Source organism: Streptomyces sp. NPDC048001, from assembly GCF_043203115.1.
Lineage (GTDB): Bacteria > Actinomycetota > Actinomycetes > Streptomycetales > Streptomycetaceae > Streptomyces > Streptomyces sanyensis.
Map to the genome: position 1 here is coordinate 277,464 of NZ_JBIDBN010000004.1, position 54,968 is coordinate 332,431.

52 protein-coding genes, 1 tRNA gene and 1 pseudogene (1 of these 54 only partly in view) are annotated in these 54,968 nt (G+C 73.2%); 25 read left to right on the forward strand and 29 right to left on the reverse strand.

Annotation, left to right across the window (positions count from 1 at the left end; translation table 11 throughout):
* Nucleotides 1-122 precede the first annotated feature (122 nt).
* The 4 genes from ACGF15_RS09860 to metH all read right to left on the reverse strand — a co-directional run bounded on the left by ACGF15_RS09860 (nucleotide 123) and on the right by metH (nucleotide 8,194).
* Nucleotides 123-1,712: an ABC transporter substrate-binding protein gene (locus ACGF15_RS09860; protein ID WP_345615514.1), complete on the reverse strand. Its 1,590-nt coding sequence runs from the start codon at nucleotides 1,710-1,712 to the stop codon at nucleotides 123-125.
* Between the two features lie 62 nt (nucleotides 1,713-1,774).
* A complete protein-coding gene (locus tag ACGF15_RS09865; protein ID WP_392797561.1) occupies nucleotides 1,775-3,376 on the reverse strand; it encodes an ABC transporter substrate-binding protein in 1,602 nt (533 codons plus the stop codon).
* Between the two features lie 495 nt (nucleotides 3,377-3,871).
* Complete coding sequence (locus ACGF15_RS09870) at nucleotides 3,872-4,573, reverse strand: HAD family phosphatase (RefSeq protein WP_345615511.1); 702 nt, start codon at nucleotides 4,571-4,573, stop codon at nucleotides 3,872-3,874.
* A 108-nt stretch (nucleotides 4,574-4,681) separates the two neighbouring features.
* A complete protein-coding gene (gene metH / locus ACGF15_RS09875) occupies nucleotides 4,682-8,194 on the reverse strand; it encodes a methionine synthase (protein WP_392797563.1) in 3,513 nt (1,170 codons plus the stop codon).
* 271 nt (nucleotides 8,195-8,465) lie between these two features.
* Between metH and ACGF15_RS09880 the strand changes: the two genes are divergently transcribed.
* The 5 genes from ACGF15_RS09880 to ACGF15_RS09900 all read left to right on the forward strand — a co-directional run bounded on the left by ACGF15_RS09880 (nucleotide 8,466) and on the right by ACGF15_RS09900 (nucleotide 14,978).
* Entirely contained in the window at nucleotides 8,466-9,230 is a 765-nt protein-coding gene (locus tag ACGF15_RS09880; RefSeq protein ID WP_345615509.1) for an IclR family transcriptional regulator, read from the forward strand.
* Between the two features lie 324 nt (nucleotides 9,231-9,554).
* A complete protein-coding gene (locus ACGF15_RS09885) occupies nucleotides 9,555-10,349 on the forward strand; it encodes an MIP/aquaporin family protein (RefSeq protein WP_256524423.1) in 795 nt (264 codons plus the stop codon).
* 51 nt (nucleotides 10,350-10,400) lie between these two features.
* Nucleotides 10,401-11,927 (forward strand): glycerol kinase GlpK, encoded by a 1,527-nt coding sequence (gene glpK, locus ACGF15_RS09890; protein ID WP_345615508.1) that lies wholly within the window; start codon nucleotides 10,401-10,403, stop codon nucleotides 11,925-11,927.
* A gap of 15 nt (nucleotides 11,928-11,942) precedes the next feature.
* The gene (locus ACGF15_RS09895; protein ID WP_345615507.1) at nucleotides 11,943-13,562 is read left to right on the forward strand and encodes a glycerol-3-phosphate dehydrogenase/oxidase; all 1,620 of its coding nucleotides are present in this window, start codon (nucleotides 11,943-11,945) and stop codon (nucleotides 13,560-13,562) included.
* A 336-nt stretch (nucleotides 13,563-13,898) separates the two neighbouring features.
* Nucleotides 13,899-14,978 carry a PAC2 family protein gene (locus ACGF15_RS09900; protein ID WP_345615506.1) on the forward strand — a complete coding sequence of 360 codons (1,080 nt, stop codon included), beginning with the start codon at nucleotides 13,899-13,901 and terminating at the stop codon, nucleotides 14,976-14,978.
* Between the two features lie 109 nt (nucleotides 14,979-15,087).
* On the opposite strand, the gene mshC is transcribed toward ACGF15_RS09900, so the two are convergent.
* The 4 genes from mshC to ACGF15_RS09920 form a co-directional block, all read right to left on the reverse strand.
* Entirely contained in the window at nucleotides 15,088-16,317 is a 1,230-nt protein-coding gene (gene mshC / locus ACGF15_RS09905) for a cysteine--1-D-myo-inosityl 2-amino-2-deoxy-alpha-D-glucopyranoside ligase (RefSeq protein ID WP_345615505.1), read from the reverse strand.
* A 120-nt stretch (nucleotides 16,318-16,437) separates the two neighbouring features.
* A complete protein-coding gene (locus tag ACGF15_RS09910; protein WP_392797567.1) occupies nucleotides 16,438-17,265 on the reverse strand; it encodes an SCO1664 family protein in 828 nt (275 codons plus the stop codon).
* Nucleotides 17,229-17,819 carry a DUF3090 domain-containing protein gene (locus ACGF15_RS09915; RefSeq protein WP_345615503.1) on the reverse strand — a complete coding sequence of 197 codons (591 nt, stop codon included), beginning with the start codon at nucleotides 17,817-17,819 and terminating at the stop codon, nucleotides 17,229-17,231. Before ACGF15_RS09915 ends, ACGF15_RS09910 begins: the two co-directional genes overlap by 37 nt.
* Before the next feature lie 127 nt (nucleotides 17,820-17,946).
* Nucleotides 17,947-18,651, reverse strand: a complete 705-nt coding sequence (locus ACGF15_RS09920) for a histidine phosphatase family protein (RefSeq protein ID WP_392797569.1) — start codon at nucleotides 18,649-18,651, stop codon at nucleotides 17,947-17,949.
* Between the two features lie 109 nt (nucleotides 18,652-18,760).
* Between ACGF15_RS09920 and corA the strand changes: the two genes are divergently transcribed.
* Nucleotides 18,761-19,753, forward strand: coding sequence for a magnesium/cobalt transporter CorA (gene corA, locus ACGF15_RS09925; RefSeq protein ID WP_392797571.1), 993 nt, complete (start codon nucleotides 18,761-18,763; stop codon nucleotides 19,751-19,753).
* 64 nt (nucleotides 19,754-19,817) lie between these two features.
* Here corA and ACGF15_RS09930 read toward each other — a convergent pair whose 3' ends face one another.
* Together ACGF15_RS09930 and ACGF15_RS09935 are read right to left on the reverse strand one after the other, a co-directional pair.
* Nucleotides 19,818-20,603, reverse strand: coding sequence for a ferritin-like domain-containing protein (locus ACGF15_RS09930; protein ID WP_345615500.1), 786 nt, complete (start codon nucleotides 20,601-20,603; stop codon nucleotides 19,818-19,820).
* 201 nt (nucleotides 20,604-20,804) lie between these two features.
* Nucleotides 20,805-21,854, reverse strand: coding sequence for an LLM class F420-dependent oxidoreductase (locus ACGF15_RS09935; protein WP_345615499.1), 1,050 nt, complete (start codon nucleotides 21,852-21,854; stop codon nucleotides 20,805-20,807).
* Nucleotides 21,855-21,983: 129 nt separating this feature from the next.
* Here ACGF15_RS09935 and ACGF15_RS09940 point away from each other — a divergent pair, with 129 nt between their 5' ends.
* Together ACGF15_RS09940 and ACGF15_RS09945 are read left to right on the forward strand one after the other, a co-directional pair.
* Nucleotides 21,984-22,967, forward strand: coding sequence for an aldo/keto reductase (locus tag ACGF15_RS09940; protein ID WP_345615498.1), 984 nt, complete (start codon nucleotides 21,984-21,986; stop codon nucleotides 22,965-22,967).
* Nucleotides 22,952-25,234, forward strand: a complete 2,283-nt coding sequence (locus ACGF15_RS09945; RefSeq protein WP_392797742.1) for a helix-hairpin-helix domain-containing protein — start codon at nucleotides 22,952-22,954, stop codon at nucleotides 25,232-25,234. The genes ACGF15_RS09940 and ACGF15_RS09945 overlap by 16 nt, the downstream gene beginning before the upstream one ends.
* Nucleotides 25,235-25,365: 131 nt before the next feature.
* On the opposite strand, the gene ACGF15_RS09950 is transcribed toward ACGF15_RS09945, so the two are convergent.
* A complete protein-coding gene (locus tag ACGF15_RS09950; RefSeq protein ID WP_345615496.1) occupies nucleotides 25,366-26,022 on the reverse strand; it encodes a hypothetical protein in 657 nt (218 codons plus the stop codon).
* 47 nt (nucleotides 26,023-26,069) lie between these two features.
* On the opposite strand from ACGF15_RS09950, the gene ACGF15_RS09955 reads away from it, so the two are divergent.
* On the forward strand, nucleotides 26,070-26,258 hold the full coding sequence (locus ACGF15_RS09955) for a DUF5703 family protein (protein ID WP_345615495.1): 189 nt from the start codon (nucleotides 26,070-26,072) through the stop codon (nucleotides 26,256-26,258).
* 80 nt (nucleotides 26,259-26,338) lie between these two features.
* Here the strand turns inward: ACGF15_RS09955 and ACGF15_RS09960 are convergent, their stop codons facing one another.
* From ACGF15_RS09960 to ACGF15_RS09970, 3 genes are all read right to left on the reverse strand, one after another.
* Nucleotides 26,339-27,145 (reverse strand): chaplin family protein, encoded by an 807-nt coding sequence (locus tag ACGF15_RS09960; RefSeq protein WP_362613476.1) that lies wholly within the window; start codon nucleotides 27,143-27,145, stop codon nucleotides 26,339-26,341.
* Between the two features lie 155 nt (nucleotides 27,146-27,300).
* Entirely contained in the window at nucleotides 27,301-27,534 is a 234-nt protein-coding gene (locus tag ACGF15_RS09965; RefSeq protein WP_256524407.1) for a chaplin, read from the reverse strand.
* 133 nt (nucleotides 27,535-27,667) lie between these two features.
* Entirely contained in the window at nucleotides 27,668-28,993 is a 1,326-nt protein-coding gene (locus ACGF15_RS09970; RefSeq protein ID WP_345615493.1) for a M20/M25/M40 family metallo-hydrolase, read from the reverse strand.
* A 166-nt stretch (nucleotides 28,994-29,159) separates the two neighbouring features.
* On the opposite strand from ACGF15_RS09970, the gene ACGF15_RS09975 reads away from it, so the two are divergent.
* Together ACGF15_RS09975 and ACGF15_RS09980 are read left to right on the forward strand one after the other, a co-directional pair.
* Nucleotides 29,160-29,247, forward strand: a tRNA-Leu gene (locus tag ACGF15_RS09975).
* Nucleotides 29,248-29,517: 270 nt separating this feature from the next.
* Nucleotides 29,518-29,889, forward strand: coding sequence for a hypothetical protein (locus ACGF15_RS09980; RefSeq protein ID WP_392797576.1), 372 nt, complete (start codon nucleotides 29,518-29,520; stop codon nucleotides 29,887-29,889).
* Here the strand turns inward: ACGF15_RS09980 and ACGF15_RS09985 are convergent.
* From ACGF15_RS09985 to ACGF15_RS10005, 5 genes and pseudogenes are all read right to left on the reverse strand, one after another.
* A complete protein-coding gene (locus ACGF15_RS09985; RefSeq protein WP_392797578.1) occupies nucleotides 29,877-30,308 on the reverse strand; it encodes a hypothetical protein in 432 nt (143 codons plus the stop codon). The two genes, ACGF15_RS09980 and ACGF15_RS09985, sit on opposite strands and share 13 nt — an antisense overlap.
* Nucleotides 30,309-30,381: 73 nt before the next feature.
* Entirely contained in the window at nucleotides 30,382-30,822 is a 441-nt protein-coding gene (locus tag ACGF15_RS09990; protein WP_392797580.1) for a hypothetical protein, read from the reverse strand.
* A gap of 655 nt (nucleotides 30,823-31,477) precedes the next feature.
* The gene (locus tag ACGF15_RS09995) at nucleotides 31,478-32,326 is read right to left on the reverse strand and encodes a helix-turn-helix domain-containing protein (RefSeq protein ID WP_392797582.1); all 849 of its coding nucleotides are present in this window, start codon (nucleotides 32,324-32,326) and stop codon (nucleotides 31,478-31,480) included.
* A gap of 26 nt (nucleotides 32,327-32,352) precedes the next feature.
* On the reverse strand, nucleotides 32,353-32,883 hold the full coding sequence (locus ACGF15_RS10000) for a DUF6879 family protein (RefSeq protein WP_392797584.1): 531 nt from the start codon (nucleotides 32,881-32,883) through the stop codon (nucleotides 32,353-32,355).
* Nucleotides 32,873-33,115 (reverse strand): annotated as a pseudogene (locus ACGF15_RS10005) (hypothetical protein); the annotation flags it as partial. The gene ACGF15_RS10000 and the pseudogene ACGF15_RS10005, both read right to left, overlap by 11 nt.
* 245 nt (nucleotides 33,116-33,360) lie before the next feature.
* On the opposite strand from ACGF15_RS10005, the gene ACGF15_RS10010 reads away from it, so the two are divergent.
* Both ACGF15_RS10010 and ACGF15_RS10015 read left to right on the forward strand, forming a co-directional pair.
* On the forward strand, nucleotides 33,361-33,837 hold the full coding sequence (locus ACGF15_RS10010) for a DUF6924 domain-containing protein (RefSeq protein WP_392797586.1): 477 nt from the start codon (nucleotides 33,361-33,363) through the stop codon (nucleotides 33,835-33,837).
* Nucleotides 33,838-34,198: 361 nt separating this feature from the next.
* Nucleotides 34,199-35,143 (forward strand): RluA family pseudouridine synthase, encoded by a 945-nt coding sequence (locus ACGF15_RS10015; RefSeq protein WP_392797588.1) that lies wholly within the window; start codon nucleotides 34,199-34,201, stop codon nucleotides 35,141-35,143.
* On the opposite strand, the gene ACGF15_RS10020 is transcribed toward ACGF15_RS10015, so the two are convergent.
* The 3 genes from ACGF15_RS10020 to ACGF15_RS10030 form a co-directional block, all read right to left on the reverse strand.
* Nucleotides 35,116-35,745, reverse strand: a complete 630-nt coding sequence (locus tag ACGF15_RS10020; RefSeq protein WP_345615489.1) for an MBL fold metallo-hydrolase — start codon at nucleotides 35,743-35,745, stop codon at nucleotides 35,116-35,118. The genes ACGF15_RS10015 and ACGF15_RS10020 overlap by 28 nt on opposite strands.
* Nucleotides 35,745-36,833, reverse strand: coding sequence for an S-(hydroxymethyl)mycothiol dehydrogenase (locus tag ACGF15_RS10025; protein ID WP_392797590.1), 1,089 nt, complete (start codon nucleotides 36,831-36,833; stop codon nucleotides 35,745-35,747). Before ACGF15_RS10025 ends, ACGF15_RS10020 begins: the two co-directional genes overlap by 1 nt.
* A 164-nt stretch (nucleotides 36,834-36,997) precedes the next feature.
* Nucleotides 36,998-38,449 carry an amino acid permease gene (locus ACGF15_RS10030; RefSeq protein ID WP_392797592.1) on the reverse strand — a complete coding sequence of 484 codons (1,452 nt, stop codon included), beginning with the start codon at nucleotides 38,447-38,449 and terminating at the stop codon, nucleotides 36,998-37,000.
* Between the two features lie 741 nt (nucleotides 38,450-39,190).
* On the opposite strand from ACGF15_RS10030, the gene ACGF15_RS10035 reads away from it, so the two are divergent.
* From ACGF15_RS10035 to ACGF15_RS10060, 6 genes are all read left to right on the forward strand, one after another.
* On the forward strand, nucleotides 39,191-39,772 hold the full coding sequence (locus ACGF15_RS10035) for an NUDIX domain-containing protein (RefSeq protein ID WP_345615486.1): 582 nt from the start codon (nucleotides 39,191-39,193) through the stop codon (nucleotides 39,770-39,772).
* Nucleotides 39,773-39,832: 60 nt separating this feature from the next.
* Nucleotides 39,833-40,222: a DUF202 domain-containing protein gene (locus tag ACGF15_RS10040; RefSeq protein WP_345615485.1), complete on the forward strand. Its 390-nt coding sequence runs from the start codon at nucleotides 39,833-39,835 to the stop codon at nucleotides 40,220-40,222.
* Entirely contained in the window at nucleotides 40,219-40,536 is a 318-nt protein-coding gene (locus ACGF15_RS10045) for a DUF202 domain-containing protein (RefSeq protein ID WP_392797594.1), read from the forward strand. The genes ACGF15_RS10040 and ACGF15_RS10045 overlap by 4 nt, the downstream gene beginning before the upstream one ends.
* A gap of 626 nt (nucleotides 40,537-41,162) precedes the next feature.
* Nucleotides 41,163-42,077, forward strand: a complete 915-nt coding sequence (locus ACGF15_RS10050; protein ID WP_345615483.1) for an MBL fold metallo-hydrolase — start codon at nucleotides 41,163-41,165, stop codon at nucleotides 42,075-42,077.
* 133 nt (nucleotides 42,078-42,210) lie between these two features.
* Nucleotides 42,211-43,230: a phosphotransferase family protein gene (locus ACGF15_RS10055; RefSeq protein WP_362611721.1), complete on the forward strand. Its 1,020-nt coding sequence runs from the start codon at nucleotides 42,211-42,213 to the stop codon at nucleotides 43,228-43,230.
* Nucleotides 43,231-43,236: 6 nt separating this feature from the next.
* Nucleotides 43,237-44,451, forward strand: a complete 1,215-nt coding sequence (locus ACGF15_RS10060) for an acyl-CoA dehydrogenase family protein (protein ID WP_392797597.1) — start codon at nucleotides 43,237-43,239, stop codon at nucleotides 44,449-44,451.
* Nucleotides 44,452-44,496: 45 nt separating this feature from the next.
* On the opposite strand, the gene ACGF15_RS10065 is transcribed toward ACGF15_RS10060, so the two are convergent.
* The 3 genes from ACGF15_RS10065 to ACGF15_RS10075 all read right to left on the reverse strand — a co-directional run bounded on the left by ACGF15_RS10065 (nucleotide 44,497) and on the right by ACGF15_RS10075 (nucleotide 46,243).
* The gene (locus ACGF15_RS10065; protein ID WP_345615480.1) at nucleotides 44,497-44,646 is read right to left on the reverse strand and encodes a hypothetical protein; all 150 of its coding nucleotides are present in this window, start codon (nucleotides 44,644-44,646) and stop codon (nucleotides 44,497-44,499) included.
* A 58-nt stretch (nucleotides 44,647-44,704) separates the two neighbouring features.
* Complete coding sequence (locus tag ACGF15_RS10070; RefSeq protein WP_345615479.1) at nucleotides 44,705-45,298, reverse strand: TetR/AcrR family transcriptional regulator; 594 nt, start codon at nucleotides 45,296-45,298, stop codon at nucleotides 44,705-44,707.
* A 180-nt stretch (nucleotides 45,299-45,478) separates the two neighbouring features.
* The gene (locus ACGF15_RS10075; RefSeq protein WP_362611727.1) at nucleotides 45,479-46,243 is read right to left on the reverse strand and encodes an SDR family oxidoreductase; all 765 of its coding nucleotides are present in this window, start codon (nucleotides 46,241-46,243) and stop codon (nucleotides 45,479-45,481) included.
* Between the two features lie 218 nt (nucleotides 46,244-46,461).
* Here ACGF15_RS10075 and ACGF15_RS10080 point away from each other — a divergent pair, with 218 nt between their 5' ends.
* From ACGF15_RS10080 to ACGF15_RS10095, 4 genes are all read left to right on the forward strand, one after another.
* Nucleotides 46,462-47,703 (forward strand): DUF1343 domain-containing protein, encoded by a 1,242-nt coding sequence (locus ACGF15_RS10080; protein WP_362611745.1) that lies wholly within the window; start codon nucleotides 46,462-46,464, stop codon nucleotides 47,701-47,703.
* Nucleotides 47,704-47,848: 145 nt separating this feature from the next.
* Nucleotides 47,849-49,183: an erythromycin esterase family protein gene (locus ACGF15_RS10085; RefSeq protein WP_392797600.1), complete on the forward strand. Its 1,335-nt coding sequence runs from the start codon at nucleotides 47,849-47,851 to the stop codon at nucleotides 49,181-49,183.
* 70 nt (nucleotides 49,184-49,253) lie between these two features.
* Nucleotides 49,254-50,564 carry a serine-threonine protein kinase gene (locus tag ACGF15_RS10090; RefSeq protein ID WP_392797602.1) on the forward strand — a complete coding sequence of 437 codons (1,311 nt, stop codon included), beginning with the start codon at nucleotides 49,254-49,256 and terminating at the stop codon, nucleotides 50,562-50,564.
* A 115-nt stretch (nucleotides 50,565-50,679) separates the two neighbouring features.
* Complete coding sequence (locus ACGF15_RS10095) at nucleotides 50,680-51,291, forward strand: hypothetical protein (protein ID WP_345615474.1); 612 nt, start codon at nucleotides 50,680-50,682, stop codon at nucleotides 51,289-51,291.
* Between the two features lie 47 nt (nucleotides 51,292-51,338).
* On the opposite strand, the gene soxR is transcribed toward ACGF15_RS10095, so the two are convergent.
* Nucleotides 51,339-51,824 (reverse strand): redox-sensitive transcriptional activator SoxR, encoded by a 486-nt coding sequence (soxR, locus tag ACGF15_RS10100; RefSeq protein ID WP_392797604.1) that lies wholly within the window; start codon nucleotides 51,822-51,824, stop codon nucleotides 51,339-51,341.
* Between the two features lie 112 nt (nucleotides 51,825-51,936).
* Here soxR and ACGF15_RS10105 point away from each other — a divergent pair, with 112 nt between their 5' ends.
* On the forward strand, nucleotides 51,937-52,398 hold the full coding sequence (locus ACGF15_RS10105; RefSeq protein WP_392797606.1) for a MaoC family dehydratase: 462 nt from the start codon (nucleotides 51,937-51,939) through the stop codon (nucleotides 52,396-52,398).
* Here ACGF15_RS10105 and ACGF15_RS10110 read toward each other — a convergent pair.
* The 3 genes from ACGF15_RS10110 to ACGF15_RS10120 form a co-directional block, all read right to left on the reverse strand.
* Nucleotides 52,386-53,063 carry a TetR/AcrR family transcriptional regulator gene (locus tag ACGF15_RS10110; protein WP_392797608.1) on the reverse strand — a complete coding sequence of 226 codons (678 nt, stop codon included), beginning with the start codon at nucleotides 53,061-53,063 and terminating at the stop codon, nucleotides 52,386-52,388. The two genes, ACGF15_RS10105 and ACGF15_RS10110, sit on opposite strands and share 13 nt — an antisense overlap.
* Before the next feature lie 69 nt (nucleotides 53,064-53,132).
* Entirely contained in the window at nucleotides 53,133-53,420 is a 288-nt protein-coding gene (locus ACGF15_RS10115) for a YiaA/YiaB family inner membrane protein (RefSeq protein ID WP_256524381.1), read from the reverse strand.
* Between the two features lie 143 nt (nucleotides 53,421-53,563).
* Nucleotides 53,564-54,715 (reverse strand): acyl-CoA dehydrogenase family protein, encoded by a 1,152-nt coding sequence (locus ACGF15_RS10120; protein ID WP_392797610.1) that lies wholly within the window; start codon nucleotides 54,713-54,715, stop codon nucleotides 53,564-53,566.
* A 64-nt stretch (nucleotides 54,716-54,779) separates the two neighbouring features.
* Here ACGF15_RS10120 and ACGF15_RS10125 point away from each other — a divergent pair, with 64 nt between their 5' ends.
* A protein-coding gene (locus ACGF15_RS10125; RefSeq protein WP_392797612.1) for a TetR/AcrR family transcriptional regulator crosses the window boundary here: on the forward strand, nucleotides 54,780-54,968 show its start. Its footprint extends 477 nt past the window's final position; only the first 189 of its 666 coding nucleotides appear in the window; its start codon is at nucleotides 54,780-54,782; its stop codon lies beyond the right edge, outside the window.

A 54,968-nucleotide genomic window follows, 5' to 3' on the forward strand; every position in this document is an offset into this window, starting at 1 on the left:
CTCCCCGAACCCTTGCGGGAGGGTGCGCCCCGGGGCCCCGTGTGGTCGGGGCCGCTTGGCGGGCCGGGGCCCGCCGGTAAGTTGACCTCCCGGCCGGGCCCCGGCCCGTGTGCGAGAGCCGTTCAGCTCTTGCGGATCTCCCAGAAGCGGAAGATCGTGGACGCGTCCAGGGTCCACTCCAGCCCGGTGACGCCCGCGCGGGCCACCGCGTACTGCTTGCCCTGCCACAGCGGCAGCAGCGGGACGTCCTCGGCGACGATGTCCTGCAGCCGGCCGAAGTCCGTCTCGATCGCGGTCCGGTCCGTCATCGCGGAGGTCCGGGGGATGATGTCCCCGGTGATCTTCTTGTTCTCGTAGCGGTTGGCCAGCACGTTGTCCGGGCCGAAGAACGGCTGGGTGAAGTTGTCCGGGTCCGGGTAGTCGGGGACCCAGCCCTTGACGTAGACGCCGTACTTCCCGGCCTGGACGTCCTTCTCGTACTGCTTCAGCGGCACGGACTCGACCGAGGCCTCGAAGAGCCCGCTGGCGTTGAGCTGCTCGGCGAGCGTGCGGAGCGTCTGGTCGGTGGCCGGGCCGTAGCGGACCGGGGTGGACCAGAGGGTGAGGCGCACCTTCTCGGTGATGCCGGCGTCCCGCAGCACCTTGCGGGCCTGGTCGGGCTGCGGGGTGCCGCCGTAGCGGTCGAAGAAGGCGGTGTTGTGGGTGCCGATGCCGGCCGGGACGATCGAGTACAGGGAGGTGGCCGTGGACTGGTGGACGTCCCTGACCAGGGCGTCGCGGTCGACGAGGTAGGCCACGGCCTGCCGCACGGCCGGCTGGCCGGCGACCGGGTCGTCCATGTTGAACACCAGGTGCTGGACCTCGGCGCTGGTGCCCTCCACGATCGAGATCCGGGTGTCGCCCGCGGAGCGGGAGCCCTGGAGCTCGGCTATCTGGCCGGCCCCGAGGCCGCGGTAGGCGACGTCGACGTCGCCGTCCTTCAGCGCCTCGGCGAGGCGCTCCTGGTCCCCGTGGAAGAAGCTGAGGGTGATGCCGCCGTTCTGCGGCTCGGCGCTGCCCTGGTACTCGGGGTTGACCGAGAAGACGGCGCGGTCCTCGTCGAAGGAGTCCAGCTTGTACGGCCCGGATCCGACGGCCTTGCGGTCGGTGCGCAGCTCTCCGACCTGGTACTCGCGGTGGTCCACGATGGAACCCGCACCCGAGGCGATCTTGCTCGGGAAGGTGGCGTCCGGTGCCTTGAGATGGAAGACGACCGTCCGGTCGTCGGGCGTCTCGATGCGGTCGATCGAGGTGAGCAGCGGCACGGGGCCGCTGTCGCTGTCGATGCCCAGCGCGCGCTCGAAGGAGAACTTCACGTCCTTCGAGGTCAGCTTGTTGCCGTTGCTGAAGGTGAGGCCCTCGCGGAGCGTGCACTGGTAGACGGTGCTGCCGCCGGCCTCGAAGGAGCAGGTCTCCGCCGCCTCCGGCTGCGGGGTGGTGCTGCCCTTGGGGAAGCTCAGCAGCGACTGGAAGACGTTGTTGAACAGCAGCCACGAACCGGGGTCGTAGCCGTCGGCGGGGTCGGTGGCCAGCACCTCGTCGGACATGCCGACGACGATCCTGGACTCTCCGCCGCCCGAGTCGCCGCCGCGGTCGGTGCCGCAGCCGGCCAGCAGGACGGCGGACAGGCCGACGGCGAGGGGCGCGGTGCCCTTCCTGAATGTTGCCTTCACAGAACGTGCCTCTTGGTCTCTCAAGCCGGCCGCCCGGTTCGCGCGGCCGCGTGACGGGGGGGTCAGACCTCGCCGCGAGCCAGCTCCCACAGCTGGAGGTCGGAGCTCGCGTTGAGGGTCCATTCGACGCCCGTGAGGTCGTCACGGGCGGCGACGTACTGCTTGCCCTGCCACAGCGGCAGCACCGGGACCTCGTCGGCGACGATGTCCTGGATGCGCTGGAACGCCGGGGCCGCGGCGGCGCGGTCCGCCTCGCGGCGGGACTGCGGGATGAGCGTGCGGATCTCCTGGTTCGCATAGGGCGAGTTGAGGAAGTTGCCCTCGTCCAGGAAGGGGGCGGTGTAGTTGTCCGGATCCGGGAAGTCGGGGAACCAGCCGAGCCCGTAGACAGCGAAGTCGCCGCGCTTCTGGGCCGCGCGGAACGCGGACCAGTCGGAGCCCTTGACGGTGACGTCGAAGAGCTTGGTGGCGTTCAGCTGGTCGCGCAGGATCTCGAACTCCTTGGCGGTGCCGTCACCGTAGTGGTCGGTGGTGAAGTTCAGCTCCAGACGCACCGGGGTGTCGACTCCCGCCTCGGCGAGGAGGGCGGCGGCCTTCTTCGGGCTGGGGTCGCCGTAGGTGTTGTAGAAGGCGTTGGTGTGCGCGCCGATGGTGCGGGGGATCAGCGAGTACAGCGGTTCGGCGGTGGAGCCGTAGACCTGGCTGACGAGCCGTCCCCGGTCGACGACCGCGGCCATCGCCCGGCGGACCGCCGCGTCCTTCACCGAGGGGGCCTCGGTGTTGAAGGCCAGGTAGCGGATCTCCAGGCCGGGCACCTCGGTCAGCTCGACGCCCTCCTTCGGGCTGAGCGAGAGGTCCTTGATCATCTCGGGCGACATGGAGCGGGTCATCATGTCGATCTCACCGGCCTCCAGGGCGCGGCCCATCGCCTCGGCGCTGTCGAAGGAGCGCAGCTCGACGCGGTCGTTGCGGAGCTTGACGTCGCCCTTGTAGTGCTCGTTCCGGGTGAAGACGATCCTGGTGGCCCGCTCGCCCTCGGTCTCGGCGCGCATCGTGTAGGGGCCGCTTCCGTCGACGGCCAGGCCCTCGCGCAGCCGCTGCCCGTCGTACTTCTCCGGGCTGACGATGGCGGCGACCGGCGTCGACAGCTTGTAGGGGAAGGTGGCGTCGGGAGTGGAGAGGTGGAAGACGATCTCGTCGTCGCCCTTGGTCTCGATGGTGTCGATGGTGGACAGCAGCGCCGCGGTCCCGTTGCCGGCGTCGATGTGGAGGACGCGCTCCAGGGAGAACTTCACGTCCTCGGCGGTGACGGGCGTCCCGTCGGCGAAGCTGAGGCCGGGGCGGAGCTTGCAGCGGTAGCTCTCGCTGGCGGTGTCCGTGAAGGAGCAGGACTCCGCGGCGTCCGGGACGGGCGCGCCCCCGCCGCGCGGGGTGTGCATCAGGGTCTGGACGGTCTGCCGCAGCACGTTCCAGGCCCCGGTGTCGTAGGCGTAGGCCGGGTCCAGAGGAGCGGGCGAGCCGGCGTCCGCCGTGAAGCGGTCGGTGGTCCCCACCACGATGGTGTCACCGCCACCGGAGCCGACACCCTCCGTACTGCCGCAGGCGACGAGCACGGGAGCGAGCAGGCCGGTCAAGGCCAGCGGCACCAGGGTCTTGCGGTTCATCGTGGACTTCTCTCCTCGTCCGTCCGGCACTGGGTGCAGCGCCATGTGCAGATCGCTCCGCCGCCTCCGCCCGGTCGGGGCGGCACGATCGGGCCGGGTGTACGAGCGATCGGTCCGGTGTTCTCCGGTGGCCTGGTGGGCCGTCGGGACGCCACGGCATGGCGGCGGAGTTCTCGCGACGAGATTAGTCGGCGGCGCCAGGAAAGCGTGAACGGGCCCGAGTTGGCCCGTAATCGCTGAGTGATCACGCCTGCCTACCCGGAGGCACCCGCGGCGAGGATGATTCATACGCTCACCCACCAAAACGGTCACCCCATGGCCTTCGGACCCCGGGAAGGCACCCTCACGGGCGCACCGCGGAAACACGGGGAGTGAGCAATGTCACGCCCATGGGCTCGTACGCTGATTACCTATCGGCCATCTGGGAGCCGGCGGAAATCCCATGGCGGCCGCCCGGAGTTCCCGATGAATTCATCCTGCACGGACCGTGTGCTTTCAGCGCCGGGCGGTGATGAGGGTCCGCAGGAACAGCAGGTCCACCTCTTCCAGGGAGGCGACGACGGTGCGGCCCGCCGCGGGCTGGATGGGTGCGAGGGAGGGCACCGCCACGACCCGGCACCCGGCCGCCTCGGCCGAGGCCACCCCGGTGGCCGTGTCCTCGACCACGGCGCACCGCGCGGGCTCCGCGCCGAGCCCGCTGGCCGCGAGGAGGTAGGGGTCCGGGTGGGGTTTGGTGCGGGGCACCTCGTCGCCGGCCACGGACAGGGCGAAGCGGTCCGCGCCGAGGGAGTGGAGGACCCGGTCGATGATCCGCCGGTGCGAGGCGGAGACCAGGGCCGTGGGGACGTTGTGGCGGGAGAGCTCCCCGAGCAGCCGCTCGGCGCCCGGCATCAGGGGCACGCCGCGGCCGATGCGCTCCTCGAAGCGGTCGTTCAGCAGCACGGTCAGCTCCGGGAGGGTGATGTCCGCGCCGGTCGCCTCGATCAGGTAGCCGCCGCTGCGGGTCATCGGCCCGCCGACCACCACGTCGCGCCAGGCCTCGTCCAGCCGGTGCCCGAGGCCGGCGAAGACCTCGACCTCCACCTCCCACCAGAAGTCCTCGGTGTCCACGAGGGTCCCGTCCATGTCGAGCAGGACGGCCTGCAGGGCCGCCCCGTCCGCGGGACGGGTCAGGGACGCGGGGACCGTGCTGGTCATGGGCACACCTCCGGAAGGGACGAGAAGGCCGGCCACCCTCCCCCGCGGCGTGACCGCGGTGGCAGGTGACCGGCCTGCACTGGACCGACCAGTGTACGACTCGTCCGATCAGCGTGCGTTGAAGTACTTCGCCTCGGGGTGGTGGATGACGATGGCGTCGGTGGACTGCTCGGGGTGCAGCTGGAACTCCTCGGACAGGTGGACGCCGATGCGCTCGGGCTCCAGCAGGGCGGCGATCTTGGCGCGGTCCTCCAGGTCGGGGCAGGCGCCGTAGCCGAGGGAGAAGCGCGCCCCCCGGTACTTCAGGGCGAACATGTCCTCCACCTGGTCCGGGTCCTCCCCCGCGAAGCCGAGCTCGGCGCGCACCCGGGCGTGCCAGTACTCGGCGAGCGCCTCGGCGAGCTGCACGGACAGGCCGTGGAGCTCCAGGTAGTCGCGGTAGGCGTCGGCGGCGAACAGCCGGGCGGTCTCCTCGCCGATCCGGGAGCCGACCGTCACCACCTGCAGGCCGACCACGTCCGTCTCCCCGCTGTCCTCGGGGCGGAAGAAGTCGGCCAGGCACAGCCGCCGCCCGCGGCGCTGGCGGGGGAAGGTGAAGCGGGTGCGCTCCGCCCCGCTGTCGTCCAGGATGATCAGGTCGTCGCCCTTGGAGACGCAGGGGAAGTAGCCGTGCACGACGGCGGCCTCGAGGAGGTTGTCGGTCTGGAGCTTCTCCAGCAGCCCCCGCAGCCGCGGGCGCCCCTCGGTCTCGGCCAGCTCCTCGTAGCTGGGCCCGTCGCCCCTGCGGTTCTGCTTCAGCCCCCACTGGCCCTTGAACAGGGCGCCCTCGTCCAGCCAGGACGCGTAGTCCCTCAGCTGGATGCCCTTGACCACCCGGGTGCCCCAGAACGGCGGGGCGGGGACCGGGTTGTCGGTCGCGACGTCGGACCTGCCCACGCTCTCCGGCTCGCCGTCCTCCACCACCGCGGCGCCGCCGGCCCGCACCCGGCGCTGCTTCAGCTCCGGCAGCGCGGCACCGGGGGTGCCGCGCTTGACGGCGATGAGGGCGTCCATCAGGCGCAGGCCCTCGAAGGCGTCGCGGGCGTAGCGGACCTCGCCCTCGTAGATGTCGTGGAGGTCCTGCTCCACGTAGGCGCGGGTGAGCGCGGCTCCGCCGAGGATGACGGGGTAGTCGGCGGCCAGGCCGCGCTGGTTGAGCTCCTGGAGGTTCTCCTTCATGATCACGGTGGACTTCACCAGCAGGCCGGACATGCCGATGACGTCCGCCCGGTGCTCCTGCGCGGCGTCCAGGATCGCCGAGACGGGCTGCTTGATCCCCAGGTTGACCACGGTGTAGCCGTTGTTCGACAGGATGATGTCGACCAGGTTCTTGCCGATGTCGTGCACGTCCCCGCGCACCGTGGCCAGCACGATGGTGCCCTTGCCCGCGTCGTCGGTCTTCTCCATGTGCGGCTCCAGGTGGGCCACCGCGCTCTTCATCACCTCGGCCGACTGCAGCACGAACGGCAGCTGCATCTGCCCCGATCCGAAGAGCTCGCCGACGACCTTCATCCCCTCCAGCAGGGTGTCGTTGACGATCTCCAGCGCCGGCCGCCCGGTGAGCGCCTCGTCGAGGTCGGCCTCCAGGCCGTTCTTCTCCCCGTCGATGATCCGGCGCTGCAGCCGCTCCTCCAGCGGCAGCGCGGCCAGCTCCTCGGCCTTGCCGGCCTTCAGGGAGGTGGCCGTCGCCCCCTCGAAGAGCGCCATGAGCTTCTGCAGCGGGTCGTAGCCCTCGGCGCGCCGGTCGTAGATCAGGTCCAGGGCCGTGTCGACCTGCTCCTTCTCGAAGCGGGCGATCGGCAGGATCTTCGAGGCGTGCACGATCGCCGAGTCCAGCCCCGCCTTGACGCACTCCTCCAGGAAGACGGAGTTGAGCAGGATCCGGGCGGCGGGGTTCAGCCCGAAGGAGATGTTCGACAGCCCCAGGGTGGTCTGCACCGCGGGGTGGCGCCGCTTCAGCTCCCGGATCGCCTCGATCGTGGCGATGCCGTCGCCGCGGGACTCCTCCTGCCCGGTGCAGATCGTGAACGTCAGGGTGTCGATGAGGATGTCGGACTCCTCGATGCCCCAGTTCCGCGTCAGGTCCTCGATGAGCCGCTCGGCGATCGCGACCTTCGCCTCCACCGTCCGGGCCTGGCCCTCCTCGTCGATCGTCAGTGCGATCAGCGCCGCACCGTGCTCCTGCGCCAGCCGGGTCACCCGGGCGAACCGGGAGTCGGGGCCGTCGCCGTCCTCGTAGTTGACGGAGTTGATGACGGCGCGGCCGCCCAGCTTCTCCAGCCCCGCCCGGATGACGTCGACCTCGGTGGAGTCCAGGACGATGGGCAGGGTGGAGGCCGTCGCGAACCGGCCCGCCAGCTCCTCCATGTCGGCCACCCCGTCCCGGCCGACGTAGTCCACGCACAGGTCCAGCATGTGCGCGCCCTCGCGGATCTGGTCGCGGGCCATCTCCACACAGTCGTCCCACCGGCCCTGGAGCATCGCCTCGCGGAACTTCTTCGACCCGTTGGCGTTCGTCCGCTCCCCGATCGCCAGGTAGGCGGTGTCCTGGCGGAACGGCACCGACTGGTAGAGAGACGCGGCACCCGGCTCGGGACGCGGGTCGCGGCCGGCGGGAGCCACCCCCCGGACCCGCTCGACCACCTGCCGCAGGTGCTCCGGCGTCGTGCCGCAGCACCCGCCCACCAGCGACAGGCCGTACTCGCGGACGAAGCCCTCCTGCGCGTCCGCCAGCTCGGCGGCGGTGAGCGGGTAGTGCGCCCCCTGCTTGGTCAGCACCGGCAGACCGGCGTTCGGCATGCAGGACAGCGGCACACGGGCGTGCTGCGCGAGGTACCGCAGGTGCTCGCTCATCTCCGCGGGGCCCGTCGCGCAGTTCAGGCCGATCATGTCGATCCCCAGCGGCTCCAGGGCCGTCAGCGCCGCGCCGATCTCCGACCCCAGCAGCATCGTCCCGGTGGTCTCCACGGTCACCGAGCAGATCAGCGGCAGCTCCAGACCCAGCGCCTCCATCGCCCGCCGCGCACCGATGACCGAGGACTTCGTCTGGAGCAGGTCCTGCGTGGTCTCCACCAGCAGGGCGTCCGCCCCGCCCGCGATCAGGCCCTCGGCGTTGCGCTGGTAGGCGTCGCGCAGGGTCGTGAACGGGGCGTGGCCGAGCGTGGGGAGCTTGGTGCCCGGCCCCATGGAACCCAGCACCCAGCGCTGCTGCCCGGTCGAGGCGGTGAAGGAGTCGGCCGCCTCCCGCGCGAGGCGCGCACCGGCCTCGGACAGCTCCAGCACCCGCTCGGGGATGTCGTACTCGGCGAGGGCGGCGAAGTTCGCGCCGAAGGTGTTGGTCTCCACGCAGTCGACGCCGGCGGCGAAGTACTCCTCGTGGACCGAGCGGACGATGTCCGGTCGGGTGATGTTCAGGACCTCGTTGCAGCCCTCCAGGTTCTGGAAGTCCTCCAGGGAGGGGTCCTGCGCCTGGAGCATGGTGCCCATCGCCCCGTCGGCCACCACCACCCGGGTGGCGAGCGCTTCGCGCAGCGCCTCGATGCGGCTGCGGCTGTCGGCGGACGGGGTCGGCAACGAGGCCATGGATGTGCTCCCTGGAATGCGACGGCTGTCGGCTTTGCGCCCTCGGCGGGAGGACGCACGCAGCCAGAGTAGCCGCGGCGTCCCGTTCGTCGTCGATGCGTCCCACGAGACGGACGGAACCAATCATTCCGGCTTTCCGTCGGCCACTGCGACGGGGGATACTCGCCATGCGGCGACCAAGGTCGACATCGACCGATAGTGTTCAGCATTGTCGAACGCTGCTTGTCGCACCCCACGCGGCGAACCCAAGTGGAGAGAAGGGCCGGTCCCGATGGCGAAGAACATCCAGTCCCTGGAGCGGGCGGCCGCGATGCTGCGGCTCCTCGCGGGCGGCGAGCGCCGGCTGGGGCTGTCGGACATCGCCTCCTCGCTCGACCTCGCGAAGGGGACCGCCCACGGCATCCTGCGCACCCTCCAGGCCGAGGGCTTCGTCGAGCAGGACCCGGCGTCCGGCCGCTACCAGCTGGGGGCGGAACTGCTGCGGCTCGGCAACAGCTACCTCGACGTCCACGAGCTGCGGGCGCGCGCCCTGGTCTGGACGGACGACCTGGCGCGGTCCAGCGGCGAGAGCGTGCACCTCGGGGTGCTCCACCAGCACGGCGTCCTCATCGTCCACCACGTCTTCCGGCCCGACGACAGCCGCCAGGTCCTGGAGGTCGGGGCCATGCAGCCGCTGCACTCCACCGCCCTCGGCAAGGTCCTGGCCGCCTACGACCCCGTCGCCCACACGGAGGCCCTGGAGGTGGCGCGCGAGGCCTTCACCCCGGCGACCGTCACCGGCCTGGACGACTTCGAGTCGGTGCTGGACCTCACCCGCGCCAAGGGCTGGGCCTCGGACGTGGAGGAGACCTGGGAGGGCGTGGCCTCGGTCGCCGCCCCCATCCACGACCGCCGCCGGATGCCCGTCGGCGCGGTGGCCGTCACCGGCGCCGTGGAGCGGGTCTGCAACGGCGGGGAGCTGCGTTCGGAGCTGGTGGCCGCGGTGCGCGACTGCGCCCGCGCGGTCTCCCGCGACCTGGGCGCCGGCCGCTTCTGACCTGCGGCGCCGTTCTCGCGACCACCCTTCTCCAGACCCCTCCCGAGATATCGGGGGCGGGTCTGGCGTGTTTCGGGCGGGCGCCCGCACCCCGGCGGGCGCATCATCGGATAACGATCCGGGTTTCGGCCGTACAACCCTTGACGTTGTCTTCACCCCAGGGCAAAACTGCCGTTCATCGGTCGGCATTGTCGAACACCTAACGGCAATACGCGTTAGAGTGTGACAGCGCCAAGGGCCGGAAATCGCCCTCACCTGAGGGCGCGGACCACCGGAGGGACCCGGGGTTCGCCTTCCCCTGGACGAAGGACAAAGGAGTCGCGGGTGTCCAGCTCCGACATCTTCATCGGCGAGACCATCGGTACCGCCGTACTCATCCTGCTCGGTGGCGGCGTGGTCGCCGCCGTCGTACTCAAGCGCTCCAAGGCGCAGAACGCGGGCTGGCTGGCCATCACCTTCGGGTGGGGCTTCGCGGTCATGACCGCCGTCTACATGACGGGAGCGCTCTCCGGCGCCCACCTCAACCCGGCCGTCACCCTCGGTATCGCGATCAAGGACAACGACTGGGGCAACGTCCCGGTCTACTTCGCCGGCCAGCTGCTCGGCGCCATGATCGGTGCGGTCCTGGTCTGGCTCGCCTACTACGGCCAGTTCCGCGCGCACCTCACCGACCCCGAGGTCATCGGCGAGCCGATCGACGAGAAGGCCATCGAGGGACCGCACGACGAGAGCGCCTCCGCGGCCGGTCCGGTCCTCGGCGTCTTCTCCACCGGCCCCGAGATCCGCAACGTCTGGCAGAACCTCGCGACCGAGATCATCGGCACCCTGGTGCTGGTCCTCGCCGTGCTCACCCAGGGCCTCAACGACAGCGGCAAGGGTCTCGGCCCGGTCGGCGGGCTCATGGTCGCCCTGGTCGTCGTCGGCATCGGCCTCTCGCTCGGCGGCCCCACCGGCTACGCCATCAACCCCGCGCGAGACCTCGGACCGCGCATCGTGCACGCCCTGCTCCCGCTGCCGAACAAGGGCGGCTCCGACTGGAGCTACTCGTGGATCCCCATCGCCGGACCGCTGGTCGGCGCGGCGCTCGCAGCGGGTATCTACAACCTCGCGTTCGCCTGACGCACAGCAGCCGTACGAGCCCACACCACGAGACCTGAGCAGGAGCACACCGTGACCGACGCACACACCACCGGCCCCTTCATCGCGGCCATCGACCAGGGCACCACCTCCAGCCGCTGCATCGTCTTCGACAAGGACGGCCGCATCGTCTCCGTCGACCAGAAGGAGCACGAGCAGATCTTCCCGAAGCCGGGCTGGGTCGAGCACGACGCCACCGAGATCTGGACCAACGTCCAGGAGGTCGTGGCCGGAGCGATCGAGAAGGCCGGCATCACCTCGGCCGACGTCAAGGCGATCGGCATCACCAACCAGCGCGAGACCACGCTGCTGTGGGACAAGAACACCGGCGAGCCGGTCCACAACGCCATCGTCTGGCAGGACACCCGCACCGACGCCCTCTGCAAGGAGCTCGGCCGCAACGTCGGCCAGGACCGCTTCCGCCGCGAGACGGGCCTGCCGCTGGCGTCCTACTTCGCCGGCCCCAAGGCCCGCTGGCTGCTGGACAACGTCGAGGGGCTGCGCGAGCGCGCGGAGCGCGGCGACATCCTCTTCGGCACCATGGACTCCTGGGTCATCTGGAACCTCACCGGCGGCACCGAGGGCGGCGTCCACGTCACCGACGTGACCAACGCCTCGCGCACCATGCTGATGAACCTGCACACCATGGAGTGGGACGACAAGATCCTCCAGTCCATGGAGCTGCCCGCCGCGATCCTTCCCGAGATCCGCTCCTCGGCCGAGGTCTACGGCCTCGCCAAGGGCGGCGCCCTCGCCGGCGTGCCCGTCGCCTCCGCCCTGGGCGACCAGCAGGCCGCGCTCTTCGGGCAGACCTGCTTCGCCGAGGGCGAGGCCAAGTCCACCTACGGCACCGGCACCTTCATGCTGATGAACACCGGCGACACTCCGGTGAACTCCTACAACGGCCTGCTCACCACCGTCGGCTACCGCATCGGCGACCAGAAGCCGGTCTACGCCCTGGAAGGCTCCATCGCCGTCACCGGGTCCCTGGTGCAGTGGATGCGCGACCAGATGGGCCTGATCAACTCCGCCGCCGAGATCGAGACCCTGGCGCTCTCCGTCGAGGACAACGGCGGCGCCTACTTCGTCCCCGCCTTCTCCGGCCTCTTCGCCCCCTACTGGCGCTCCGACGCCCGGGGCGTGATCGCCGGACTGACCCGGTACGTCACCAAGGCGCACATCGCCCGTGCCGTGCTGGAGGCCACCGCCTGGCAGACCCGCGAGATCACCGACGCCATGACCAAGGACTCCGGCGTCGAGCTCACCGCGCTCAAGGTCGACGGCGGCATGACCTCCAACAACCTGCTGATGCAGACCCTCTCGGACTTCCTGGACGCCCCCGTGGTGCGCCCCATGGTCGCCGAGACGACCTGCCTCGGCGCCGCCTACGCCGCCGGCCTGGCCGTCGGCTTCTGGCCCGACACCGACGCGCTGCGCGCCAACTGGCGCCGTGCCGCCGAGTGGACCCCGCGCATGGACGCCGAGACGCGTGAGCGCGAGTACAAGAACTGGCTCAAGGCCGTGGAGCGGACCATGGGCTGGCTCGACGAGGAAAACTGACGAGGAGCAGCAACAATGACCACCCTGCAGAGCGCCCCTTCCGGGGCGCGCCCGGCCTCCGGCTCGGTGTCCTCCTTCAAGGCCGCGAGCCGCGCCGAGACCCGGGAGCAGCTCTCCACGGCGACCTACGACCTCCTGGTGATCGGCGGCGGCATCCTGGGCATCTCCACCGCCTGGCATGCGGCGCAGTCCGGGCTGCGGGTGGCCCTGGTGGACGCCGGCGACTTCGCCGGCGCCACCTCCTCCGCCTCCTCCAAGCTCCTCCACGGCGGCCTGCGCTACCTCCAGACGGGCGCCGTGAAGCTGGTGGCGGAGAACCACTTCGAACGCCGCGCGGTCTCCCGCCAGGTGGCGCCGCACCTGGCGAACCCGCTCACCTTCTACCTGCCCGTCTACAAGGGCGGCCCGCACGGCGCCGCGAAGCTGGGCGCGGGCGTCTTCGCCTACTCCGCGCTCTCCGCCTTCGGCGACGGCGTCGGCCACCTGCTGAGCCCGGCGAAGGCGGCCGCCGACGTACCGGAGCTGCGGACCGACGGCCTGAAGGCCGTGGCCGTGTACGGCGACGACCAGATGAACGACGCCCGCATGGCGCTGATGACGGTCCGCGCGGCCGTCGAGGCGGGCGCCACGGTGCTCAACCACGCCGAGGTCACCGGTCTGCGGTTCACCCGCGGGCGGGTGACTGGCGCGGAACTGAAGGACCGAACGGACTCCACCGAGTTCGGCGTGGACGCCCGGCTGGTGCTCAACGCGACCGGCCCCTGGGTGGACCACCTGCGCAGGATGGAGGACGCGGGCGCCGCGCCGTCCATCCGGCTCTCCAAGGGCGCGCACCTGGTCCTGAAGCGCACCTCCCCGTGGCGGGCCGCGCTCGCCACGCCGATCGACAAGTACCGCATCACCTTCGCCCTGCCGTGGGAGGACATGCTGCTGCTGGGCACCACGGACGAGGAGTTCGAGGGCGACCCGGCGGACGTGTCGGTCACGGACAAGGACGTGACCCAGATCCTGGACGAGGCCGCGTTCTCCATCCGCGACCAGCAGCTGTCCCGTGACCTGATCACCTACTCCTTCGCCGGGCTCCGGGTGCTGCCGGGCGGCCCCGGCGACACCTCCAAGGCCAAGCGGGAGACGGTGGTGACGGAGGGCCGCGGCGGGATGCTCTCGGTGGCGGGCGGCAAGTGGACGACCTTCCGCCACATCGGCCGGACCGTCATGAACAAGCTGGCGGCGCTGCCCGGACGCCCGCTCGCCGAGGACATGGAGCCGGTCTCCCGGCTGCCCCGCAAGCTCCCGCTGCCCGGGATCGCCAACCCCGACGCGGTCGCCCACCGGCTGCTCGTCGACGGCGGCACGCCCGGCCCCCGGATGGCCGCCGACACGGCCCGCCACCTGGCCACGCACTACGGGTCGCTGTCCTTCGACATAGCCCGGCTGGCCTCCGAGGACCCGGCGCTGGCCGAGCGGATCCACCCCGACGCACCCGAGATCTGGGCACAGGTCGCCTACGCCCGCGACCGGGAGTGGGCCGAGACGGCGGACGACGTGCTGCGCCGCCGCACCACGCTCACGATCCGGGGCCTGGCCACGGACGAGATCCGCGGCCGGGTGGAGGGCATGCTCGCCGGGAAGTAGGTTCCGTCCGTCCCGTCGGAGGGCGGGGCGGCCGGATGCGCGGCCGGGCCGCGGGGTGGACGCCCCCGCGGCCCGGCCGCAGGGCCGTCCCCGCGGCCCCGTGCCGCGGCCGGGCCTCCGCCCGCACCGCTCGTCCGCGCGCCGGGCCGAACTCCCCGCCGCCATGCGGCGTTCGCCCACCTCGCGCCGCAGCGCATACGGGGAGGACGCCGTCCGGGCCGCGGGCGTTCAGCCCCCGGCCGAAGTTCACCCGGCTGTGCAAGGGGGCTGCGGCGGGGTACCCGGAAAGCCGTAAGGTTGGGGCCGTACACGAGGGAACTTCGGAAGGAGGCCTGGGTGATCGAGCTCGAGGGGGTACCCGAGCTGATCGACCCGGTCATGGTGGCCGCGTTCGAGGGCTGGAACGACGCCGGCGACGCCGCCTCCACTGCGGTCGCGCACCTGGACAGGGAGTGGAAGGGGGAGGTGTTCGCGGCGCTCGACGCCGAGGACTACTACGACTTCCAGGTCAACCGGCCGACGGTGTACCTGGACGGCGGGGCGCGGAAGATCGTCTGGCCGACGACCCGGCTGTCCGTGGTGCGGATCGGCGGGGACAAGCCGCGCGACCTGGTCCTGGTCCGGGGCATCGAGCCGTCCATGCGCTGGCGCTCGTTCTGCAACGAGATCCTCGGCTTCGCCCACGAACTGGGCGTGGAGATGGTCGTGATCCTCGGCGCGCTCCTCGGGGACACCCCGCACACCCGGCCGGTACCGGTGAGCGGCATCACCTCGGACCCGGCCCTCGCCCGCACCATGGACCTGGAGGAGACGCGCTACGAGGGCCCGACGGGCATCGTGGGGATCCTCCAGGAGGCGTGCACCCACGCCGGTGTGCCGGCGGTGAGCCTGTGGGCGGCGGTGCCGCACTACGTGTCCCAGCCGCCGAACCCCAAGGCGACCCTGGCGCTGCTGAACCGCCTGGAGGACCTGATCGGCCTGCGCATCCCGCTCGGCGAACTGCCCGAGGACGCCCGCGCCTGGCAGTTGGGCGTCGACCAACTGGCCTCCGAGGACAGCGAGGTGGCCGAGTACGTGCAGACCCTGGAGGAGGCGCGGGACACCGCGGACCTGCCCGAGGCCTCCGGCGAGGCGATCGCCCGCGAGTTCGAGCGGTACCTGAGGCGCCGTGACGGCGGCGGCCCCGGGGGCGGCCCGGGGGGCCATGCCACGGACGGCACGGACGCGGGCGGATCGTACCTGCGGGACCCGTCGAGCGGTCGCACGAGGCCGCCCTCGCCGCCCCGGGCCGACACCGGTCCGGGCGGCGGGCAGGAGCCGGGCCCCGCACGTTCCGACCGGCCCGGCACCCCCTCCGAGGGGCCGGACGCACCGGACGAGGGCGAGGCGGGCGCGGATCCCCCGGCCGAGGACTGAGGCCGCCTCTCCGCGGCCCCCGGCCGGAGCGCGACGTCCCGGACACGACTGCGGGGCGGCACCGTCGACGGTGCCGCCCCGCAGTGCTGCCGGGGCCGTGCGGGTGCGGCTAGAGCGCCACCCCGAGCAGGGCGTCGACCGTCCGGGAGACCACTCCCGGAGCGCCCTCGTCGGTGCCGCCCCCGCGCTCCTGGAGCGCGACCCAGCGGTCCACGGCCCGGAGCGCCGCCGGGGCGTCCAGGTCGTCGGCGAGCGCCGCGCGGACCTCCTCCACCAGGGCGTCGGCGGGCGGGCCGTCCGGCCGGGACACGGCGGCGCGCCAGCGGGCGAGGCGCTCCACGGCCTCGTCCAGCACCGCGTCCGTCCACTCCCAGTCGGAGCGGTAGTGGTGGGCGAGGAGGGTCAGGCGGATGGCCGCCGGGTCCACCCCCTGGCGGCGCAGCGCGGAGACGAAGACCAGGTTGCCCTTGGACTTCGACATCTTCTCGCCGTGCAGCGCCACCATGCCGGCGTGCACGTACGCCTTGGCGTAGGGGTGCTCGCCGGTCAGGGCGTGGGCGTGCGAGGCCCCCATCTCGTGGTGGGGGAAGGCGAGGTCGGAGCCGCCGCCCTGCACGTCGAAGCCCATGCCGAGGTGGTCCAGGGCGATGGCGACGCACTCGATGTGCCAGCCGGGGCGGCCGGGGCCGAGGCTGCGGCCGTCCCAGCGGGGCTCGCCCTCGCGGGCCGCCATCCAGAGCATCGGGTCGAGGGGGTTCTTCTTGCCGGGGCGCTCGGGGTCGCCGCCGCGCTCCGCGGAGAGCAGCCGCATCGCCTCGGCGTCGAGGTGGGAGACCCCGCCGAAGTGGGGGTCGGACTCGACGGAGAAGTAGATGTCGCCGTCGAGCTCGTAGGCGGCGCCCGCGTCCCGCAGCCGCTCCACGAGCGGCACGATCCCGGGTATCGCCTCCACGGCACCGATGTAGTGCTGCGGGGGGAGCATCCGCAGGGCGGTCATGTCCTCGCGGAACAGGGAGGTTTCACGCTCGGCGAGTTCCGTCCAGTCCTGCCCGTCGCGGTTCGCGCGTTCGAGGAGGGGGTCGTCGACGTCCGTCACGTTCTGGACGTAGTGGACCTGCCGCTTGGTGTCGAGCCACACGCGCTGTACGAGGTCGAACGCGTTGTAGGTCGCCGCGTGCCCCATGTGCGTGGCGTCGTACGGCGTGATGCCGCACACGTAGATACGGGCGACGGGACCGGGGTCGAGGGTCAGGGGACCGCCGGTCGCGGTGTCGTGGATCCTGAGGTCGCGGCCCTTGCCGGGCAGGGCGGGGACCTCGGAAGCGGGCCAGGCATGCATGCGTCGAGCCTAACCGGACGGATGTTCCGGATACGAACCGGATCTCTGCTCCTGGCCGGTTGGGCGTCCTTGCGCCGCGCGCCCCCGTGTGCATCCGCTCACCGGCCCCCCTCGGGCGCCTCAGACCGGCGGCCAGGGGATCGCCGGCCACCTCCCGGAGGGCACCGGATGGGTGCCCGAGGCCAGCAGCTCCGCCACCCGCACCCGTACGGCGGCGGTCTCCGCCTCGGTCAGCAGCTCGGCCAGACGGGTGGCGAGGGGCGCCTTCCCGCCCAGGTCCGCCGCGAGGGACTCCAGCACGCCGCGGGCCTCGTCGGTCAGCGGCTCCCCCGCCCAGCCCCACAGCAGCGTGCGCAGCTTGTCCTCGGCGTTGAAGGTCACCCCGTGGTCGATGGCGTACAGGGCGCCGTCCGCGGCCGGGAGCAGATGGCCCCCCTTGCGGTCGCCGTTGTTGATCACGGCGTCGAGAACCGCCAGGCGGCGCAGCCTCGGGTCGTCGGCGTGGACCAGCAGCGCGGTGCGGCCCTCGCCGACGTCGGCGAAGCCGACGGCCCTCCAGCCCTCCCCCGGCTCCTCGCCCTCGACGAGCGCCAGCAGCTCGGCCGCGGGGTCCGCCTCCACCCACAGCTGGACCATGCCCTCTCCGTAGGGGCCGTCGCGGAGCACGGTCGGCGGCACCAGGCCCCACCCGGTGGCCTCGGAGAGCTCGTAGGCGGCCACCTCGCGCTGCGCCAGGGTGCCGTCGGGGAAGTCCCACAGCGGGCGCTCGCCGGCGACGGGCTTGTAGACGCAGTGCGCCGTGCGCTCCTCGTCGGAGACCGAGCAGTGGAGCACCGCGTTGGACGCCTCGCGCACCCGGCCGAGGACGGTCAGCTCGCCCTTCGCGAGCAGCGTGAGCGCGTCCGCGCCGCTCACGCCCCCCGTCGGTATCCGTTCTGGCGCGGGCATACGTGTCCTTCCGGATCCAGGGGCAGACTGCACAGGGGACACGGCGGGCGCCCGGCGTTCACCACGTCCAGGGCGCGCTTGGCGAAGGCGCGGGCCTGGGCCCCGGTGAGCCGGACCCGCAGCATCGGCGGGCCGTTCTCCTCGTCCTGGAGCAGCCGTTCCTCGGCCTCCGCGAGATCCTCCTCGGAATCCGCGTCCAGCTCGACGAGCGCCTGCGCCTCGACGATCATGCGCTGCTCCTCGCCGTCCCAGGCGAGTGCCATGGTGCCGACGCGGAACTCCTCCTCGACCGGGTTGTCGAGGGGAGCGGTGTCGGCGACGTCCGCGGGAGCCATGGCGGGCACCGGCGCGTTCCCGCCGGTGCGGCGGACCACCTCGTCCAGGAGCTCGTCGATCCGCTCGGCCAGCGCGGCCACCTGCGTCTTCTCCAGGGCGACGCTGGTCAGGCGCCCTGCGGCCGATGCCTGCAAGAAGAACGTACGGCGTCCAGGCAGACCGACCGTGCCGGCCACGAAACGCTCCGGCGGGTCGTAGAGGAACACCTGACGGGACACGTCCTGTCTCCCTTGGGGTCGGTGTGCGGATTCGGTCTTCGGTCGGCCGCGGCCGTCCGGTCACGGATGGTACGAGGGCACCCGCCCCCTGGGGACCGCGGCCCGTCCACCCTACTGCGGGGAGCGATCACGGTGCGCCCGCGCCGCCCCCGACGACGGCCTGGCCGCGCTCCTCGCTGCGCGTCTCGGCGCGGTCGTCGCCCGGGACGAACGAGGACAGGTCGCCGGTGTCCCCGAGACGCAGCAGGAAGGGCCGCGTGCGGGTGTAGCGCACGGCGGTCACCGAGCAGGGCTCCACGTGCAGCCGCTGGAAGAGGTCGAGGTGCATGCCGAGGGCGTCGGCCACCAGGGACTTGACGATGTCGCCGTGGGAGCACATCAGGTACACGGCGCCCTCGCCGTGCGCCGCCTCGACACGGGCGTTCCAGTCGCGGACGGCCTCGACGGCGCGGGCCTGCATGGCCCGCATCGACTCGCCGCCGGGGAAGGCGGCCGCGGAGGGATGGTGCTGCACGACCTCCATCAGGGGCTCGTCGGAGAGTTCCGCCAGCTTGCGGCCGGACCAGTCCCCGTAGTCGCACTCGCCGATGCGCTCGTCGGTCTCCAGGGTGAGTTCCGGCCGGGCGTCGAGCAGCGGCCCAAGGGTCTCCCGGCAGCGCTCCAGGGGGCTGGAGACCGCGGCGGCGAGCGGGACGCCGGCGAGCCGCCCGGGGAGGGCGGCGGCCTGCGCGGCGCCGCGGGCGTCGAGGTGGACGCCGGGCATCCGCCCGGCGAGCACTCCCTCGGTGTTGGCGGTGGAGCGTCCGTGCCGTACGAGGATCAGCGTGGCCATGGCCGCCAGCCTAAGGCTTCGGGCCCGGCGGGCGGTGCCGGGTGCGAAGCCGGGCGCGGGCGGACGCGCCGCGGGGGGCGGGGTGTGCCGCGCGAGCGGCGGGGGAAGAATGCGTCGGGTGATCGTGGACTGCGCCATCTACCGGGACGGACGCCGGACCGAGGGCCCCTCGGACCTCGCCGCCGCGCTGGCGGACGCCCGGGCCACGGGCGACGCCTTCCTCTGGATCGGGCTGCACGAGCCGACGGAGGACGAGTTCGACCATGTCTCCGCGGAGTTCGGACTGCACCCGCTGGCCGTGGAGGACGCCCTGAAGGCGCACCAGCGGCCCAAGCTGGAGGTGTACGACGACTCCCTGTTCGTGGTGCTGAAGCCGGTGGTCTACGAACCCGAGGGCGACACGGTGCGCGCCGGCGAGCTGATGGTGTTCATAGGCGACTCGTTCGTCGTCACCGTCCGGCACGGCGAGGGGGCGCCGCTGCACGCGGTGCGGGAGCGGCTGGAGGCCGAGCCCGCCGTGCTCCGGCACGGGCCCACGTCCGTGCTGTACGCGATCAGCGACGCGGTGGTCGACCACTACATCGACGTCGCGGCGGAGCTCCAGGTGGACCTGGAGGAGATGGAGGCGGAGGTCTTCGCCCCCGGCAGCAGGGACGCCAAGAACACCGCCGCCCGCATCTACACCTTCAAGCGCCAGGTCCTTGAGTTCCGCCGGGCCGCCGGGCCGCTGGCCTCGCCGATGGACCGTCTCGCGGGCGCGGGAGTGCCCTTCGTCCACGAACACGCCCAGCCCTTCTTCCGGGACGTGAGCGACCACCTGACCCGGGCGAACGAGCAGGTGGAGGGGCTCGACCGGCTGCTGTCGGACATCCTCGCCGCGCATCTCGCGCAGATGGGGGTGCGGCAGAACGACGACATGCGCAAGATCTCGGCCTGGGCGGCCATGGCCGCCGTGCCGACGATGGTCGCCGGGGTGTACGGCATGAACTTCCGGCACATGCCGGAGCTGGACGAGGGGTGGGGCTACCCGGCCGTGCTGCTGCTGATGGCGGGTGCCGTGGTCGGGCTCCACCGGCTGTTCAAGCGCCGCGGCTGGCTGTGACCCCGTGCGCGGGGCCCCGCCCGGGAAGCGCGCACGGGGCCGCGGCCCGGGCGGGGCGCCGCCGTCAGACGGCGGGGGCCGGGGTCGGGGGTCCGTCCAGGGCCCCGCGCCGCCCGGGCATGGTCAGCGAGACCATCCGGTGCCAGCCGCCCAGCCGCTCGTAGGCGTACATCGCGTGGATGCCGGCCGCCAGCGCCGCCGACTTGGCGCGGGGCCACGCCAGCAGCCGGCCGAGGTGCGCCATGGTCGCCAGGCTGACGTCCCGGTAGATCCTGATCTCCGCCAGCGCGCTCTCCCGCAGGACCCGCTGGATGGTGCGCCCGTGGCCCGCGGCGGCCAGGCGCAGCAGCTCCTCGTGGCAGTAGGCGAGGTGGTTGTCCTCGTCGGCGGAGATCTGCCGGATGGCCTTGCCGACCTCGGGGTGGTCGCCGAAGTGGCGCACGAGCATCTCCATCTGGTCGGCCGCCCGCTGCTCGGTGACGCGGCTGTGCGAGAGGTAGACGACGATGTCCTCCTCGCTCAGGGGCTCGTCCCTGCGGAGCTTGTCGTGCGCCAGTCCGATGCCCCGGCGCTCCAGCAACCCCGTGTAGTCGGTCTCCGGGGGGACGGGCACGGGTTCGAGGTGCCGCTTCCTCAGCAGGGCGTTGAAGATGCGCCCGTGCTTGTCCTCGTCCGCCCCGTGGCGGGCGATCTTCGGCGCGAGTTCGCGCATGCTCTCGGGGACGAGGGCGGCGATCCGCGCGTTCTCCCAGCCGCCCTGCGCCTCGCCGCTCGCGGCGATCGAGCAGAAGAGCCGGTAGCTGTCGTCGTTGTCGACGATCTCCTGGAACAGACTGCGTGCCGAGAGCATCCGTGCCACCTCCAACAAGGCCGTTGCAGGCCGAGTCAACGGCGGCTCGGGCGGCGCGGCAACAGGGGAGGCGGCGGCTCTCGGCCGAACGGGTGAGAGCCGCCCGGGTCCGGGCAGTAACCCCGAGGGGCCTCGCGCGTTGTACCGCGTGACGGCCGTGGCGGGGAAGACCCCCGAGCCCCCACCACGGCCGCTGAGACCTCAGGCCGCTCCGGCCCGCTCCAGGGCCTCGACACCGGCCCGCAGCGCGGTGACCCGCTCGTCGAGGGTGAAGCCCGCGGGGGCGAGCGTCAGCGTGGTGACCCCGGCCTCCGCGTACGCCTGCATCCGGTCCGCGATGCGCTCCACGGGTCCGAGCAGCGAGGTCTGGTCGATCAGCTGGTGGGGGACGGCCGCGGCCGCCTCCGCCTTCTCGCCCGCCAGGTAGCGGTCCTGGATCTCGGCCGCCTCCTTCTCGTACCCCATGCGCCGGGCGAGCTGGTTGTAGAAGTTCTGCTTGCGGCTGCCCATGCCGCCGACGTAGAGGGCCGTGTACGGCCGGAACATGTCGGCCAGGCCGGGAACGTCGTCGCCGACCGCGAGCGGCAGGGTCGGGCAGACGTCGAAGCCGTCCATCGTCAGCCCGGCCTTCTCCCGGCCCGCGCGCAGCGGCCGCAGCGCGGTCTCCTCCAGGTGCTCGGCGGAGGGGAAGATCAGCAGTGCGCCGTCGGCGATCTCGCCGGTCTGCTCCAGGTTCTTCGGCCCGATCGCCGCGATGTACAGCGGGATGTGCTCGCGCTCGGGGTGGACCGTGAGCTTGATGGGCTTGCCCGGCCCGTCGGGCAGCGGCAGCGTCCAGTGCTCGCCCTGGTGGGTCAGCCGCTCGCGGCTCATCGCCCGGCGCACGATCTCCACGTACTCGCGCGTGCGGGCCAGCGGCTTGTCGAACCTGACGCCGTACCAGCCCTCGGAGACCTGGGGGCCGGAGACGCCGAGGCCGAGGCGGAATCGGCCGCCGGAGAGCGAGTCGAGCGTGGCGGCGGTCATCGCGGTCATCGCGGGCTGCCGTGCGGGGATCTGCATGATGGCGGAGCCGACGTCGATGCGCTCGGTCTGGGCGGCGACCCAGCTGAGCACCGTGGGCGCGTCGGAGCCGTAGGCCTCCGCCGCCCAGCACACGTCGTAGCCGAGCCTGTCCGCCTCCTGGGCGACGGCGAGGTTGTCACCGTCCATCCCCGCGCCCCAGTAGCCGAGGTTGATGCCGAGCCGCATGACCGCTCCCTCTTACTGATCAGTAGGGTCTCTCTCCGGGGACTGTAGCGCGCCGCGCCGGTGACCGGCAGGGGCACGTTGTCCACAGGGTCTCTCCGCGTGCGCCCCTGGCCAGTAATCTCAGCGCCCATGGAGCAGAGGCATCTCGGCCGCACCGGCCTGCGCGTGTCCCGGATCGGGCTCGGCACCCTCACCTGGGGCCGGGACACCGGCGAGCACGACGCCGCCGACCTGTTGAAGACCTTCTGGGAGGCCGGCGGGACGCTCGTCGACACCGCGGACGTCTACGGCGGCGGCGAGGCCGAGTACCTGCTCGGCAGGCTGGTGGAACGGCTCGTGCCGCGCGAGGACCTCGTGATCGCGACGAAGGCGGGCAGCGTGCGCGACCCCGACCGGCGCTTCGACGGCTCCCGAGGCCATCTGCTCGCCGCGCTCGACGCCTCCCTCGCCCGGCTGGGCACCGACCATGTGGATCTGTGGCAGGTGCACGCCTTCGATCCCGGGACACCGCTGGAGGAGACCCTCCAGGCGCTGGACATCGCGGTCACCACGGGGCGCGCCCGGTACGCGGGCGTGTCGAACTTCTGCGGCTGGCAGCTCGCCAAGGCCGCCACCTGGCAGCTGGCGGCCCCCGGCGCCCGGACCAGACTGGCGAGCACGCAGATGGAGTACTCGCTGCTCCAGCGCGGTGTGGAGCGGGAGGTGCTTCCGGCCGCGCTGGACCTGGGTCTGGGGCTGCTGCCGTCGTCGCCGCTGGGGCGCGGGGTGCTGACCGGCAAGTACCGCACCTCGGTCCCGGCCGACTCGCGGGGCGCCTCGGAGCACCTGGCCCCCTTCGTCGAGCCCTATCTCGACGAGGCGGCGGCGGGTGTCGTGGACGCGGTGGCGACGGCCGCGGACGGACTCGCGGCCACCCCCCTGGAGGTGGCGCTGGCGTGGGTGCGGGACCGGCCCGGGGTGGCGGCCCCGATCGTCGGCGCGCGCAACGCGCGGCAGCTCACCGCGGCCCTGTCGGTGGAGGCGCTTAGTCTTCCTGACGAGATCCGCCGGGCGCTGGACGATGTCTCGGCGCCCGTGCACCGCTACCCCGACCAGGACTGGAGCACGCTGTGACCGCGTCCACCCCGCACTCCGCCGACGCGAGCGGCGCCGACGGCGACCCGCCCCCCGGCGACCCCGCTCCCGACGCGGCGGGCGCCGTCGCCGAGGAGGACGGCGGCGGACCGGGCTCCGGGAGCGCCGCCTCCGCGGACGCCACCGGCGCGGCGGAGGCCGGTGCTCCCGGCCCGGACGGCGCCGGGGACACTCCGGGCTCCGGAGCGGCCGGGACCGGGAGCGAGGGCCCCGGGGCTGGGCCGGACCCCGCGGGCGGCGGCACGGAGGACACCGAGGGCACCGAGGGCACCGGCAGTGAGGCGCAGGCCGAGCTCGCCGCCCAGCGCGCCCTGCGCGAGCGCATCGCCCGGCGGAAGGCCGAGCGCGGCGGGCCCGTGGAGAGCGGGGCGAAGCTCAGCGGCCAGGCCGCCGACCTGCTCGCCGCCGTCCGGGCGGTGGAGGGCGGCACCTCCTCCGGTTCGGACTTCTTCGACGACGCCCCCGCGGCCGCCGCACCGCGGCCCGCCGCGGAGGCGCCCCGCCCGGCCGTCCCGCGCGCCGCCCCGGCCGCCCCGAGAAGGACGCCCCCGGAGGCGCTGGAGGCCGTACGCGCGCTGCTGGCCCGGGGCGGCGCCCCCGAGAGCCTGGCCGGACCGGTCGCCGAAACCCTCGGGGAGGGCGCCGCGGGGCTGCTCGCCGAGGACCCCTGGCTGGTGCTGTCCGTGCCCGGGGTACGCCCCGAGCAGGCCGACGCCTTCGCCCGGGCGCTGCTGGGCCCCGGTTGCGGACCGGAGGACGAGCGCCGCGCCGCCGCGCTGGTGGCCTGGCTGCTGGAGCGGGCCGCCGCGCACGGGCACACCGTGCAGGAGGTCTCCGCGGTCCGCACGGGGCTCGCCGGGCTCGGTGTGCCGGACGAGGACGCCGCGGTCGCCGCGGCGGTCGAGGCGGGTGCGGCGCTCGTCCTGCCGGACGGCACGGGCGCGGACGCCGCGGAGGAGCCGGAGGAGGCGCACCCGGCCGCGCCGGAGGACCGGCAGGAGGACCGGCCACCGGTCCCGGTGCTGCTGGGGCTCGACCGCTACGCCATGGCCGAGGAGAGCCTCGCCGACGGGCTGGCCCGGCTGGTGCGCACCGGGCCCCGCGACACCTGGGAGGGCCCCGACCTGGTCCGCGCGGCCGCGGGCGGTGGCCTGGTCGTCCACACCGGCGGGGAGGCCGCCCGGGCCGAGCCCGTGTCCCTGGTGGCGGGTGCCCGGGAGCGGGGGCTGCGTGCCCTGGTCGCCGTCCACAGCCGCAGCGGCTGCCGCCGCCTGGGCCCGCAGGGCGGTGCGGTGACCGTCGCGGACCTGCTGAGCGGTGCCGCCGGCCCCGGGCGGGACGAGGACGGCGCGCTCGCCCTGGACCTGCTGGCCGTCCTGGACGCGCCCCTGCTCGACGTGGAGAGCGCCGCCGCGCTGGTGGAGGCGCTGCCGGACGGCTGCCGCCTGGTGCTCAGCGGCGATCCGCACGTCCTGGGCGCGGCGGGCGCGGGGCGCGTCTTCGCGGATCTGCTGGCCGCCGGGGTCTGCCCCCGGGTCGACTCGCGCCTCCCGGACCCGGGGCCGCTCGGCGAGCTGGTGTCGGGCATCGGGATCGGCGAGCTGAACCAGGTCGACGCCCCGGGGAAGGAGATCGCCGTCGTGCCGGTGCGGGAGGCGGCCGAGGCCGTGCACCGCACGGTGCAGCTGGTCGGCGACTCGGTGCCCCGGGCGATCGGCGTCCCCGCGGACCGGACCCAGGTGCTGACGGTGGGGCACGGCGGCCCGGCCGGGACCAGGGCGCTGAACACGGCGCTGAAGCAGCACTTCAACCCCGGTCCGGGCCGGTTCGGCGGCTTCGACCCCGGGGACCGGGTCGCGCTCGCCGAGGCGCCCGGGCGGACGGTCGCCGCCACGGTCGTCTCCGCCTCCCCCGAGGGTCTGCGCCTGGACGGCGAGGGGGGTGCGGTGACGGTCCCGAGGGACCGGGTGGCCTCGGTGCTGCGCCAGGGGTGGGCCATGACGGTCCACCAGGCCGCCGGGATGCGGTGGCCCGCGGTGGTCGTGGTGCTGCCGGGCGACGCGGCGGCGGGGCTGAGCAGGCCCTGGGTCTACACGGCGTTCGGGCGCGCGGAGCGGCATCTGTCCGTGGTGCAGGGGGTCGACCGGGCGCTCCCCGGCGCGGTGGCCGAGGTGGCCGCCGAGGCTCGCCGGACCCGCCTCGGCGTGCTGCTCCGGGGCCTGCTGGCGGAGCCCTCCGCGTCCTGACGTCCGGGGGGCCGGGCGGGTGGCGCGGGGCGGGTGCGGGCGCTCGCCGGGGCCCGCCACGCGGACACCCGCCCCCGGCGCCGGGCGGGTGCGGGGCACTGCCGGGGCCGGGGGCGGGGGGCGCGAGGGGTTCAGCCGGCCTCGCCGTCGTCCTCGTAGCCGGCCGCCTCCTCCTCGTCGAACACCGCGCTCACGTCGAAGCGGCACACCACCCGTTCGGGATCGGCCTGGTCGAAGGGGGTGCTCAGCCACTCCCCCGGCTCGGGGAGGTCGTCCGCCGCGCAGACCCAGAGCGTCGAGTCGCCCTCCTCCAGGCCGAACTCCCGGTGGCGGGAGGCGATCTCGTCCGGCTCGAACTCCCCGAAGAGCACCCCCAGCGCCGCATGGACGCTGGCACCGACGACCGGCGCACGACCGGGGCGGTCCTGGGCGTCGGGGTCCAGGTCGGCGATGCGCTGTGCCTGCGCCAGCAGCCTCTTGGACTCGACCACCGCGTAGTCGCGGCGGATGAGGACGCTGAGCGCGTTCGGCTCCTCCGGCCCCCCGTAGGGCGGCAGGGAGTCGTCCGCGCCGGGGATCTCGAAGGGGGTCACCTCGTCGTAGCGGTCGTAGAGCCTCTCGTCGTACGCCTCTGCCGCCGTGGCGAGCGCGTTGAACGCGTCGTAGACGGCCGGGTCGTCGTCACCCGTGCGGTTCTCGACCGCCTCCAGGTGGCGGTCCAGTGCGGCTTTGACCGCCTCGGCGGCGGCGCGTACCTCGGCAGCGGTGGGCTGCGCAGCATCAGACATAGTGCGCACGCTATCCGTACCGGGCCGCTGCCCGCACAATAGATGCGATGCCGGAATACGAATTTACCGACGTGTACGTCCCGCGCGGGGTGTCCCGCAAGGAGGCGACGCGGCTGCTGACCGACCACGCGGAATACGGACACTGGGAGTTGGACAGACTGACGCTGCTGCGCAACGGCGGCCGCCGTGTGCGGCTGCGGCGTCGCATCATCCGCCAGGTGCGCGGCACCTGGTGATCCCGCCCGGCCCCGGAGCCGGGCCGGAGCGGGCCCCCACCTGCGGGGACCCGCTCCTTGCCGTGTCCGGCGCGGTGGGGCTACGCGGCGGAGCGGGCGCGGCGGTACAGGATCGCACCGGCCAGCAGCAGGCCCGCACCGACGGGGGCGGCGACCCCCAGGGTGTCCATGCCGGTGGAGGCGAGCTGCTCGTCCCCGTGCGGCGTGACGGTCTGCGCGCCCGGGGTGTTCGGGCCGCCCGGCGCCTCCGGTGTGACGGGGGTCTCGGGCGTCCCCGGGTTGCCCGGGGTACCGGGCCCGCCCGGGTTGCCGGGAGTACCCGGCTGACCGGGGTTGCCGGGAGTGCCCGGGTTGCCCGGCTCGCCGGGGTTCCCCGGAGTACCCGGCTCACCGGGGTTGCCGGGAGTGCCCGGGTTGCCCGGCTCACCGGGGTTCCCCGGAGTGGTCCCCCCGGGAGCGTTGGCGCAGTCGTTGCCGAACGCCGGGTTCAGCAGGCCGCCGATCGTGATGCTGTTCCCGCAGGCGTTCACGGGGACGTCCACCGGTGCCTGGACGTTGTTGCCCGAGCCCACGCCCGGCGAGTTGCTGGTGGAGCCCTCCGCGTGCGCGCCGCCTCCGTGGCCGCCCGCCCCGGAGCCGCCCCGCGAGACGTTGGCGCACGAGTTGCCCATGGCGGGGTTGAGGAGCCCCACGACGCTGACCGTGTTGCCGCAGGCGTTCACCGGCACGTGGACCGGAGCCTGTACCGAGTTGCCGGACAGCACGCCCGGCGAGTTCGACGCCCCGCCCGTCGCGCTCGAGTCCGCCTGCGCGTACCCCCCGCCGAGCGCGAGCACACCGCCCGCGGCCGCCACGGTGATCAGGCCCTTGCGCGTGACCTGTCGCATGTCTGATGCCCTGCCTTCCGACTGTCAGGAATCCCCCGGTCCCTGTCCGGGGAGGAACAAGCGGGCGGCCCCGGGGTGCATGGCACGCACTCCGGAGCCGCCCGCGGACCGGACCCGGGCACCTTCGGAGGCCGGGCCGGAACGTCTGACGGACGTCAGGCGTTGACGCAGGTGTTGCCGAAGGCGGGGTTCAGCAGGCCGATCACGTTGACCGTGTTGCCGCACACGTTCACCGGAACGTGGATCGGCGCCTGGATGGCGTTGCCGGAGAGCACGCCGGGGGAACCGACGGCGGCACCGTGGGCACCCGAGTCGGCCATGGCCACACCCGCACCAGCGAGCACCAGACCACCGGTGGCAGCCGCAGCAGCGACGACCTTCTTGATCATTATTCCTCCTTGTTGGCAAAACGGCCCCAACCTCGGACCGCACCACCTGTAACGAGGAGGCCGGAGGGGAGCTACGAGCCGAAACCTCCTTTCACTCTTTCCGGTGGGTGATGAACAGATGGCCGAACCGCGCTCAGCACTGGTCGATGAAGCGGTCCAGGACGCGCACGCCGAAGGTCAGGCCGTCCACGGGGACGCGCTCGTCCACGCCGTGGAACATTCCGGCGAAGTCCAGCTCGGGCGGGAGCTTCAGCGGGGCGAAGCCGAAGCAGCGGATGCCCAGGTCGTCGAAGGACTTGGCGTCCGTGCCGCCGGAGAGCATGTACGGCACGGCGCGGGCGATCGGGTCCTCGGCCCGCAGCGCGGTCTGCATGGCGTCCACCAGGTCGCCGTCGAAGCTCGTCTCCAGCGCCTTGTCGGCGTGCACGTCCTCGCGGCGCACCCGGGGTCCGAGCAGCCGGTCGAGGTCGGCGAGGAACTCCTCCTCGTAGCCGGGCAGGAACCGGCCGTCGACATGGGCGGTGGCCTGCCCGGGGATGACGTTGACCTTGTACCCGGCGCCGAGCATCGTCGGCGCGGCGGAGTTGCGCAGCGTGGCGCCGACCATCTTGGCGATGCCGCCCAGCTTGGCGAGGGTGGCGTCCATGTCCTCCGGGTCGAGGGGGGTGCCGAGGGCGTCGGACAGCTCGTCCAGGAAGGAGCGGACGGTCTTGGTGACCCTGATCGGCCACGTGTGGCGCCCCAGGCGGCCCACGGCCTCGCAGAGTTCGGTGATGGCGTTGTCGTCGTTGGTCATGGAGCCGTGGCCGGCGGTGCCCTCGACGGTGAGGCGCATCCAGTGCATGCCCTTCTGGGCGGTCTCGACCAGGTAGAGCCGCAGGTTCTCGTTGACGGTGAACGAGAAGCCGCCCACCTCGCCGATGGCCTCGGTGACCCCCTCGAACAGGCCCGGGTGCTTGTCCACCAGGTACCGGGCCCCGTAGGTTCCGCCGGCCTCCTCGTCGGCGAGGAAGGCGAGCACGATGTCCCGGGGCGGCTTGCGGCCGCTGCGCAGGCGGTCCCGCACCACGGCCAGGGTCATGGCGTCCATGTCCTTCATGTCCACCGCGCCGCGGCCCCAGACGCAGCCGTCGGCGATCTCGCCCGAGAACGGGTGGTGCGTCCAGTCCTCGGCGTTGGCGGGGACGACGTCGGTGTGGCCGTGGATGAGCAGCGCGGGCCGGGAGGGGTCCTCGCCCTCGATACGGGCGACCGTGGAGGCCCGGCCCGGGTGCGACTCGAGGATCTGCGGTTCGAGGCCGACCTCGGCGAGCTTCTCCGCCACGTACTCCGCGGCGGCGCGCTCACCGGGACCGGAGTGGTCGCCGTAGTTGCTGGTGTCGATCCTGATCAGCTCGCGGCAGAGGTCGACGACCTCGTCCTCCCCCGAGACCGCCCGATCCGTGCTGGACTCGCTCACGCTGTTCCTCCCACTGTCGCTGCTGGTGGTCCGCTCCCCATCCTCCCGCTCCCGGGCACCGGGCCCAAGGGGCTCCCCCGGGAGTCCGGGGGTGTGATCGGGGGCGCGGAATGTTTGCTATGGTTTTCCACGTCGGAGCGGCCAGGTGCCGCACGGCAGACACCTGGTCCGGGTGGCGGAATGGCAGACGCGCTAGCTTGAGGTGCTAGTGCCCTTTATCGGGCGTGGGGGTTCAAGTCCCCCCTCGGACACCAGCAGAGACCCCAGTGATCTGGGGTTTTTTGCGTTTCTGGGCAGTGGCGGGACCGACCACGTGACCAACAGCCCAGCGAATCCCCAGGTCAGACCAGGGATGACAGGCCGAGTCGGCCCGCACCGGAGGCGGCGGGCTTCCGCGCTCCGTCCTTACGTGAGTGGCCGTACCGGGCCATGGTGCAGCCCGGCGAGTGGCGCCGGACGTTCGCGGAGACCTGCGCGGGAAAGGGACCGCGCTACGGGCAGCGCTTCACGTCCTGGACCCTTCCTTGGGGCGGTTCCTCGCTGCGCACACCACATCCGGAATCACCTCCGGCGCCAGCCTGGTCAATCACCTGTGGGAACAGCAGGAGGCGACGGCCGAGACGGAGCACGGGCGCGACGTCCGGGCCCTGGTGGTCGAGGAGGAACGGACGGAGGTCTTGAAGCGGGTCACACGCGACCCGTCGTTCACCACCAAGCTCCGGGCTGCGTGGGACGGGGCGACGCTCCGCAACACGGCGAAGGAAGAAGCCCAAGAGGTTCAGGGCCCCGCCATGGTGCTCCATTCGCACATCACGCCGAGCGACTGGGCCGAGTACGCAGGGGAGTCCGAAGCGGCGGGAGGCTCGCACAACCGCATCCTGCCCTACGCTCGGTAGAGCGAAGGGCGCTCAGCTACCTGATCCGGGCTGAGACCGTCCACGGTCAGGCTGCCGGTCCACAGATGATCTCGGTTGGCGTAGGTGGCTTCGAAGCTGACGCGCTTCCCACCGGGCTTCAGCTTCCAGCCCTGGTCAGGGAACTGCGCGATGCGGTCGCTTCCGCAGACGAACGCCCGGGTCGCCTGGATCAGAATCCACTGTGCGAGTTCGGTTTCCTTGGTTGCGGACCTGCCACAGGAACGGGCCATCTGCCACAGCCGTGGCCACTCGACACCGGGGGTCAGGGGGCCGATCACGGCCACGTCCCCGATCCGGCGTTCGTCAAGATGGTGGGTGGCGTAGCCGAAGACCGTGCCGAACATCGCGAACACCGTGACCCGACTCCGTTGGGTCAGGCCCTCGTCCTTGCTGCTCATCTTTGGAACCCTTGGCTGTGGCGGTCCGGGCGCCTTAGCCACGCCCGGACCGCTTCCGTTCAGTGAGAGTGGATCAGCAGCCGTCGCCGTCACCGCAGCACGCGGGCGGGTTGCAGTCCTTCGCCGCACCCCACAGCCGGTCATCGATGTGGAACCCGGCGGCCCTGACGCGGTCCACCACGGAACCGATCAGCGGCCGGGTGCGGACGGTGGCCTTGGGCTCGTGTCCGAGGAAGAACCCGAACTGCTCGTCGCACCAGGCGGCGTATGCCTGGGTGTGGAGCACGAACGAGTGCCATCCGGGGTCCACGGCGTCGGACGGGGTCATGTCGAACGCGCGGGTGTCGCCCATGACCTTGAGAAAGGCAAGGGCCTGGTCCACGATCCTGCGGGCAGTGGACAGCTCGTGTCCGTACTCCTCCGCGCAGAACTCCGAAACCTTCTCGAACAGCTCGGGACTCACGAGGTCCCGCCCGCGCCGTAAGGCGACGGGAGATTCCAGCATCGTCGTCATAGGTGGTACTCCTCTCGGGTCAGACAATGGGCGGAGGCGGGAACCGGTCCCCGCCGGTATCTCCGGACTTGTCTCCGGGGTCGGTCCTGCACTTCCTCTCGGTGCGTGTGCCGGCCGAGGTCCCGCTCCCGCAAGGGGCGGGGGTCAGAGGGGAGTTGCGGGCAGTCGAAGAGCTTCGGCGATCTGCTCAACCACATCGGCCGGGATCATTCCGAAGTCCACGTAGGCCCGTCCGTTGTGGGCCACCGTGGGCCGAAGGCTGTTCTGCACGGCCTCAGAAACGCCGAGGGCGGCCAAGGCCGCGCGTACGGACTCCGAAGCGTTTTCGGCACGGCCCCAGGAGTCCCGCACGTCTGCGTGTCCATCAGTGGCCCGTGCCGTGCATCCGCATGAGGATGTCGCAGTCCGTAGAAGTCGCCTGGTCGCTCTCCAGCTCTGCGGCCTTACGGAGCTGTGCCAACCACGCGCACTCCGGGCAACCCGGAACCGGCCGGGGGCGGGGGCGCAAGGGGGCGATTCCCGGGGTCTTCCTGTCTCTGAGTGGGTTCCGTCTTCATCGCGCCGCGCCCCTCCTGATCGCTTCCGAAGTCGATGGAACGACCCTAGGGAGTGGCGAATCCACGCAGCTACGCTCTTGCACGAGCTTGCACGGGGACTACCCGAGAGACGTAATCGCCTCTGAGATCAGAGCCCGAGCGGCAGCACCGTGGACCGCGATCTTGGACAGCTGTGAGAACGCCTTCGCATAGGTGGCAACCTCGCTGGGGGCAGTCACGTTCACGGCGGCCGTGAGCAGCTCGACGCTCGCTTGGCGGCTGTCGAACAGGTAGAAGGCTTCCAGGGGCCAGACACGGCGCTGAGTCGTGAACGGGATGACTCCAAGGCTCACGTTCGGCAAGGCCATGAGTGCCAGGAGATACCCGAGCTGGCCGGCCATGGTGGCCTCGTCGCCGATCCGGTAGCGGAGCACCGTTTCTTCCAGGAGCACAGCGAACCGGTGGTCACCCTCATGGAGAACGCGTGAGCGCTCGATCCGGGAGGCGGCGGCCGTTTTTGAGTCGTCCGGGGTTCCTTGGAAGGCCGCGATGGTCGAGAGCAGGGCGGCGGCGTATGCCTCGGTTTGAAGCATCCCAGGGACCACGTTCGAGCAGTACACACGGAACTGGCGCGTTTGCTCATACAGGGGAACGACTTCCTCCTGTGCCCGGCGCATGCCGTGCCGGTGGAGCTTCTGCCAGTGCACGTACATCTGATCGGCTTGCCGATTCGCCGCGATCAGGTCCTCTGCCTGGCCCTCGGCTCCGCATGCCTTGCACCAGGCGCGGATGTCGGCGTCAGACGCGGGTGTCTTGGCCCGCTCGATGCGTGACGACTTGGCCGGACTCCAGCCACAGCGAAGGGCCAGCTCATGCCCGGTCAGCTCCGCCTCTCTGCGCAGGCCCCCGAGACGGGTGGCGATGGCTTCACGGGCAGCCTGGGCACTGGACGAGGGGGATGCAGACATGAGTTGGCTCTTCGCGATTCGTCAGGTCAGACCGAGTACTTCTCGTGTGGGATACCGCGCTCCCACACTGCCTCGAACGCTGCGGAGGCCAGTGCTGCAACGGCTGGTTCGGACCGTACCTCCCAACCGGGCTCGGACCAGCTCCCCTCCCCTGTGAAGTGGTTGAAGAGCACGATCTCCTCGTCGAACACCCAGCAGTCGTTCCCAGGGAGTGCGATGTCGGAAGCCTGACGGCGGGGAAGCCAGCGGACCTGCTCCCCGGCGTGGAGGTTCACCACGGTGCCAGCGTGCTCGTACCGGATGTACTCCGTGACCGGCTCCGACACCACACGGGCCCGGCGGACGACGACTCCCCGGGCCACGGTGCCGCGAATCAGATCAACCCAGGGCGCCCAGTAGGCAGAGGCAGGGTCCACGTCGCGTTGGCCTGTGCGCTGCCAGTTCTCGAAGTCCTCGGCCTCGTCGCCCACCCCGTACGAGTCGCGCATCTCCAGGTGCACCGCCGAGTGCCGGGCCGCCGCCAGCAGCTCGCCAAAGCCCGGTTCCTTCTGCGACATCGCACGCCTTCCTCAGCATCGGCACCATGCGGGCCGGAATCCGGATCACTGCTTCGTGTGGCGGAATGCCCGGCGCATGGCCGGGAACCTCGAACGCGGCGCACTCCGCCTCTAGCTTCTCGTCTGGCTTCCAGCCTTGAAGCACCAGCTCCCCCTTGTCCTCGTCCACCCATACGGTGGGGGAACCCTGCTGCCCCGTGTCTGGATCAATCCCGATGAACCGTAGTGCCATGGCTGCCTCCGGTGTCGAGTGGCTTACGCCAACTTGCACGAGCATCGTTCCGGCTGCGTCTGAGCGTCAAGGCTGACGATCGTTCGCAGGGCCCTTGTGGGACGGTTCTCGGCCACCTGGAAGGCTGTGGCCCGAGAGTTGGCCACGTGGCCAGCGCATGACCGGCAACGCGCGGGAACGGGGATGACGGGGCGGATCGCCGTCGCTCTCGCCCTCCTGTCCGTGTCCGCCGAGGAGAAGGACCGATGAGAGTGCTGCCCGCCGTCACCAGGCGTGACGAGTTCGCTGTCCTGGTCGTCAGGACCGACTACAACGACGACCTTGCGTGGCAGGACGTGGCGGCGGCACTGACGGAGCCCCGGGGTGGCAGGCAGGACGCGGCGCACATCCACTTCGTCGACGATCCGGTCTGGGCGGGGGCGACCCTCGACGAGGTGCTGACCGCGGTCCGCGGCGACGACGACCTGGCGGTGGTCTTTCTCGCCGACCGTAGGACGATGCAGGCCGAGGGCCACGCACTGCAGGCGGTCACCACGCTGACGCGGGAGGAGTGCGTGGACGACGAGGACTACGAGCAGCTGACCGAGTTCGGCCGCGCGTTCCGCACCGGCCCCGCAGGGGTTCATGACGTCCACGCGAACCTGGCCATCGGCAACCTGGGCTTCGAGGAGTACGCGGCACGGGCTCACGACGATCCCGAAGGGATCTTCCGGTCCTTCTGAACGGGGCTCGCCGAAGTGCGGCCGGAGCCCCGCGCTTCCGGTGGTGCCGCTCGGCCACGCGCCGCACGGTACGGCCGACCCCGCGGGCGGAGTCCGGGTCCGCCGGTCACCGGATGCCCTCGTCGCAGGAACGCCCGCCCCTCTCCGGACCCCGCGCGGTCGCGGTGGTGCCGCTCCGTTCCCGGACGGTCGACGGACCCGCCCGCCGGAGCGGGAGGAGCCGTCGGTGGGGGCCGTGCAGGCCGGAGCGGGCGCAGCCGCTCGGGGGCCGGCGTCCGCCGGGTCCCGCACCGGCGCGCCGCACCGGCCCCCGGGGGTCGGCCCCGGTGTCGTCCTCGGGGCCGGGCATAGAGTCGTACCCGTGCCCCGCAGACGCTCCTCCCGGCCGGTGTCCCCCCTCCCCCAGCGCGAGGGCGTGGACCCGGTGCGGTTGCGGCTGCCGCCGGATCCGGAGGGAGCGTGGACGACGGTGCGCGACCACCTGGTGGCGCGGTACGGCCGGGCCGTCGGGGTGGAGTGGGTCGACGCCCTGCTGGCCGGCGGCGGCTTCGTCGGCGAGGACGGCCCCGTGCGGCCGGACGACCCCTATACCGAGGGGCGGTCCATCTGGTTCCACCGCGCGCTGCCCGCCGAGCCCCGGGTGCCCGCCGAGGTGGGGATCGTCCACCGGGACGCGCACCTGGTGGTGGCCGACAAGCCGCACTTCCTGGCCACGATGCCGCGCGGGGGGCATGTCGCCGAGACGGCGCAGGCCCGCCTCCGGCGGGACCTGGGGCTGCCCGCGCTCCAGCCCGCCCACCGGCTGGACCGGGTGACGGCGGGGCTGGTGCTGTTCGTGGTGCGCCCCGAGGAGCGGGGGGCGTACCAGACGATGTTCCGGGACCGGGCGGTGCGCAAGGAGTATGAGGCGCTCGCGGTCCACGACCCCTCCGTGGAGCTGCCCAGGACCGTGCGCAGCCGCATCGTCAAGGAGCGGGGGGTGCTGGCGGCCCGCGAGGAGCCCGGCGAGCCGAACAGCGAGAGCCGGGTGGAGCTGATCGGGGTGCGCGACGGGATCGGCCGGTACCGGTTGCTGCCGCGTACCGGCCGGACCCATCAGCTGCGGGTGCACATGAACGCGCTGGGCCTGCCGATCCTGGACGACCCGCTGTACCCCGTGGTGCGCGAGGCGGGGTCGGAGGACTTCGGCCGCCCGCTGCAACTGCTCGCGCGGATGCTGGAGTTCACCGACCCCGTGACGGGTGAGCCGCGCCGGTTCACCAGCCGGCTGCGGCTGGCTCAGTGGCCCCGGTCGATCCACTCCTGAAGGCCCGGGGCCTCCCGCCCGATGGTGGTGGCGTCCCCGTGCCCGGTGCGCACCACGGTCTCCGGGGGCAGGGTGAGCAGCCGCTCGCGGATGGAGTCGATGATCGTCGGGAAGTCGGAGAAGGACCGTCCGGTGGCCCCCGGGCCGCCCTGGAACAGCGTGTCCCCGGTGAACACCGTGCCGAGTTCCGGTGCGTACAGGCAGACGGCCCCGGGTGCGTGGCCGGGGGTGTGCAGCACGGTCAGGGCCGTGCCGGCGACGGTGAGGACCTGGCCGTCGGCGAGTTCGCCGTCGGGGGCGCGCTCGGGGTGGGTCCGCTTCCACAGGGGCAGGTCGTCGGGGTGGAGCAGGACCGGTGCGCCGGTGGCCTCGGCGAGTGCCGGTGCGGCGCCGACGTGGTCGTCGTGGGCGTGGGTGCAGACGATCGCGCGCAGGCGCCGCCCGTGGAGCGCCGCCTCGATGGCCCCGGCGTCGTGTGCGGCGTCGATGACGACGGCCTCGGTGTCGTCGCCGACGATCCACACGTTGTTGTCGACGTCCCAGGTGCCGCCGTCGAGGGAGAAGGTGCCGGAGGTGACCAGGTGGTCGATGGTCGCGGGCATCAGAGCACCACCACCGAGCGCAGGACGTCGCCCTCGTGCATCCGGGCGAAGGCCTTCTCCACGTCGCCGAGGCCGATGGTCTCGGTGACGAAGGCGCCGAGGTCGATACGGCCCTGCTGGTGGAGGTCGATCAGCATGGGGAAGTCGCGTGAGGGCAGGCAGTCGCCGTACCAGGAGGACTTCAGGGCCCCGCCGCGGCCGAAGACGTCCAGCAGGGGGAGTTCGAGGGTCATCTCGGGGGTGGGGACGCCGACCAGGACGACGGTGCCGGCCAGGTCGCGGGCGTAGAACGCCTGCCGGTAGGTCTCGGGGCGGCCGACGGCCTCGATCACGACGTCGGCGCCGAAGCCGCCGGTGAGGGCGCGGATCGCCTCGACGGGGTCGGTGGAGCGCGAGTTGACCGTGTGGGTGGCGCCCATGGCCTTGGCGGTCTCCAGCTTGCGGTCGTCGATGTCGACGGCGATGATCGCGGCCGCTCCGGCGAGGCGGGCGCCCACCACGGCGGCGTCGCCGACGCCTCCGCAGCCGATCACGGCGACCGTGTCCCCGCGCCCCACCCGGCCGGTGTTGACGGCGGCGCCGATGCCCGCCATGACGCCGCAGCCGAGGAGCCCCGCGACCGCCGGGGAGACGTCCGGGTCGACCTTGGTGCACTGGCCGGCGGCGACCAGGGTCTTCTCTGCGAAGGCCCCGATGCCCAGGGCGGGCGAGAGCTCGGCGCCGGTCTCGGCCAGGGTCATCTTCTGCCGGGCGTTGTGGGTGTCGAAGCAGTACCAGGGGCGGCCGCGGCGGCAGGCGCGACAGCGTCCGCACACGGCGCGCCAGTTGAGGACGACGAAGTCCCCGGGGGCGACGTCGGTGACGTCGTCGCCGACGCTCTCCACGACGCCGGCGGCCTCGTGGCCGAGCAGGAAGGGGAAGTCGTCGTTGATGCCGCCCTGCTTGTAGTGCAGGTCGGTGTGGCAGACCCCGCAGGCCTGGATCCGCACCACCGCCTCTCCGGGGCCGGGGTCGGGGACGATGATCGCCTCCACCCGGACCGGCTCGTCCCTGCCGGGTGCGATCACGCCGTTCACCTGCTGCGGCATCCTCGGACCTGCCCTTCCTCTCACGGTGGTGTCGCCCCCCACTATGGCCCGTCGGCCGGTCCCGCGGGGACCGTACGCCCGGGGCCGCGCCGCGGGCGCGCACGAGGCGGCCGCCCCGCACCCGCCGCGGACGGCTGGACGCGGGGCGGCCGGGTGGCGGTGCGTCAGCGACCGCTGCCCGCGGCGAGTTCCCGGACCCGGCCGCGGACCAGGAACCACCCGCCGACGAGCGCCGCGGCGATCAGCGGGAGGCAGTTGACGGTGGTGCGGGCGATGCCGCCGTCGAGCCACATCAGGACCAGGACGGAGGCCAGGAACAGCAGGGTGGCCAGCTGGGTGAAGGGCGCGCCCGGCAGTCGGTAGCCGGGGCGGGTGAGCGCACCCTCCTGGGAGCGGATCCAGAAGACCAGGGAGCACAGCATGATCATGGCCCAGGTGCCGATGATGCCGACGGAGGCGAGGTTGAGCACGAGCTCGAAGGCCTCGCCGGGCATGACGTAGTTGAGGACGACTCCCGCGACGCCGAAGCCCGCGGTGAGCAGGATGCCGCCGTAGGGCACGCCTCCCCTGTTCATGACGCCGGTGAAGCGGGGCGCGGAGCCCGCCAGCGACATGGAGCGCAGGATGCGGCCGGTCGAGTAGAGGCCGGAGTTGAGGCTGGAGAGGGCGGCGGTGAGCACGACGAGGTTCATCACCCCGGCCGCGCCGGGGATGCCGAGCCGGTCGAAGACGGTGACGAAGGGGCTCTCGCCGGCCGAGTAGGCCGTGTAGGGCAGCAGCAGCGCGAGCAGGATCACCGAGCCGACGTAGAAAAGGCCGACGCGCCACATGATGGAGTTGATCGCCTTCGGCATGATCTTCTCCGGGTTCTCGGTCTCGCCCGCGGCGACGCCGCAGAGTTCGACGGAGGCGTAGGCGAAGACGACGCCCTGGATGAGCAGCAGCATCGGCATGACGCCGGAGGGGAAGATGCCGCCGTTGTCGCCGATGGTGGCGAGGCCGGGGGTGTGTCCGCCGATGTCGTGCGAGGTGGCGACCAGGACGATGCCGATCAGCATGAACACGACGAGGGCCGCGACCTTGACGATGGCGAACCAGAACTCCATCTCGCCGAAGTACTTCACCGAGATGAGGTTGGCGGCCAGCACCACGGCGAGGGCGATCAGGGCGAGCACCCACTGGGGGACGTCGCTGAACATGGACCAGAAGTGGGCGTAGGTGGCGGCCGCGGTGATGTCGGCGACCGCGGTGGTCGACCAGTTGAGGAAGTACAGCCAGCCGGCGGTGTAGGCGCCCTTCTCGCCCATGAACTCCCGGGCGTAGGAGACGAACGCACCCGAGGAGGGGCGGTAGAGGACGAGTTCGCCGAGCGCGCGGACGACGAGGAAGGCGAAAACGCCGCAGACGGCGTAGGCGAGGAAGAGCGAGGGCCCGGCGTTCGCCATCCGGCCTCCGGCCCCGAGGAAGAGGCCGGTGCCGATGGCGCCGCCGATGGCGATCATGTTGATGTGCCGGGACTTGAGGTCCTTGCGGTACCCGGCGTCGCCCGCGTCGACGTGGGGCGCGCCCGGGGCGCCGGCAGGGGTCTCGGCCGCGGCGGTGGCGCGGTCACTCATAGGGGTGTTCGCCTTCGTGAGGGGATGAATCCGGTCAGCGGCCGAGAGTCGACGGCCTGCCGGACCGGGGTGGGGCGGTCACCGGGCAGGCCGCGCCAGAGTGTGGGCCTCCGGCGGATGATCAACGGCAACCCTGGGATCTTGGCAGTGCTGAGGGCCAGTCAGATAGCGATCTGAGGTATTTCAGAGGTTCCACAGTGATGAACCAAGGCTGTCGAGCCGATCAACCCGAGACGAGGAGGCCCAGGGAGCCAGCACGTCCGGCTCGCCGAGTGCGCCCGCGACACTCTGCCGGGTGAGCCGCTCCGCCCACCCGGCATCGCCTTCGCGAACATCCCCGGCGGGCTGCGCATGCAGGGTGACGGCGGCAGCACGATGGGGCGGACGGCGCCGCCGGGGCCGGGTCCGGAGTCCCGGACACCACCGGGCGGCGGGTGCGCCCGGCGAGGACCTCCGCGACCGCGTCGCGCACCGTGCGCACCGTGCGGAGCCCCCGTCCGGCCCGGCGGGGAGGCTCCGGGGAGCGCTCCGGGCCTGGCCCGTCATGGAGACGCCGGTCTCCGTCGTCGGCCCTCGCGAGGGTCCCGCTGCCCTCCCTCGTGCCGTGACGGGCCCGGGCGGGCCGGGTGGGCCGGGCGGGCCGGGTGGCCCGGGTGGACCGGGCGGACCGAGTGGCCCGAGTGGGCCAGGCGGGCCGGGTGGGCCGGGTGGGCCGGGTGGGCCGGGTGCCAGAATGCCGCCATGGAGAACCAGCGCCCGTCCGCCGCCCCGCCGTCCGGCCCGCGGGCCGCTCCGCCCGGCCGTCCGGACGACCCCGCCGAGGAGGTGCTGGACGTCGTCGACGCCGAGGACCGGGTCGTCGGCAGCGCCCCCCGCGGGGAGGTGTACGCCAGGGGGCTGCGCCACCGCTGCGTGTTCGTGCTCGTCCGCGACGGGCAGGACCGGATCTTCGTCCACCGGCGCACGGCCTCCAAGCTGGTCTTCCCCTCCCGGTACGACATGTTCGTCGGCGGGGTCGTCGGCACGGGAGAGGGTTACGACGAGGCCGCGCTGCGCGAGGCGGAGGAGGAACTGGGGGTGAGCGGACTGCCCCGCCCCCGTCCGCTGACGCGTTTTCTGTTCACCGGCGGCGAGGGCGTCGGCGAGTGGTGGTCCGCGGTCTACGAGGTCCGCTGCACCCTGCCGGTGCGCCCGCAGGCGGAGGAGGTCGCCTGGCACTCCTTCCTCACCGAGGAGGAGCTGACCGCCCGGCTGGAGACCTGGCCGTGGGTGCCGGACGGCCTCGACGCCTACCGGCGGGTGCGCGCGCTGCCGGAGGTGTGAGCCGCCCGGCGCCCGCACGGCGGCGGGGGCTCCCGGAGGGCCACCGGTAGGGTGCGCAGCGTGAGTGATCTGGTTCGGAGTCTGCGCCTGTGGTTCTCTCCCGGCCGCGTCCGGGACGAGGGCGAGACACCCGACTACCGCTTCTCGCTCGCCAACGAGCGGACCTTCCTCGCCTGGATCCGCACCGCGCTCGCGCTGATCGGCGGGGGGTTCGCCGTCGACCAGTTCCTTCCCGACCTGCGCTGGGGCGTCCGCGCGGGACTGGCGCTCGCCCTGATCGGCACCGGAGCGGTCTGCGCGGTGCGGGCCGTCGACCACTGGGTGCGCTGCGAGCGGGCGATGCGCCGGGGCGAGGACCTGCCCGGCTCGCGGTTCCCGGCGCTGCTGGCCGTGATGGTGGCCGTGGTGTCGGTGGTGATGGTGGTCGTCGTGGCGCTGGGGGACGCGTGACGGCGCCCGGCGGCAGGGACCCGGGGCTCCAGCCGGAGCGGACCCGGCTGGCCTGGCGCCGCACCACCCTGACCTGGGTGGTCGTGGCCGTGCTGGCGATGCGGCAGGTCCTCGACGCGGGGCGGCTCGGGCGACCGGGCGCCCTGGCCCTCGGCGCGGGGGCGGTGGCGCTGATCGGCTTCCTCGCCGTGGCCCACCGCAGGATCACCGCGATGTCCGCGCCCCGCCCCGTGGTACTGACCCCGGCGGGAGCGGTCGCCGCGGCGGTGTGCACGCTGGTGCTCGCCGCCTTCGCCGTGACCGTGGTGACCTGAGGGCGCGGTACGCGGGTCGGCCCCGCCGCCGGACCACCCGCCCCGGCGCGGCGGCCGCCCGGAGGCGCCGCGCAGCCGCCCGGCGGCCCGCCGGGGACCGCGGGGCGCCTCAGCTGCAAAGTGCCCTCCGGCCGGGCACGGTGGTCGCCGCGCGCTCCCGCCCCCGACCCCGCGCCCTCGTCCCCCGGACACCCCGGTGTCCGCCGGGGCGACCACGTCGGCTACGCCCATGACGGGCACCTCGGCCGCGAGCACGCCGGGCAGCGGGACGAGTGCGGGGCCGGGGAGCACGTCGCGCACAGCGGACACGCCCACGAGCACGGCTCCGGCCGCGGCCGTCCCGCCCGTGGTGCACGGGGACGATGCGGACTACGTCCGCGGCGGGCCCCGCCACGCCCGCCGCCGGGACGACCACCGAGGGCCCCGGGGCACCGGAGGCCGGTGCCCGGGCGGGGCCGCGCGCCCGGCGCACGCCCTCGCCTCCGCTCGGCGGGCGGACTCCCGCGGCACGCCCGCCTTCCGTCCGGCCGGCGGGGAGTCGTGTTCCCCCGTGCCTCCCCGGCTGGCAGGCTCGGTGCGCGTCCAGACCCGACCGGTCCCGGCCGGTCCGACCCGGGGGAGCCCTCGTGCCCGCGACCGATCCGCAGACCGTCCGCCTCGCACCGCAGGTGCACGCCCGCCTCCAGCCCGACGGCGGCTGGTGCCTCAACAACGCGGGGTTCGTCAGCGACGGCGGGACCACCCTGCTGGTGGACACCGCGGCCACCGAGCGCCGGGCGCGGGCGCTGCGGGCGGCCCTGCTGGCGACCGGCGCGCCGCTGCCCCGGCTGCTGGTCAACACGCACCACCACGGGGACCACACCTACGGGAACGGCGTCTTCCTGCCCGAGGCGGTGGTGGTCGGGCACGAGGCCTGCCGCCGGGAGGTGCTCGCGGCGGGCCGCCAGCTGCACCTGCTGTGGCCGGAGACCGACTTCGGCGAGATCACCGTCACGCCCCCGGCGCTCACCTTCACCGACCGGCTGACCCTGCACCTCGGGGAGACGGAGGTGCGCCTGCTGCATCCCGGGGGCGTGGCGCACACGGCGGGTGACACGGTGGTCCACCTCCCGGAGCAGCGCGTCGTCTTCACCGGCGATCTCGTCTTCCAGGGCGGTACCCCGTTCGTGGCGACGGGGTCGCTGAGCGGATCGCTGCGCGCCCTGGCGCTGCTGCGTTCCCTGGACGCGGAGACCGTCGTCCCCGGCCACGGGCCGCTGACCGACCCGTCCGCCTACGAGGTGACGGAGGCGTACCTGCGCTTCGTGGCGCGGCTGGCGGCCGAGGGGCGGGAGAAGGGCCTGACCCCGCTGGAGACGGCGCGGGCGGCGGAGCTCGGGGAGTTCGCGGCGCTGCGGGAGAGCGAGCGGCTGGTGGCCAACCTGCACCGCGCCTACGCGGAGCTGGACGGCCTGCCGGAGGGCTCCCCGCTCGACCCGGTCGCGGTCTTCGGGGACATGGCGGCGCTGAACGGGGGCGTGCCGGTGGCCTGCCACGCCTGATCCGGGCCCGGGCGCCGGGGCGGGCGGGGGCCGCGGCCCGGGGGCGCCCCCGCACTGGACGACATACCGACTGGTCGGTCATGATGGGCCGCGTCCAGGACCGACCCCCGAACCACCCCCGGAGGTGCGCACCATGAGCCCAGCCCCGCAGGGACTCGACCCCGAGAAGCTGCGCGGACATCTGGACCGCGCACGGCCCGGGACGGTGCGCGGCCCGCTCGACGCGACACTCCTCCAGGGCGGGCGCTCCAACCTCACCTACCTGGTCACCGACGGCAGCGACCGGTGGGTGGTGCGCCGCCCACCGCTCGGCCACGTCCTCGCCACGGCCCACGACATGAAGCGCGAGCACCGCGTGATCAGCGCCCTCGCCCCGACGGCCGTGCCCGTGCCGGAGCCGCTGCTGCTGTGCGAGGACGACTCGGTGCTGGGGGCGCCCTTCTACGTGATGGAGTTCGTCGAGGGCACCCCGTACCGCACCGCCGAACAGCTCGCCCCGCTCGGCCCCGGGCGCACCCGGGGCGCGGTGCTCTCGCTCGTCGACACCCTGGTCGACCTGCACGCCGTCGAACCGGACTCCGTCGGCCTGGGCGACTTCGGCCGCCCGGACGGCTTCCTGGACCGCCAGCTGCGCCGCTGGGGCAAGCAGCTGGACGCCTCGCGCGGCCGGGAGCTGGCGGGGATCGACGAGCTGCACGCCGCCCTCGGCCGGAGCCTGCCGCGCTCCCCCGCACCGGCCGTCGTCCACGGGGACTACCGGCTGGACAACGTGCTGATCGGCGAGGACGACCGGATCACCGCCGTCCTGGACTGGGAGATGTCCACGCTCGGCGACCCGCTGACCGACCTCGGTCTGCTCGTGATGTACAGCAGGCGCCTGGAGCTGCCGGACTCCCCCGTGAGCACCACGGCAGCGGCCGCGGGCCACCCCGAACCGCAGGAACTCGTCGACCGCTACGCCGAACTCTCCGGCCGGGACACCTCGGCGATCTCCTGGTACACCGCCTTCGCCTGGTTCAAGCTGGCCGTGATCCTGGAGGGCATCCACTACCGGCACACCCTGGGCCGGACGGTCGGCCCCGGCTTCGACCGGATCGGCGACCTCGTCCCCGTCTTCATCGGCCACGGACTGTCCACCCTCCAGGAAGGCTGAGCCCCCATGGACTTCGCATTCGACACCCGCACCGAGGAGCTCCGGGGCCGCCTGCTGGCCTTCATGGAGGAGCACGTCCACCCGGCCGAGGCCATCGAGCAGGAGCAGCGGTCACGGCTGGCCTCGCCCTGGGACACCCCGCCGATCGTGGAGGAGCTCAAGGCCGAGGCGCGCCGGCAGGGGCTGTGGAACCTGTTCCTGCCCGACGCGGAGCACGGGGCGGGCCTGACCAACCTGCAGTACGCGCCGCTGGCCGAGATCACCGGCCGCAGCCCGCACCTGGCCCCCACGGCTCTCAACTGCGCGGCTCCGGACACCGGGAACATGGAGCTGCTGGCCCAGTTCGGCGACGAGGAGCAGCGCAAGCGGTGGCTGGAGCCGCTGCTCGCCGGCGAGATCCGCTCCGCCTTCGCGATGACCGAGCCCGAGGTGGCGTCCTCCGACGCGACCAACATCCGCACCCGGATCGACCGCGACGGCGACGACTACGTGGTCAACGGGCGCAAGTGGTACATCTCCGGGGCGATGAACCCCCGGTGCGAGGTCTTCGTCGTCATGGGCCGGACGGACCCCGAGGGCGAGGACGTCCGGCGCCGGCAGTCCATGGTGCTCGTGCCCCGGGACACCCCGGGCGTGGAGGTGCGCCGGGCGATGCGGGTCTACGGCTACGAGGACCACTCCCACGGCGGTCACGCCGAGATCGTCTTCACCGATGCGCGCGTCCCGGCGTCGCACCTGATCGGCGGGGAGGGCGAGGGGTTCGCCATCGCCCAGGCGCGGCTGGGCCCCGGGCGCATCCACCACTGCATGCGGCTGATCGGCATGGCGGAGCGGGCGATCGAGCTGATGTGCCGGCGGGCGGTGTCCCGCGAGGCCTTCGGCGTCCCGCTGGCGCGGCAGGGCGTGGTGCACAACTGGATCGCGGACGCCCGGGTGACGGTGGAGCAGCTGCGGCTGCTGGTGCTGAAGACGGCCTGGCTGATGGACACGGTGGGCAACCGGGGGGCGCACACCGAGATCCAGGCCATCAAGATCGCGACGCCGCGCGCGGTGGTGGACATCCTGGACTCGGCGGTCCAGCTGCACGGGGCGGGCGGCGTGAGCCAGGACTTCCCGCTGGCCGAGCTGTGGGCGGCGGCGCGCACGCTGCGGCTCGCGGACGGCCCGGACGAGGTGCACCAGCGCTCCCTGGCCCTGCGCGAGTTGAAGCGCTACCGCTGAGCCGCGCCCTGACGCCCCGGGGCCGGCCCGCCCGGCCCGGGGGCGTCAGTAGCCGGCCGGTGGCGTGTGGTCGGCCAGGGCGAGGGCGCGGACGAAGCGCAGCACCCTCAGCGCGGCCCGGGCGGCGCACCGCCTCGGCCGGCCCGTGTGCGAGCCGTAGGCGGCGGCCCACAGCCGCGGCAGGCCCTCGTTCATACCTCCAGGCTGACCCCCCGGCCGGCCGGCCGCCACCGCCCGGGGCGGCGCGCGGCCCTCAGGGCCGCAGGGCGCGCAGCAGCAGGTCGGCGAGGTGGTCGGCCACCTGCTGCTTGCTCAGCGGGCCGTCCGCGCGGTACCAGGTCGACAGGTGGTGCACCGAGCCGAAGTGGTAGTCGACGACCAGGTCGGCGGGGGTGGCGGTGGAGAACACGCCGGTGCGCTGGCCCTCCTCCACCAGGGCCCGGAAGCGCTCGTGGTAGCGGCGCCGCTCGGCGCGCACCTGCTTGTGCTTCTCCGGGCTGAGGTGGTGCATGGAGCGGAAGAAGATGGCCGCGTCGTCGAGGTTGTCGATGGTGGTGACGACCACGTCGGCGGCGGCGGCGCGCAGGCGCTCCTCGACGGGCGCGTCGGCTCCCGCGAAGGCGTCCAGGCGCTCCTGCTGTACGCGCAGGACGCGGGAGTAGACCTCCTGCAGAAGGTCCTCCTTGGAGCCGAAGTAGTGGTAGAGGGCGCCCTTGGTGACACCCGCCGCCTCGACGATCTCCTGGACGGAGGTGCGGTCGTAGCCCTGCTCGGCGAACAGGCGGGTGGCGGTGGCCAGCAGCCTCTGCGGTACGGGGGTGCCGTCCCCGTCCGTCGTCCTGGCCATCGCCGCCACCCGCCCTTCCTGCCGGTTCCGTCCGGTCTCGTCCGTGCCGCCGCGCGGGGTGCCGCGCGTCCCCCGGGCCCGCCCGGGTGGGCCCGCGTCCGGGAGTCGTGTTCCCGCCCGCAGATCTTCCCATTCCCCGGCGGCCCGGGGCGCGCGGGGCCGCAGCCGGCCCCCGGGCGCTCAGGCGCCGCCCTGCTCCCACTTCTGCTGGAGGTGGTTCATCCCGGCGAGCCAGCGGCCGTTGTCGGCGGCCCTGGCGCGGTAGTAGCCCGCCACCTCGGGATGCGGCAGGACGAGGAAGCGGTCCTCGGCCATGGCCAGGAAGAGGGCGTCCGCGACGTCCTCCGGCTCGATGGCGGTGGGCTTCAGCACCAGGTCCCCGGCGGTGCCGGTGGCCGCCAGCATGTCGGTGCGCACGCCCTGGGGGCAGACGGCGTGGACCTTGAGGCCGCGGTGGGCGTAGGTCAGCTGGAGCCATTCGGCGTAGGCGAGCGCCCCGTGCTTGGTCACGCTGTAGGGGGCGGCGCCGATCATGGTGAGCAGCCCGGCCGCCGAGACGGTGGACACGAAGCGGCCGCTGCCTCGCTCCAGCCACTCGGGCAGCAGGGCCCGGCTCGCCCGGACGTGCGCCATGACGTTGACGTCCCAGGCGGCGGCCCACACGTCCTCCTCGGCGAAGGCGTCGCCCCCGGAGGCCAGTCCGGCGTTGGCGCAGTAGACGTCGACGCGGCCGCCGAGGGCGTCCCGGGCCGCGTCCACGGCCTCGGAGGCGTCGCCGGGGACGGCGGTGCCTCCGCACTCGGCCGCGACGGCCTCGGCCCTGGCCGCGTCCAGGTCGTTGACGGCCACGCGCGCCCCCTCGGCGGCGAACCTGCGGGCCAGTGCCGCACCGATCCCGCCGCCCGCGCCGGTGACGACCACTCCCGCGCCCTCAAGCGTCTCCATCGCTTCCCAGCCCTTCCCCTCGTCCCGGTCGACGGGAGCAGACTAACCGGTCGGTATGCACCGGGGGAAGCACGCTCCGCGCCCCTCGCGCGCGGCCGTGCCCGGCACGCCCCGGCGGCGCGCCCCGGGGTCGTTCCCGGCGGGCTCCGGCCGCGCTAGCCTGCGTGGCCATGACAGAGCGCACCCCGGAGACACACCGCACCCACGGAGGTAGTCCCTTGAGCCTGTCCAGACGGGGCCTGCTGGCCGCGGGCGGCGCCGCGGCCGGCGCGCTGGCCGGCGCCCCCTCCCCCGCCGCGGCCCGCGGGCACGGGCGGACCGTGCGCACCGGGTTCGAGCGGCTCGCCGCCGAAGGGTACGCGCGGCTCGCCGGGGAACGGGTCGGGGTGGTCACCAACCCGACCGGCGTCACCCGGGACGTGCGCCACATCGTCGACGTGATGCACACCGACGAACGGGTGAACCTGGTGGCCGTGTTCGGGCCCGAGCACGGGTTCCGGGGCACTGCCCAGGCGGGCGGCTCCGAGGGCCGCCACGAGGACCCGGCCACCGGCCTTCCCGTCTACGACACCTACCGCACGAGCGGCCGGGACCTCGCGGAGATCTTCACCGCCTCGGGCGCGGACACCGTGCTGTTCGACATCCAGGACGCGGGGGCCCGCTTCTACACCTACATCTGGACGCTCTACGACTGCATGGAGGCCGCCGCCCTGGCCGGGAAGCGCTTCGTCGTCCTGGACCGGCCCAACCCCGTCACCGGCCGGACCGCCCTCGGCCCGGTCCTGGACAGGCGGTTCGCGAGCTTCGTCGGGCGGGAGCCGATCGCCCAGGCCCACGGCATGACCGTCGCCGAACTCGCGCTGCTGTTCAACGCCGAGTTCCTGCCCTCCCCCGTCACGCTGGAGACGGTCGCCATGAGGGGCTGGCGGCGCTCCGACTTCTTCGACCGCACCGGCCTGCCGTGGGTCCCCCCGAGCCCCAACATGCCCACCCCCGACACGGCGCTGGTGTACGCGGGCACCTGCCTCTTCGAGGGCACCAACCTCTCCGAGGGGCGCGGCACCACCCGTCCCTTCGAACTGCTGGGCGCGGAGGGCGTCGACCGGCACTGGGCCGCCGCCGCGAACGCGCTGGAGCTTCCCGGAGTACACCTGCGCGAGGCGTACTTCACCCCGACCTTCTCCAAGTTCCAGGGACGCACCGTCGGCGGGGTCCAGGTCCACGTCCACGACCGGGAGCCCTTCGACCCGGTGCGCACCGGCATCGCGCTGCTGGCCACCGCCAAGCGGACCTGGAGCGGCTTCGCCTGGCGGCCGGACCACTGGATCGACAAGCTCACCGGGTCGGCGACGGTCCGCACCCTCCTCGACGCGGGCGCGGACACCGACGAGGTCGTCGGCGCCTGGTCCCGCGACCTGGCCGCCTTCCGGGCGGTCCGCCGCCGCCACCTGCTCTACTGAGGGACCCGCACCCGCGGGAAGCCCCACCCGCCGCGCCGGGCGGCACCGCGGGCGGTCCCCACCCCGGGGGCGGGGACCGCCCCACCGCGGACGCGGGGGCGCACCGGCTCGCCGGCGCCCCGCCCCCGCGGCCACGCTTGCGGTCATGGACCCGTTACGCCACCCACCGACCACCGCTCGCCCCCTGCTGCGCCACCTGCTGCTCCTGCTCTCGGCCCTCGCACTGATCGCGCTCGCCGCGGAGACGCGGGCGGAGCAGCGGGACGCCGATCCCGTCCGCGCCATGGCGCGCGCCGCACGGCCGCTCGCCGACCTGCGCCACCTGGAGCGCGCGGTGGGCGCGGCCACCGTGGTCGGCGTCGGGGAGGCGACCCACGGCTCCTCCGAGTTCTTCACCGCCAAGCACCGCCTGTTCCGCCACCTCGTCGAGCACCGCGGCTTCACCACCTACGCGCTGGAGGCGAACTGGAGCACGGGCCTGCGCCTCAACGACTACGTGCTCCACGGCCGGGGCGACCCGCGCACCCTCATGCGCGAGGAGTTCCAGGAGTCGTACCTGATCTGGCACACCCGCGAGCACCTCGACCTGATCCGCTGGATGCGCCGGCACAACCTGCGCCATCCGGAACGGCCGGTGCAGTTCATGGGCAACGACCTGGCCTACGCGGGGCCACGGCTCTTCGACGCGGTCACCGCCCACGTCGCACGCCACCACCCCCGCCTGCTCCCCGAGGTCGAGCGCCGCTACCGCGCCTCCCGGCCGACCGGTGGCGTGCACGAGACCATCAAAGCCCGGCTGGCCCTCCCGCTCGGCGAACGCAGGGCCATGGCGCGGGACGTGCGTGCGGTGCTCGACCTGCTGGAGCGCCTGCACACGGGCGCGGACGCCCGCCGCCACGCCTTCGTGCTGCACCATGCACGGGCCATCGTCCAGAACGCGACCGAGTTCGCATACGACCTGGACGACCCCGGGCAGGTCGGGGAGGCGATGCGGTACCGCGACCGGATCATGGCCGAGAACACCTTGTGGTGGCAGCGACAGACGGGCCACCGGATCCTGGTCTCCGCACACAACGGCCACATCCGCCTGAAGACCAGCGACCCCGCGCATCACCCCGTGGTGCAGGGGACCTACCTGCGCGAGGCGATCGGTGCGGACTACGTCGCGGTCGGGTTCACCTTCGGCCGGGGCTCGTTCAACGCCCTGGACCTGACCGACCCCGGGGAGTCGCTGGGGACCTTCCGCGTCGGCCCGCCCGCACCGGGCTCCCACGAGCACACCCTGGAGCGGGTCTCGCCACGGGACTACGTGCTGGACCTGCGCACCGCGCCCGCGGCGGCCCGCGACTGGCTGGCGGTGGAGCGCCCCGCCCGGGACATCGGCAACGCCTGGCCCGCCGAGCCCGAACCGCTCCGGCTCCTCGACTCCTACGACGTGCTGGTCCACCTCCACCGGGTTCGCGCCGCCCACCGGCTCTGACCGGTTCCGAGGTATGGCCGTTTCCCCTCTTGCGCAGGATGCTGGGACCAGGGCGAGGGGAGGGTCTGCCATGACCGGGGTGGGTGTGCAGCCGTACCGGGAGATCGTGTTCGACGCGGACGGCGACGTGCTGGGCCCGGGACCGGAGCCGGTCCCGGAGGACACCACCGACCTGGTGGTCCTCGCCCACGGCTGGCAGAACTCCCCGGCGGTCGCGCGCGCCCTGACCGCGGCCTTCCTCGCGCCCTTCCCCAAGTCGGCCGCGCAGGCGCCGGGGGCCCGGCTGGCCTACGCCGGGGTCCGCTGGCCCGCGATGCGCTTCGGGGACGAGCCGATACCCGACGTGGCACCGCCCGCCCCGGGGGCGCAGCCGGCGGGCCCCGGCCTGGACCCCTCGACCCGGGAGGTGCTGGCGTCGCTGCACCCGGGGCACCATGCCACCGTGCGGCGGCTCGCCGCGCTGCTCGACGAGCGGCCCGAGAGCCGCGCGGCGGTCGGCGAGTTCGGCCGCCTGGCACGGCAGTTGGCGGCGGCGCCGCCCGGAAGCCTGGAGTCGCCCTTCGCCGAGGACCTCCCGCACGAGGAGCAGGGCCCGCCCGCCCTGTTCTTCGAGGAGCCGCTCGGGCTGTGCGAGAGGCTGGCGGCGGCGCTGGAGGAGTCGGCCGACGGTGCGGGCCCCGGGCGCCCGGACACCGCGCCCCGCACGGCCCGGGGCGGGCTCGCACCGGTGTGGCGGGGCGCCAAGGAACTGCTGCGGCAGACCACCTACTACGCCGTGAAGCGCCGGGCCGGTGCCGTCGGGGAGCTGGGGCTCGGGCCGCTGCTGGGGCGGCTGGCCCGGTCGGCGCCCGGGGTGCGGGTGCATCTGGTGGGCCACAGCCACGGGGCCCGGCTCGTGGCCTTCGCGCTGCGGGGGCTGCCGGAGGGCGCGGAGAACGTCGCGTCCGTGACCCTGCTCCAGGGCGCCTTCTCGCACTACGCCTTCGCCGACGGACTGCCGCACGCCCCGCACAGCCCCGGAGTCCTGGCGTCGGTCCAGGAGCGGGTGGACGGACCGGTCGTGGCCTGCTTCTCACGCCACGACAGCGCCCTCGGCGTGTTCTACCCGCTCGCTTCCGGCCTCGCGGGCGAGCCGCCGTCCGCGGCGGGCACGGACCCGCGGTGGTGGGCGATGGGCCACGACGGGATCCGGGCCGTGCCGGGGGCGGTGCGGGTGTCCCTGGACCAGGCGCTCGGGGGGCGCCTGCCGCGCCGGGGCTGTGTCAGCGTGGACGCGGCCCGGGTGGTGCGCCGAGGCGGTCCGCCCGCGGGCGCGCACAGCGACATCTGCCACGAGGAACTGGCCAGGCTGGTGCTGGCAGCGGGCCGCGTGGGCGTCTGAGGGGGCCGACGGGATCCGGACGAAACGCCGCCCCCGCCTTTTGGACGGAGCCGGAACGGGCACTGCTACGTCCATTCTTCAACGCCGATCCACGAGCGACGGAGGTGGCGACACGATGGCCGGATTCCGGAGTCTTGCCAGACAGGTGCGTGATCCGCGGTGCGACCTGGCACTGCGGCGGTACTCGCTGCGCAAGTGCCTGGAGCGCTTCGCGCCCTACGGTCACCGGGCGACCTGGGCGCACCTGTGCGCCCGGCACGGCATCGGCCCCGAGGACCGCTCCCCCGATCCGGTGCGGCTGGTGGCCGCGCTGGAGGAGCTGGAGGAGGCGCGGGCCGTCTGGCTCGCGTACGAGGAGGGCTTCGCGGACCGCCGGAAGCAGGAGAAGTCCGCCGGGCTGCGGCGCCCCGGCCACGTCGACGACTGGCACCGCCGCACCTGGGGCGGCCATGGCGTGGCGCGCTGCCCCAGCCCCGCGGCGCACCCCCCGCAGCCGCTCGCCGAGGTGCTGCGCCGGCTCATCGGCGCCCTGGAGCGGGGGCCGGGCCGGACCTGCCCGGTCTGCCGCGGCTCCCAGCTGGTGTGGCGGCAGGACCTGCGGCAGGCTCCCTGGTCGGGGCCGCTGTGCCGGGACTGCGGCATCCTGGTGCCCCCGCCGGCCCTGACCCCGGAGGCCGTCACCGCGGCCCGGCGTGCGGCCCGGCACCGGCTGGTCCCGGTGGCCTGAGGGCGGGAGCGCGGCACCGGCACCGGCACCGGTCCGCGTGCACCGTGTCAGCCCTCGCCGCCCCGCCGGACGGCCCGCTCGTGCTCCGGCAGCAGCTGGGAGCCGGTGAGCCGCTCGCCGAAGACGTCGTCGGGGTTGGAGAGCACGCAGTTCTCCAGCGAGAGGCAGCCGCAGCCGATGCAGTCGGTGAGGTGGTCGCGCAGGCGTCCGAGCTGCTGGATCCGCGTGTCGAGTTCGCTGCGCCAGGCGGCCGACAGCCGGGCCCAGTCCTCGCGGTCCGGGGTGCGCTCCTCGGGGAGCTCGGCCAGTGCCCCGCGGATCGTGGCCAGCGGGATGCCCACCCGCTGGGCGGCCCGGATGAAGGCGACCCGCCGCAGGGTGTCCCGGGTGAAGCGGCGCTGGTTCCCGCTCGTGCGCCGACTGCGGATAAGGCCCTTGGCCTCGTAGAAGTGGAGCGCGGAGACGGCCGCCCCGCTGCGCGCGGAGACCTGTCCGACGGTCAGTTCGTGGATCTTCTCGGGAATCTTGGGCACTCCCCCGAGCCTACGCCGCACCGGGCCGTCCGTTGACAGGACGTCCCACCCCCCAGCATGCTGAGCAAGCGCTTAGACATGGGACGGGACACGAGAGGCAGGGACCAGCGACATGGCGGAGCCCAGGATCTTCACCTCCCCCGGGGAACTGCGCGCCGGAGTCGGCGAGCAGCTCGGGTACAGCGACTGGCTGGAGGTCGACCAGAAGCGGATCGACCTGTTCGCCGAGGCGACCGGCGACCACCAGTGGATCCATGTGGACCCCGAGCGCGCGGCGGGCGGCCCGTTCGGGACCACCATCGCCCACGGCTACCTGACGCTCTCGCTGCTGCCCGCGCTCGTCCCCCAGGTGCTGCGCGTCGAGGGCGTGCGCATGGGGCTCAACTACGGCTCCGACAAGGTCCGCTTCCCCGCCCCCGTGCCCGCGGGCTCCCGGGTCCGCGCCACCGCCGTGCTCACCGGGGTCGAGGACGCGGGCGGCGGGGTGCAGGTGACCGCGCGGGTCACCGTGGAGCGGGAGGGCGGCGACAAGCCCGTGTGCGTGGCGGAGGCGGTCTCGCGCTACTTCTTCTGACCAGGCCCCGGGCCGGCGGGCCGGGCCCCCACCATCCGCAGCACGAGGTCGGCGTAGAAGGCGCCGACCTCGTCGGGGGTGCGGCGCCCCTGGGTGTTGAACCAGCGGGCCACGTCGATGCAGAGCGAGAGCACGGCCACCGTGGTGCCGGGGACGTCCGGGACCTCGAACTCGCCCGCGGCCACGCCCTCGTCGAGGATGCGGCGCACCACGGCGTCCGTCTCGCGGCGCAGCTCGATGATCTCCGCCCGGTGGGCGTCGCTCAGGGCGTCCAGTTCGTACTGCACCACCCGGGCGGTCGCATGGCGCCCCGCGTGCCAGCGGACGAAGGAGCGCACGGCGTCGGCGAGCCGCTCGCTCGGGGTGCCCTCCTTGCGGTACGACCGCGAGAGGATCTCCAGCGCCTTGTCGTGGCCGATCCGGCTGATCCGGTGGAGGAGTTCCTCCTTGGTCTTGTAGTGGATGTACAGGGCCGCGGGGCTCATGCCGGCCCGGCTCGCGATGTCGCGCGTGGTCGTGGCGTGGTAGCCGCGCTCGGCGAAGGCCTCGACCGCGGCGACCAGGAGCTTGCGGGCCGCCTCGGGGGTGACCTCGTCCCACGGCTTCTCGTCGTCGGGCGCGCCGCAGGGCATGTCGCCGCCGGCCCACTGGTCCGCCGCTGTCATCGCTCGCCCCTTCCCTGGCACAGGACGAACACCATACCCCGGGGATGAGCGGTCGCTTAGCCGGACGCGTCAGAGCTTCTGGAAGGGGTCGTGCTCGGCGAGCAGCTTCTCCAGGCGCGCCTGGTCGACCCGGCTGACGATCTGCCCGGCCTCCTGCCGGTCGCGGACGACCTTGGCGAGGGTGAAGGCGGAGGTGGTCAGGTAGAGGACGGCGATCCCGAGGAAGGCCCGCACCCAGGCGTCCGCCTCCATGTGGTAGAGCCCGAGGACCACGGCCCCCAGGGCGATCGCGAAGGAGAGGACGGCCTGACCGTAGTAGGCCGCGGTGTTCTGCTGCTTGACCGGTGTCTCACTCATGGCCCCAGCATCCGGGGTGGTGGCACGTGCCACATGGGCGCGGGTACTCACTCCGGGTACTCACTCCCAGCGCTCGCTCCGGGTACTCGCTCCGGGCGCTTACTCCGGGCCCGGGGGCACGCCCGCGGGTCCGCAGCGCCCCCTCAGAAGGCGGACACCCCGGTCAGCGCCCGGCCGATGATCAGCTTCTGGATCTGGCTGGTGCCCTCGTACAGGGTCATCACCCGCGCGTCGCGCAGCAGTTTGCCGACGGGGTACTCGTCGATGTAGCCGTAGCCGCCGAAGACCTGGAGGGCGTTGCCGGCCGCGCGCACCGCCGCCTCGGAGGCGAACAGCTTCGCGGTGGAGGCGGCGGTGGCGAACTCCCGGCCCCGGTCGACGAGGTCGGCCACCCGCCAGGTGAGCAGCCGGGCCGCGTCCACGTCGACGGCGATGTCGCTGAGCAGTTCCTGGACCAGCTGGTGGTGGGCGATGGAGCGGCCGAACTGCTCGCGCTCCCCGGCATAGCCGACGGCGGCGTCCAGCGCGGCCTGCGCGATGCCGACGCACCCGGCGGCGACCGACATCCGCCCCTTGGCCAGGGCCGACATCGCGACGGTGAACCCCTTGCCCGCGGGCCCCAGCATCGCCGAGGCAGGGACGCGGACACCCTGGAGCGCCAGTTCCGCCGTCGCCTGGCCGCGCAGACCGAGTTTCCCGTGCACCGGTCGGCGGGTCAGCCCGGGGGTGCCGGCCGGGACCAGGAAGGCCGAGACGCCCCGGTGGCCGGGGGCCTCGCCGGTGCGGGCGAACAGCAGCACCACGTCCGCCCAGGTCCCGTTGGTGATGAACATCTTGGTGCCGTCGATCACGTAGTCGCCGCCGTCGCGGACCGCCCGGGTGGCCAGGTTGCCCGCGTCCGAGCCGGTGCCGGGCTCGGTGAGGCCGAAGCAGCCGAGCGCCTCGCCCGAGGTCAGACGGGGCAGCCAGGCCCGCTTCTGCTCGTCGGTGCCATGGGCGGCGATGGTCTTGGCCACCAGCCCGAGGGAGACGGAGACGATGCCGCGCACGGAGGAGTCCCCGCGTCCGAGCTCCTCGGTGACCAGGCAGTAGGAGAGGTGGTCGCCACCGGAGCCGCCGTACTCCTCGTCGACGGTGAGCCCCAGGAACCCCAGCGAACCCAGTTTTCGCACCAGGGCCCGGTCGACGCTCTCGGCCCGGTCCCATGCGGCCGCGTGGGGGGCCACCTCGCGGACGACGAAGTCCCGGGCCAGCCGCCGGACGGCCTCCTGCTCCTCGCTGAGCTCCAGGTCCATGCGCGGGCACCCCCCGTTAACTACCACCGCTAGTTTATTGTGGGCAGGCCCTACTATGTGCCGCATGGCCCGACCGCGCAAGCCCCTCCTCAGCCGCGACCTGATCGTCGACACGGCCGGCGCACTCGTGGACGCGGAGGGTCTGGACGCGGTCTCCACCCGCAGGATCGCGGCCGAACTCGGTGTCAGCGGGCCCTCCCTGTACAACCACTTCCGCAACAAGGACGAGATCCTGGACGCCGTCGCGGACGCG

Bases quoted from the DNA above. Each gene is read 5' to 3' on its own strand.
- ACGF15_RS10060 (WP_392797597.1), top strand. From the start codon at position 43,237: ATGGACTTCGCATTCGACACCCGCACCGAGGAGCTCCGGGGCCGCCTG.
- ACGF15_RS10120 (WP_392797610.1), bottom strand. From the start codon at position 54,715: ATGGACCTGGAGCTCAGCGAGGAGCAGGAGGCCGTCCGGCGGCTGGCC.
- ACGF15_RS10030 (WP_392797592.1), bottom strand. From the start codon at position 38,449: ATGAGTGACCGCGCCACCGCCGCGGCCGAGACCCCTGCCGGCGCCCCG.
- ACGF15_RS10025 (WP_392797590.1), bottom strand. From the start codon at position 36,833: ATGCCGCAGCAGGTGAACGGCGTGATCGCACCCGGCAGGGACGAGCCG.
- ACGF15_RS09940 (WP_345615498.1), top strand. From the start codon at position 21,984: ATGGAGCAGAGGCATCTCGGCCGCACCGGCCTGCGCGTGTCCCGGATC.
- ACGF15_RS10110 (WP_392797608.1), bottom strand. From the start codon at position 53,063: ATGACAGCGGCGGACCAGTGGGCCGGCGGCGACATGCCCTGCGGCGCG.
- ACGF15_RS09895 (WP_345615507.1), top strand. From the start codon at position 11,943: ATGACCACCCTGCAGAGCGCCCCTTCCGGGGCGCGCCCGGCCTCCGGC.
- ACGF15_RS09985 (WP_392797578.1), bottom strand. From the start codon at position 30,308: ATGAGCAGCAAGGACGAGGGCCTGACCCAACGGAGTCGGGTCACGGTG.
- mshC (WP_345615505.1), bottom strand. From the start codon at position 16,317: ATGCATGCCTGGCCCGCTTCCGAGGTCCCCGCCCTGCCCGGCAAGGGC.
- ACGF15_RS10075 (WP_362611727.1), bottom strand. From the start codon at position 46,243: ATGGAGACGCTTGAGGGCGCGGGAGTGGTCGTCACCGGCGCGGGCGGC.
- ACGF15_RS09995 (WP_392797582.1), bottom strand. From the start codon at position 32,326: ATGTCTGCATCCCCCTCGTCCAGTGCCCAGGCTGCCCGTGAAGCCATC.
- ACGF15_RS09865 (WP_392797561.1), bottom strand. From the start codon at position 3,376: ATGAACCGCAAGACCCTGGTGCCGCTGGCCTTGACCGGCCTGCTCGCT.
- ACGF15_RS09955 (WP_345615495.1), top strand. From the start codon at position 26,070: ATGCCGGAATACGAATTTACCGACGTGTACGTCCCGCGCGGGGTGTCC.
- ACGF15_RS09935 (WP_345615499.1), bottom strand. From the start codon at position 21,854: ATGCGGCTCGGCATCAACCTCGGCTACTGGGGCGCGGGGATGGACGGT.
- ACGF15_RS10115 (WP_256524381.1), bottom strand. From the start codon at position 53,420: ATGAGTGAGACACCGGTCAAGCAGCAGAACACCGCGGCCTACTACGGT.
- ACGF15_RS09930 (WP_345615500.1), bottom strand. From the start codon at position 20,603: ATGCTCTCGGCACGCAGTCTGTTCCAGGAGATCGTCGACAACGACGAC.
- ACGF15_RS10085 (WP_392797600.1), top strand. From the start codon at position 47,849: ATGGACCCGTTACGCCACCCACCGACCACCGCTCGCCCCCTGCTGCGC.
- ACGF15_RS09880 (WP_345615509.1), top strand. From the start codon at position 8,466: ATGGCGAAGAACATCCAGTCCCTGGAGCGGGCGGCCGCGATGCTGCGG.
- ACGF15_RS09990 (WP_392797580.1), bottom strand. From the start codon at position 30,822: ATGACGACGATGCTGGAATCTCCCGTCGCCTTACGGCGCGGGCGGGAC.
- ACGF15_RS10000 (WP_392797584.1), bottom strand. From the start codon at position 32,883: ATGTCGCAGAAGGAACCGGGCTTTGGCGAGCTGCTGGCGGCGGCCCGG.
- corA (WP_392797571.1), top strand. From the start codon at position 18,761: ATGCGTCGGGTGATCGTGGACTGCGCCATCTACCGGGACGGACGCCGG.
- ACGF15_RS10055 (WP_362611721.1), top strand. From the start codon at position 42,211: ATGAGCCCAGCCCCGCAGGGACTCGACCCCGAGAAGCTGCGCGGACAT.
- ACGF15_RS10010 (WP_392797586.1), top strand. From the start codon at position 33,361: ATGAGAGTGCTGCCCGCCGTCACCAGGCGTGACGAGTTCGCTGTCCTG.
- ACGF15_RS09965 (WP_256524407.1), bottom strand. From the start codon at position 27,534: ATGATCAAGAAGGTCGTCGCTGCTGCGGCTGCCACCGGTGGTCTGGTG.
- ACGF15_RS10070 (WP_345615479.1), bottom strand. From the start codon at position 45,298: ATGGCCAGGACGACGGACGGGGACGGCACCCCCGTACCGCAGAGGCTG.
- ACGF15_RS09920 (WP_392797569.1), bottom strand. From the start codon at position 18,651: ATGGCCACGCTGATCCTCGTACGGCACGGACGCTCCACCGCCAACACC.
- ACGF15_RS09960 (WP_362613476.1), bottom strand. From the start codon at position 27,145: ATGCGACAGGTCACGCGCAAGGGCCTGATCACCGTGGCGGCCGCGGGC.
- ACGF15_RS09910 (WP_392797567.1), bottom strand. From the start codon at position 17,265: ATGCCCGCGCCAGAACGGATACCGACGGGGGGCGTGAGCGGCGCGGAC.
- ACGF15_RS10020 (WP_345615489.1), bottom strand. From the start codon at position 35,745: ATGCCCGCGACCATCGACCACCTGGTCACCTCCGGCACCTTCTCCCTC.
- ACGF15_RS10105 (WP_392797606.1), top strand. From the start codon at position 51,937: ATGGCGGAGCCCAGGATCTTCACCTCCCCCGGGGAACTGCGCGCCGGA.
- ACGF15_RS09950 (WP_345615496.1), bottom strand. From the start codon at position 26,022: ATGTCTGATGCTGCGCAGCCCACCGCTGCCGAGGTACGCGCCGCCGCC.
- ACGF15_RS10095 (WP_345615474.1), top strand. From the start codon at position 50,680: ATGGCCGGATTCCGGAGTCTTGCCAGACAGGTGCGTGATCCGCGGTGC.
- ACGF15_RS10090 (WP_392797602.1), top strand. From the start codon at position 49,254: ATGACCGGGGTGGGTGTGCAGCCGTACCGGGAGATCGTGTTCGACGCG.
- ACGF15_RS10035 (WP_345615486.1), top strand. From the start codon at position 39,191: ATGGAGAACCAGCGCCCGTCCGCCGCCCCGCCGTCCGGCCCGCGGGCC.
- metH (WP_392797563.1), bottom strand. From the start codon at position 8,194: ATGGCCTCGTTGCCGACCCCGTCCGCCGACAGCCGCAGCCGCATCGAG.
- ACGF15_RS09870 (WP_345615511.1), bottom strand. From the start codon at position 4,573: ATGACCAGCACGGTCCCCGCGTCCCTGACCCGTCCCGCGGACGGGGCG.
- ACGF15_RS10065 (WP_345615480.1), bottom strand. From the start codon at position 44,646: ATGAACGAGGGCCTGCCGCGGCTGTGGGCCGCCGCCTACGGCTCGCAC.